This is a genomic window from Chitinophaga sp. CB10, assembly GCA_001870995.2.
Lineage (GTDB): Bacteria > Bacteroidota > Bacteroidia > Chitinophagales > Chitinophagaceae > Chitinophaga.
On record MLAV02000008.1, the window covers coordinates 230686 to 287983 of the forward strand.

At 50.1% G+C, this 57298-nt stretch carries 54 protein-coding genes and 1 tRNA gene (1 of these 55 cut by a window edge); 28 read left to right on the forward strand and 27 right to left on the reverse strand.

The window, feature by feature from the left end:
• Nucleotides 1-78 precede the first annotated feature (78 nt).
• From atpE to BOC67_RS13785, 6 genes are all read left to right on the forward strand, one after another.
• Nucleotides 79-237 carry an ATP synthase F0 subunit C gene (gene atpE, locus BOC67_RS13760; protein WP_291910984.1) on the forward strand — a complete coding sequence of 53 codons (159 nt, stop codon included), beginning with the start codon at nt 79-81 and terminating at the stop codon, nt 235-237.
• An 83-nt stretch (nt 238-320) separates the two neighbouring features.
• On the forward strand, nt 321-815 hold the full coding sequence (atpF, locus tag BOC67_RS13765; protein ID WP_291910918.1) for a F0F1 ATP synthase subunit B: 495 nt from the start codon (nt 321-323) through the stop codon (nt 813-815).
• Between the two features lie 57 nt (nt 816-872).
• Nucleotides 873-1430, forward strand: a complete 558-nt coding sequence (gene atpH / locus BOC67_RS13770) for an ATP synthase F1 subunit delta (RefSeq protein WP_291910919.1) — start codon at nt 873-875, stop codon at nt 1428-1430.
• Nucleotides 1431-1512: 82 nt separating this feature from the next.
• A complete protein-coding gene (gene atpA / locus BOC67_RS13775; protein ID WP_291910921.1) occupies nt 1513-3090 on the forward strand; it encodes a F0F1 ATP synthase subunit alpha in 1578 nt (525 codons plus the stop codon).
• 436 nt (nt 3091-3526) lie between these two features.
• Nucleotides 3527-5683 carry a TonB-dependent receptor gene (locus BOC67_RS13780; RefSeq protein ID WP_291910922.1) on the forward strand — a complete coding sequence of 719 codons (2157 nt, stop codon included), beginning with the start codon at nt 3527-3529 and terminating at the stop codon, nt 5681-5683.
• Between the two features lie 26 nt (nt 5684-5709).
• Nucleotides 5710-6360 carry a hypothetical protein gene (locus BOC67_RS13785; protein ID WP_291910923.1) on the forward strand — a complete coding sequence of 217 codons (651 nt, stop codon included), beginning with the start codon at nt 5710-5712 and terminating at the stop codon, nt 6358-6360.
• A 78-nt stretch (nt 6361-6438) separates the two neighbouring features.
• Here the strand turns inward: BOC67_RS13785 and pdxA are convergent, their stop codons facing one another.
• Nucleotides 6439-7485 carry a 4-hydroxythreonine-4-phosphate dehydrogenase PdxA gene (gene pdxA, locus BOC67_RS13790; RefSeq protein WP_291910925.1) on the reverse strand — a complete coding sequence of 349 codons (1047 nt, stop codon included), beginning with the start codon at nt 7483-7485 and terminating at the stop codon, nt 6439-6441.
• A gap of 124 nt (nt 7486-7609) precedes the next feature.
• On the opposite strand from pdxA, the gene rsmA reads away from it, so the two are divergent.
• The 4 genes from rsmA (at nt 7610) to BOC67_RS13810 (ending at nt 10419) form a co-directional block, all read left to right on the forward strand.
• Nucleotides 7610-8362 (forward strand): 16S rRNA (adenine(1518)-N(6)/adenine(1519)-N(6))-dimethyltransferase RsmA, encoded by a 753-nt coding sequence (gene rsmA / locus BOC67_RS13795; RefSeq protein ID WP_291910927.1) that lies wholly within the window; start codon nt 7610-7612, stop codon nt 8360-8362.
• Nucleotides 8359-9288: an NAD(P)-dependent oxidoreductase gene (locus BOC67_RS13800; RefSeq protein ID WP_291910929.1), complete on the forward strand. Its 930-nt coding sequence runs from the start codon at nt 8359-8361 to the stop codon at nt 9286-9288. Before rsmA ends, BOC67_RS13800 begins: the two co-directional genes overlap by 4 nt.
• A gap of 183 nt (nt 9289-9471) precedes the next feature.
• On the forward strand, nt 9472-9945 hold the full coding sequence (greA, locus tag BOC67_RS13805; protein ID WP_291910931.1) for a transcription elongation factor GreA: 474 nt from the start codon (nt 9472-9474) through the stop codon (nt 9943-9945).
• 84 nt (nt 9946-10029) lie between these two features.
• Entirely contained in the window at nt 10030-10419 is a 390-nt protein-coding gene (locus tag BOC67_RS13810) for an HIT family protein (protein WP_291910933.1), read from the forward strand.
• A 1-nt stretch (nt 10420) separates the two neighbouring features.
• Here the strand turns inward: BOC67_RS13810 and BOC67_RS13815 are convergent, their stop codons facing one another.
• Both BOC67_RS13815 and ruvC read right to left on the reverse strand, forming a co-directional pair.
• Nucleotides 10421-11116: a response regulator transcription factor gene (locus tag BOC67_RS13815; protein WP_073084029.1), complete on the reverse strand. Its 696-nt coding sequence runs from the start codon at nt 11114-11116 to the stop codon at nt 10421-10423.
• Nucleotides 11117-11296: 180 nt separating this feature from the next.
• Entirely contained in the window at nt 11297-11857 is a 561-nt protein-coding gene (gene ruvC / locus BOC67_RS13820) for a crossover junction endodeoxyribonuclease RuvC (protein ID WP_291910935.1), read from the reverse strand.
• A gap of 89 nt (nt 11858-11946) precedes the next feature.
• Between ruvC and BOC67_RS13825 the strand changes: the two genes are divergently transcribed.
• The 3 genes from BOC67_RS13825 (at nt 11947) to BOC67_RS13835 (ending at nt 14523) form a co-directional block, all read left to right on the forward strand.
• Nucleotides 11947-12876 carry a lysylphosphatidylglycerol synthase domain-containing protein gene (locus tag BOC67_RS13825; RefSeq protein WP_367115559.1) on the forward strand — a complete coding sequence of 310 codons (930 nt, stop codon included), beginning with the start codon at nt 11947-11949 and terminating at the stop codon, nt 12874-12876.
• Nucleotides 12877-12885: 9 nt separating this feature from the next.
• Nucleotides 12886-13677, forward strand: a complete 792-nt coding sequence (locus tag BOC67_RS13830; protein ID WP_291910936.1) for a DUF3108 domain-containing protein — start codon at nt 12886-12888, stop codon at nt 13675-13677.
• A 144-nt stretch (nt 13678-13821) separates the two neighbouring features.
• A complete protein-coding gene (locus BOC67_RS13835; protein ID WP_291910937.1) occupies nt 13822-14523 on the forward strand; it encodes a response regulator transcription factor in 702 nt (233 codons plus the stop codon).
• Between the two features lie 86 nt (nt 14524-14609).
• On the opposite strand, the gene ruvB is transcribed toward BOC67_RS13835, so the two are convergent.
• Nucleotides 14610-15638 carry a Holliday junction branch migration DNA helicase RuvB gene (ruvB, locus tag BOC67_RS13840; protein WP_291910938.1) on the reverse strand — a complete coding sequence of 343 codons (1029 nt, stop codon included), beginning with the start codon at nt 15636-15638 and terminating at the stop codon, nt 14610-14612.
• Between the two features lie 124 nt (nt 15639-15762).
• On the opposite strand from ruvB, the gene BOC67_RS13845 reads away from it, so the two are divergent.
• Both BOC67_RS13845 and BOC67_RS13850 read left to right on the forward strand, forming a co-directional pair.
• Nucleotides 15763-17079, forward strand: coding sequence for a M20/M25/M40 family metallo-hydrolase (locus BOC67_RS13845; RefSeq protein WP_291910939.1), 1317 nt, complete (start codon nt 15763-15765; stop codon nt 17077-17079).
• Between the two features lie 156 nt (nt 17080-17235).
• On the forward strand, nt 17236-17985 hold the full coding sequence (locus BOC67_RS13850; RefSeq protein WP_291910940.1) for a hypothetical protein: 750 nt from the start codon (nt 17236-17238) through the stop codon (nt 17983-17985).
• A 59-nt stretch (nt 17986-18044) separates the two neighbouring features.
• Here the strand turns inward: BOC67_RS13850 and BOC67_RS13855 are convergent, their stop codons facing one another.
• The 3 genes from BOC67_RS13855 to leuS all read right to left on the reverse strand — a co-directional run bounded on the left by BOC67_RS13855 (nt 18045) and on the right by leuS (nt 22574).
• Nucleotides 18045-18896: an endonuclease/exonuclease/phosphatase family protein gene (locus tag BOC67_RS13855; protein WP_291910941.1), complete on the reverse strand. Its 852-nt coding sequence runs from the start codon at nt 18894-18896 to the stop codon at nt 18045-18047.
• A gap of 121 nt (nt 18897-19017) precedes the next feature.
• Nucleotides 19018-19704 (reverse strand): peptidoglycan DD-metalloendopeptidase family protein, encoded by a 687-nt coding sequence (locus tag BOC67_RS13860; protein ID WP_291910942.1) that lies wholly within the window; start codon nt 19702-19704, stop codon nt 19018-19020.
• A 104-nt stretch (nt 19705-19808) separates the two neighbouring features.
• Complete coding sequence (gene leuS / locus BOC67_RS13865) at nt 19809-22574, reverse strand: leucine--tRNA ligase (protein WP_291910943.1); 2766 nt, start codon at nt 22572-22574, stop codon at nt 19809-19811.
• A gap of 254 nt (nt 22575-22828) precedes the next feature.
• Between leuS and BOC67_RS13870 the strand changes: the two genes are divergently transcribed.
• The 3 genes from BOC67_RS13870 (at nt 22829) to BOC67_RS13880 (ending at nt 24883) form a co-directional block, all read left to right on the forward strand.
• A complete protein-coding gene (locus tag BOC67_RS13870; protein ID WP_291910944.1) occupies nt 22829-23701 on the forward strand; it encodes an ABC transporter permease in 873 nt (290 codons plus the stop codon).
• A gap of 32 nt (nt 23702-23733) precedes the next feature.
• A complete protein-coding gene (locus BOC67_RS13875) occupies nt 23734-23994 on the forward strand; it encodes a DUF3098 domain-containing protein (RefSeq protein WP_291910945.1) in 261 nt (86 codons plus the stop codon).
• A gap of 88 nt (nt 23995-24082) precedes the next feature.
• Nucleotides 24083-24883: an undecaprenyl-diphosphate phosphatase gene (locus BOC67_RS13880; protein WP_291910946.1), complete on the forward strand. Its 801-nt coding sequence runs from the start codon at nt 24083-24085 to the stop codon at nt 24881-24883.
• A gap of 55 nt (nt 24884-24938) precedes the next feature.
• Here the strand turns inward: BOC67_RS13880 and BOC67_RS13885 are convergent, their stop codons facing one another.
• Both BOC67_RS13885 and tsaE read right to left on the reverse strand, forming a co-directional pair.
• Nucleotides 24939-26156 (reverse strand): alanine dehydrogenase, encoded by a 1218-nt coding sequence (locus tag BOC67_RS13885; RefSeq protein WP_291910947.1) that lies wholly within the window; start codon nt 26154-26156, stop codon nt 24939-24941.
• 48 nt (nt 26157-26204) lie between these two features.
• A complete protein-coding gene (gene tsaE, locus BOC67_RS13890) occupies nt 26205-26642 on the reverse strand; it encodes a tRNA (adenosine(37)-N6)-threonylcarbamoyltransferase complex ATPase subunit type 1 TsaE (protein WP_291910948.1) in 438 nt (145 codons plus the stop codon).
• 161 nt (nt 26643-26803) lie between these two features.
• Here tsaE and BOC67_RS13895 point away from each other — a divergent pair, with 161 nt between their 5' ends.
• Entirely contained in the window at nt 26804-28909 is a 2106-nt protein-coding gene (locus BOC67_RS13895) for a cation-translocating P-type ATPase (protein WP_291910949.1), read from the forward strand.
• A gap of 36 nt (nt 28910-28945) precedes the next feature.
• The gene (locus tag BOC67_RS13900) at nt 28946-30844 is read left to right on the forward strand and encodes an ATP-dependent DNA helicase RecQ (protein ID WP_291910950.1); all 1899 of its coding nucleotides are present in this window, start codon (nt 28946-28948) and stop codon (nt 30842-30844) included.
• Between the two features lie 150 nt (nt 30845-30994).
• Here the strand turns inward: BOC67_RS13900 and BOC67_RS13905 are convergent, their stop codons facing one another.
• The 10 genes from BOC67_RS13905 to BOC67_RS13950 all read right to left on the reverse strand — a co-directional run bounded on the left by BOC67_RS13905 (nt 30995) and on the right by BOC67_RS13950 (nt 41723).
• The gene (locus tag BOC67_RS13905) at nt 30995-32044 is read right to left on the reverse strand and encodes a Gfo/Idh/MocA family oxidoreductase (RefSeq protein ID WP_291910951.1); all 1050 of its coding nucleotides are present in this window, start codon (nt 32042-32044) and stop codon (nt 30995-30997) included.
• 24 nt (nt 32045-32068) lie between these two features.
• Nucleotides 32069-33625: a helicase HerA-like domain-containing protein gene (locus BOC67_RS13910; RefSeq protein WP_291910952.1), complete on the reverse strand. Its 1557-nt coding sequence runs from the start codon at nt 33623-33625 to the stop codon at nt 32069-32071.
• 184 nt (nt 33626-33809) lie between these two features.
• Nucleotides 33810-34190, reverse strand: coding sequence for a co-chaperone GroES family protein (locus BOC67_RS13915; protein ID WP_073083996.1), 381 nt, complete (start codon nt 34188-34190; stop codon nt 33810-33812).
• A 79-nt stretch (nt 34191-34269) separates the two neighbouring features.
• On the reverse strand, nt 34270-35109 hold the full coding sequence (locus BOC67_RS13920) for an MBL fold metallo-hydrolase (RefSeq protein WP_291910953.1): 840 nt from the start codon (nt 35107-35109) through the stop codon (nt 34270-34272).
• A gap of 2 nt (nt 35110-35111) precedes the next feature.
• Entirely contained in the window at nt 35112-36422 is a 1311-nt protein-coding gene (locus tag BOC67_RS13925; RefSeq protein ID WP_291910954.1) for an MFS transporter, read from the reverse strand.
• 71 nt (nt 36423-36493) lie between these two features.
• Nucleotides 36494-37111 carry an ABC transporter ATP-binding protein gene (locus BOC67_RS13930; RefSeq protein WP_291910955.1) on the reverse strand — a complete coding sequence of 206 codons (618 nt, stop codon included), beginning with the start codon at nt 37109-37111 and terminating at the stop codon, nt 36494-36496.
• A complete protein-coding gene (gene lpxA / locus BOC67_RS13935; RefSeq protein WP_291910956.1) occupies nt 37095-37895 on the reverse strand; it encodes an acyl-ACP--UDP-N-acetylglucosamine O-acyltransferase in 801 nt (266 codons plus the stop codon). The genes BOC67_RS13930 and lpxA overlap by 17 nt, the downstream gene beginning before the upstream one ends.
• Nucleotides 37896-37900: 5 nt before the next feature.
• On the reverse strand, nt 37901-39319 hold the full coding sequence (locus BOC67_RS13940; RefSeq protein ID WP_291910958.1) for a bifunctional UDP-3-O-[3-hydroxymyristoyl] N-acetylglucosamine deacetylase/3-hydroxyacyl-ACP dehydratase: 1419 nt from the start codon (nt 39317-39319) through the stop codon (nt 37901-37903).
• Between the two features lie 39 nt (nt 39320-39358).
• Nucleotides 39359-40408 (reverse strand): UDP-3-O-(3-hydroxymyristoyl)glucosamine N-acyltransferase, encoded by a 1050-nt coding sequence (gene lpxD, locus BOC67_RS13945; RefSeq protein WP_291910959.1) that lies wholly within the window; start codon nt 40406-40408, stop codon nt 39359-39361.
• Nucleotides 40409-40478: 70 nt separating this feature from the next.
• Nucleotides 40479-41723, reverse strand: coding sequence for an HD domain-containing protein (locus tag BOC67_RS13950; protein ID WP_291910960.1), 1245 nt, complete (start codon nt 41721-41723; stop codon nt 40479-40481).
• A 306-nt stretch (nt 41724-42029) separates the two neighbouring features.
• On the opposite strand from BOC67_RS13950, the gene BOC67_RS13955 reads away from it, so the two are divergent.
• The 5 genes from BOC67_RS13955 to BOC67_RS13975 all read left to right on the forward strand — a co-directional run bounded on the left by BOC67_RS13955 (nt 42030) and on the right by BOC67_RS13975 (nt 46925).
• A complete protein-coding gene (locus BOC67_RS13955; protein ID WP_291910961.1) occupies nt 42030-43583 on the forward strand; it encodes a response regulator in 1554 nt (517 codons plus the stop codon).
• A 35-nt stretch (nt 43584-43618) separates the two neighbouring features.
• Nucleotides 43619-43939 carry a hypothetical protein gene (locus BOC67_RS13960; RefSeq protein ID WP_291910962.1) on the forward strand — a complete coding sequence of 107 codons (321 nt, stop codon included), beginning with the start codon at nt 43619-43621 and terminating at the stop codon, nt 43937-43939.
• Between the two features lie 24 nt (nt 43940-43963).
• Nucleotides 43964-44725: an MBL fold metallo-hydrolase gene (locus BOC67_RS13965; RefSeq protein ID WP_291910963.1), complete on the forward strand. Its 762-nt coding sequence runs from the start codon at nt 43964-43966 to the stop codon at nt 44723-44725.
• A gap of 163 nt (nt 44726-44888) precedes the next feature.
• Entirely contained in the window at nt 44889-45773 is an 885-nt protein-coding gene (locus BOC67_RS13970) for a helix-hairpin-helix domain-containing protein (RefSeq protein WP_291910964.1), read from the forward strand.
• A 12-nt stretch (nt 45774-45785) separates the two neighbouring features.
• Nucleotides 45786-46925 carry an acyl-CoA dehydrogenase family protein gene (locus tag BOC67_RS13975; RefSeq protein ID WP_291910965.1) on the forward strand — a complete coding sequence of 380 codons (1140 nt, stop codon included), beginning with the start codon at nt 45786-45788 and terminating at the stop codon, nt 46923-46925.
• Nucleotides 46926-47354: 429 nt separating this feature from the next.
• Here the strand turns inward: BOC67_RS13975 and BOC67_RS13980 are convergent, their stop codons facing one another.
• The 7 genes from BOC67_RS13980 to BOC67_RS14010 form a co-directional block, all read right to left on the reverse strand.
• A complete protein-coding gene (locus tag BOC67_RS13980; RefSeq protein ID WP_291910966.1) occupies nt 47355-47648 on the reverse strand; it encodes a hypothetical protein in 294 nt (97 codons plus the stop codon).
• 32 nt (nt 47649-47680) lie between these two features.
• Nucleotides 47681-48925: an ATP-dependent Clp protease ATP-binding subunit ClpX gene (clpX, locus tag BOC67_RS13985; protein ID WP_291910967.1), complete on the reverse strand. Its 1245-nt coding sequence runs from the start codon at nt 48923-48925 to the stop codon at nt 47681-47683.
• Nucleotides 48926-49093: 168 nt separating this feature from the next.
• A complete protein-coding gene (gene clpP, locus BOC67_RS13990) occupies nt 49094-49795 on the reverse strand; it encodes an ATP-dependent Clp endopeptidase proteolytic subunit ClpP (protein WP_291910968.1) in 702 nt (233 codons plus the stop codon).
• Nucleotides 49785-51164 (reverse strand): trigger factor, encoded by a 1380-nt coding sequence (tig, locus tag BOC67_RS13995; protein ID WP_291910969.1) that lies wholly within the window; start codon nt 51162-51164, stop codon nt 49785-49787. The genes clpP and tig overlap by 11 nt, the downstream gene beginning before the upstream one ends.
• 570 nt (nt 51165-51734) lie before the next feature.
• Nucleotides 51735-52070: a cytochrome c gene (locus BOC67_RS14000; protein WP_291910971.1), complete on the reverse strand. Its 336-nt coding sequence runs from the start codon at nt 52068-52070 to the stop codon at nt 51735-51737.
• 2 nt (nt 52071-52072) lie between these two features.
• Nucleotides 52073-53524, reverse strand: a complete 1452-nt coding sequence (locus tag BOC67_RS14005; RefSeq protein ID WP_291910972.1) for a PQQ-dependent sugar dehydrogenase — start codon at nt 53522-53524, stop codon at nt 52073-52075.
• Nucleotides 53525-53684: 160 nt separating this feature from the next.
• A tRNA-Leu gene (locus tag BOC67_RS14010) sits at nt 53685-53766 on the reverse strand.
• 342 nt (nt 53767-54108) lie between these two features.
• On the opposite strand from BOC67_RS14010, the gene BOC67_RS14015 reads away from it, so the two are divergent.
• The gene (locus tag BOC67_RS14015) at nt 54109-55332 is read left to right on the forward strand and encodes an ROK family transcriptional regulator (protein ID WP_291910973.1); all 1224 of its coding nucleotides are present in this window, start codon (nt 54109-54111) and stop codon (nt 55330-55332) included.
• Between the two features lie 63 nt (nt 55333-55395).
• Entirely contained in the window at nt 55396-55809 is a 414-nt protein-coding gene (locus BOC67_RS14020) for a VOC family protein (protein ID WP_291910974.1), read from the forward strand.
• Nucleotides 55810-55852: 43 nt separating this feature from the next.
• On the opposite strand, the gene BOC67_RS14025 is transcribed toward BOC67_RS14020, so the two are convergent.
• Nucleotides 55853-56434, reverse strand: a complete 582-nt coding sequence (locus BOC67_RS14025) for a YdeI family protein (RefSeq protein WP_291910976.1) — start codon at nt 56432-56434, stop codon at nt 55853-55855.
• Nucleotides 56435-57117: 683 nt separating this feature from the next.
• Between BOC67_RS14025 and BOC67_RS14030 the strand changes: the two genes are divergently transcribed.
• Nucleotides 57118-57298, forward strand: the 5' portion of a protein-coding gene (locus BOC67_RS14030; RefSeq protein ID WP_291910977.1) for a hybrid sensor histidine kinase/response regulator. Its footprint extends 1589 nt past the window's final position; 181 of the gene's 1770 nt are visible here — the first part of the coding sequence; the start codon lies at nt 57118-57120; the stop codon falls past the right edge of the window.

Here is a 57298-nt window from a genome sequence, read left to right on the forward strand (position 1 = left end):
GAAGCTGCTGCGTCTGCTTCAGGTTTAGCTAAAGCTGGTGGTGCAATCGGCGCCGGTATCGCTGCTATCGCGGCTGGTATGGGTGTTGGTAACATCGGTAAGAGCGCTCTGGAATCTATCGCTCGTCAACCAGAAGCTGCAAACGACATCCGTGCAAACATGATCCTGGCTGCTGCGCTGGTTGAGGGTGTTGCTCTCTTCGGTGTAATCGCTGGTCTGTTGGCGGTAGTTATGTAAGCCAAACTTTTTACTGCATCCGGCGCACAGGGCAATGGATGCAGTAATCTTTACAAACACACAAAAAATTAAATCCTCGTAATATGGATCTGTTGATACCAGCGGTCGGCTTATTTATCATCTCCTTTGTAATCTTCGTTATTGTATTCCTCATCCTGAAGAAATTTGCCTGGACTCCTATCCTGGCAGTGTTGAAAGAAAGGGAAGGATCTATTGCTGATTCTATCGCTTCTGCGGAAAGAGTGAAAGAAGAAATGGCGCAGATGAAGGCTGAGCATGAACATGTATTGGCTGAAGCTAAAGCAGAAAGAAGCAAAATCCTGAAAGAAGCTAAAGACGCTAAAGATCAGATCATCGGCGAAGCTAAAGCACAGGCGCAGGCGGAAGCCAAAAAGATCATCTCTGAAGCGTATGCCGCTATCGAAAGTCAGAAAATGGCTGCGTTAACGGAGGTGAAAAACCAGGTGGGTAACCTCGCTATCGAAGTAGCGGAAAAGATCCTGAGAAAAGAGCTGGCAGACAAATCTGCTCAGGAAGGTTACGTAAAACAACTGGCACAGGAAATCAAATTGAATTAAGAATAGGCTGACCACCGGCTGCAAACAGCTGGCGTAAGGCTAAAAGCTATAAGCGATATGCAGAATCCCCGTTTAGCATCCCGATATGCAAAATCATTGATTGACCTGGTCCTGGAAAAGAACCAGCTCGAAGAAGTGCATAACGATATGCTGTTTTTTCAACAGGTGATGAAAACAAACCGCGACCTGGTACTGTTACTCAGAAGCCCGATCATCAAGGCGGATGCGAAACTGAAAATCCTGGACGCAGTACTGAATGGCCGTGTATCCCAAACTACGCAGCTGTTCATCAAATTGCTGGTAAATAAAGGCCGCGAAAGCAACCTGCCTGAAATTGCCACGGAATTTGGCACACAGTACAATGTGATCAAAAACATCGCTACTGTAAAAATCACTACCGCTGTTCCGATGGAACAGGCTACGCTGGACCTGATCAAACAGCGTGTGGCTGACGGTACCCAGCAGGTACAGCTGGAAGCGAAGGTAAACCCTGCGCTTATCGGCGGGTTTGTACTCGAAGCTGGAGATCAGCTGTATGACGCCTCTATTCAGCACGAATTGAATGGCCTCAGACAGCAATTCACCAAGAATGTTTACGTATCCGAAATACGTTAATAATACAGCAGCCGCTGCGTACACGCAAAGCTGTTGTCGTTACAATAATATACTCTAACGACTCTTTTTAAAAAGCATAATTATGGTTGATATTAAACCTGATGAAATTTCGGCGATATTACGCCAGCAGTTAAGCAACTTCAATGCTGATGCTAACCTGGAAGAGGTAGGTACAGTATTGCAGGTGGGTGATGGTATTGCCCGCATTTACGGTTTGGGTAACGTAAGTTACGGTGAACTGGTTGAGTTCGGCAACGGCGTTAAAGCTATTGCACTGAACCTGGAAGAAGACAACGTAGGTGTGGTATTGATGGGTGAATCAACAGGCATTAAAGAAGGTGATAAAGTACGTCGTACCAAAAAGATCGCATCTATCAACGTAGGTGAAGGTATGGTTGGCCGCGTAGTAAATACACTGGGTGAACCTATCGATGGTAAAGGCCCAATCACCGGCGAACTGTATGAAATGCCGCTGGAGCGTAAAGCACCGGGCGTTCTGTTCCGTGAGCCGGTAAAAGAACCACTGCAGACAGGCGTTAAAGCGATCGACGCGATGATTCCTATCGGCCGTGGTCAGCGTGAGTTGGTAATCGGTGACCGTCAGACTGGTAAAACTGCCATCTGCATCGATACCATCATCAATCAGAAAGAATTCTATGACGCTGGTAAACCAGTGTACTGTATCTACGTTGCCGTAGGTCAGAAAGCATCTACCGTTGCCGGTGTGATGAAAACATTACAGGAAGCAGGCGCCATGGCTTACACCATCATCGTAGCCGCTAACGCTGCTGATCCTGCTCCGCTGCAGTTCTACGCTCCTTTTGCTGGTGCTGCCATCGGTGAATTCTTCCGCGATAGCGGTCGCCCTGCACTGATCGTGTACGATGACCTGTCCAAACAGGCCGTTGCTTACCGTGAGGTGTCCCTGCTGCTGAAACGCCCTCCTGGCCGTGAAGCTTACCCTGGCGACGTATTCTACCTGCATAGCCGCCTGCTCGAGCGCGCTGCGAAAATCATCAACAAAGATGAAATCGCCCGCCAGATGAACGACCTGCCGGAATCCATCAAACACCTGGTAAAAGGTGGCGGTTCCCTGACAGCGTTGCCTATCATCGAAACACAGGCTTCCGACGTATCCGCGTACATCCCTACCAACGTAATCTCCATCACCGATGGTCAGATCTTCCTGGAAGGTAACCTGTTCAACGCCGGTATCCGTCCTGCTATCAACGTAGGTATCTCCGTATCCCGCGTAGGTGGTAACGCCCAGATCAAATCCATGAAGAAAGTATCCGGTACCCTGAAACTGGACCAGGCGCAATATCGTGAGATGGAAGCCTTCTCCAAATTCGGCGGCGACCTGGACGCTGCTACCAAAGCCGTTATCGACAAAGGTCAGCGTAACGTGGAAATCCTGAAACAAGCCCAGTTCGCTCCATACCCTGTAGAAAAGCAAATCGCTATGATCTACCTGGGTACCAACGGTCTGCTCCGCGAAGTGCCTGTTAAACAGGTAAAAGCTTTCGAAGAAGCATTCCTGAACGAAATGGACGTGCGCCTGCCGGACGTACTGGCCGAGTTCAAAAAAGGTAACCTGCCTGAAGATGGCATCAAGAAAATGGTTACACTCGCCAATGAACTGAAACCAAGATTCGCATAAGCGAATACAATGATATAGCGAAAGGCTCTCCGATAACCGGGGAGCCTTTTTCTTTTTACCCGCCCCCCATAACCCGTTCATGTGACCCCTTGACCCGGTGGGAAAGCCCTAAGGGAAATATATCCGTCACTGTTACCAGGTTGCCGGCTGCTTTGGCGGCCCATATATACCGGACGGTCAGTGTATCAGCGCCAGTTAGGATTCTGCCCTCGTACGGTAGGAAATCAAACCATTTTCACCGGTAATTTTCACCGGTGGAGATAGTTTGGAATACCGGGTTATCCCCGTTTTTAAACCGCTGAATCCTTTGCTGGTAAAGGGACATCGGTGAAATCCCCTAAATATTCGGTGAAATTTGGCCGAATAATCCCGGCGTTTTTTTGCGCTGCTTTGTAGCCATTATACCTTTGATTCAACAAAATGATCCCCTACGATTATGTCACTGTTCAACCGACTTCTAATCATCGCTGTACTGTTGCCTGCATGGCTTTCTGCCCAGGTGAATATCTCCGGGAAGGTAACCGATGGCAAAAAACGTCCTGTAGCCGGCGCTAACATCTCCATAAAAGATTCCTATGATGGCGCTGTCACTAAAGCGGATGGCTCCTTCAGCTTCCAGGTAACGCCTGCCGGCGAGCAAACCCTGATAGCCACCATGGCAGGTTACCAGCCCCTGGAAATGAAAATAAATACCGCCGAATCCCAACAGCTGGATATCGTACTTAAAAACGCAGCCCGCGAGCTGAAAGTGGTAACCATCGCCGCCGGCAGCTTTGAAGCCAGCGACGAAAAAAAGAATACCGTCCTGAAACCGCTGGACATCGTTACCACCGCCGGCGCCGGCGCCGATATCGTGAATGCTATTAAAACATTGCCGGGAACCCAGCAAACGAACGACCGTGAAGGACTCTTCGTACGTGGCGGTACCGGCTACGAAACGCAAACCGTGATCGATGGTATGCTCGTCCGGAATCCCTTTTCCAGCGGCGTACCCGATATGCCGGGCAGAGGAAGGTTTTCCCCATTCCTCTTCAAAGGAACTACGTTCAGCAGCGGCGGTTATTCCGCCCAATACGGTCAAGGCCTTTCATCCGCGTTAATCCTGGAATCCACTGACCTGCCTGCCCGGTCCTCCGCTTCCGCCGGCGTGTCTGTCATCGGCGTGAACGGCGGTGTGGAAACGCTTTCTAAGGACAAGCGGACCTCCTACGGCGTGGAAGCGGATTATACCAACCTCGCGCCTTATTTTAACGTGGTGAAACCGAAGCAGGAAGTAAACCTCGGCCCTGAAATCATCGGTACCTCCGCCAATTTCAGGAGGAAGACTTCTAAAACCGGTATGCTGAAATTCTATGGCTATGCCAACTGGAGCAATATGGGCTTCGATTACAAAAGCCTGGAATACCCGGGTAGTACGGAGTCCTACCAGGTGCGCAACCATAATATTTATACCAACATGACCTACCGGGAAAACCTGGGCAGCGGCTGGAAACTCTATGCCGGCGCGTCTTTCAGTACCAATACGGACAAGATTAAAACGGACACCCTTCCTAAAAATCCTGCGGAAACCAATATCGGCGTACGTTCGGACCTTACGCAAACGAAGCTCATGCTCACAAAAGGCCTTGGCAACTTCTCCGCATTGCGGGTGGGAGCGGAGTACCAGTATGCCGTGGAACGCTCTGCCTTCAATCAGTACAACCTGAACTACGTGGATAACTACGCAGCAGGTTTTGCAGAAGCGGATGTTTATTTTACCCCTGCTTTCGCAGGGAGATTTGGCGGCCGCACCGAATACTCGTCCGTACTGGGTAAATTGAACTTTGCGCCACGTGCCTCATTGGCGTACAAGGTGGGTTATAACGGGCAGTTTACCCTCGCGTATGGCGACTACTATCAAAAGCCGGAACCCCAGTATATCCGCTTCGACCGCGGGCTGGATTACATGAAGGCTACGCATTACATTGCCAGCTATCAGCTGTTGAGTAACTTCTATACTTTCCGCACAGAGGTGTTTTACAAGCAATATAAAAACCTTGTGAAAACGGTGCCGGACTATAACAACAACGGGGATGGCTTTGCGAAAGGTATTGAGGTGTTTTGGAGAGACAGAAAAACCGTGAAGAATATGGACTACTGGGTATCCTACTCCTACCTGGATACCAAGCGGGATTACCTCAATTATCCCTACAGGGTACAACCTGATTTTGCCGCCAATCATACCGCCAGCTTTGTGGCTAAGTACTTCGTGACGAAGATACAAACCAACTTCGGCCTGACGTACAGCTTCGCCAGCGGCCGCCCGTACTACAATCCGAACCAGCCGGTATCGAAATTTATGAGCGATAAAACGATCAATTACAACTCCGTAGGGGCCAGCGTAAGCTACCTGACCTCTATCCGCAAAGCCTTCACTATATTCGTGGTACAAGTATCCAATGTATTCAACCAGCAACAGGTTTTTGGCTACCGTTACAGCAGCGACGGGCTGCGCAGGAACGAGATCGTGCCGAATGTTCCGCGATTTATCTTCGTCGGCATGTTCATGAACTTCGGTACTGACAGACGTCAGGACATTATTAACAACCTTTAAATCTCTCCCTAAAAAAATCAAATATTATGAAACGTTTCCTTTTATCATTAGTAGTAATGGCCGGCATTTCTTCGGCTACCATGGCGCAAAGCGCACAGTATGAGCAAACGATGGCCAAGAACATCGGTGAGCTGGACAGCACCGCTACTTTCACCCCGGATGCCCTGCTGCAGAAAGCGGGATTGTTTGAACGTATCGGCGGCGCGGAAAAGAGCCAGTGGCAGCCTTATTACTACGCTGCTTACTGCAATGTGATGAGTGCGTTGATGCAGAAAGATAAAAGTAAGGTAGACGGCCTGGCGGATCAGGCAGAAGCAGACCTGACCAAGGCGGAGCAGCTCAATGGCAACGCCTCTGAAATTGCCTGCATCAAATCCCTCATTGCTACGGCGCGCCTCACGGTAGACCCGATGAACCGCGGAGAGCAGTACGGAATGATTTCAGCCAAAGCGCTGGAAGAAGGCAAGCAGCTGAATGCAGAGAACCCGCGGGTGTACCTGTTGCAGGGCCAGGCGCTGTTATATACGCCGGAAGCCTTCGGGGGCAGCAAAACAGGCGGTAAAGCGTTGCTGGAGGTAGCGTTACAGAAATACGCCGCCTTCAAACCTGCCGGCAAACTGGACCCTAACTGGGGCGAAGGTTATGCCAAGCAGCTGCTGCAACAGGCCAGCAAATAAGCATTTCGGCACAGGATGAAATAAAGAGGGGACAGCGCTCATAGCGTTGTCCCCTCTGCTATTAACAGCAAAATGACGTTATTCAGATGCCAGTTCTGTCTTTTTCAACGGGTTCTTCGTGTTTTCCGCGTAGCGGGCGCGCTGTTCAATCACCTCCAGGCAAGTGAAGATGGCCTGTCTGAAAGAGCTGGGATCCGCCAGGTTTTTACCGGCGATATCGAAGGCGGTGCCGTGGTCAGGAGAGGTTCTGACAATAGGCAGGCCGGCGGTGTAGTTGATGCCTTCGCCGCTGGCGAGGGATTTGAATGGGATCAGGCCCTGATCGTGGTACATGGCCAGTACGCCGTCAAATTTGGCATACATCTCCCGGGCAAAGAAGGCATCTGCGCTGTACGGGCCAAAGGCCATGATGCCGCTGCTTTTCGCCTGTTTGATGGCGGGGGCTATCTGCTCGATTTCTTCCCTGCCGATCAGCCCTTCATCCCCGGCATGGGGGTTGAGGCCCAGTACGGCAATGCGGGGTTTATCGATCCCGAAATCTTTTACCAGGCTTTCTTTCATCATATGTAATTTAGAAACGATATTTTCCTTCGTTACATATTTAGCCACCTGGGAGATGGGCACATGCTCGGTGAGCAGGCCTACACGCATATTTTCCGCGGTCATAAACATCAGTACCTCCTTGGCTTCGAAAGCGTCTTTAAGGTAAGGCGTATGGCCGGTATAGCTGAATTTTTCGCTTTGGATGTTGTTTTTGTGGATGGGGGCGGTCACCAGGCCGGCAATATGGCCGTCCTTCAGGCATTGGATAGCTACTTCCAGCGCGCGGGCGGCGTATTTGCCACCGGCTTCGTTGAGTACGCCCGGGGTGATCTGCACTTCTTCTTCCCAGCAGTTATAAACGTTTACCTGCTTGTGATTGAGGCGGGTAAAGTCTTTTATGGACTGGTAGTTAAAGTTGTTCTCATTCATCAGCTTCCGGTAGAAGTTGATGGTCTTATTAGACGCGAAGATCACCGGGGTACAGAATTCCATCATTCTGTTGTCCAGAAAGGTTTTGATAATGATTTCTGCGCCAATGCTGTTGATGTCACCTACGGTGATGCCTATTACTGGTTTATTCATGTTGGGAGTACTCATGCTGTTATAGCGTCAATAATGGACAAAGATAAGAGAAAGCAGTTAGTTTCTGAGGGCTGGTTTTCCGGGCCGTTGTTATCGGGGTTTTAGCTATCTTTGCGGCTCAGTCATGTACACACTAAAGAAATCGTTAGGCCAGCATTTTCTGACGGATGAGAACATCTCCCGGAAGATCGTTGAGTCGCTACCTGTAACAGAAGGCCAGCAAGTGCTGGAAGTGGGCCCCGGCGGGGGCGCCATTACCAAATACCTCTTGCAGATCCCCGGCATTGATTTTAAAGCCATTGAGCTGGATACCGAAAAAGTACAGTACCTGGAAAAAACTTATCCTGACATCCGGGGTAAGCTGATCAATGTGAGCATCCTGGATGCCAGCCTGCCGTTTGAAGGCCAGTTCCGGCTCATCGGCAACTTCCCCTACAATATCTCCACGCAGATCATGTTTAAGGTGCTGGAATGGCGTTCCAGCGTGGATGTGATTGTGGGTATGTTCCAGAAGGAGGTGGCCCTGCGCCTGGCTGCCAAGCATGGCAACAAGGACTATGGTATCCTGAGCGTGCTGTTGCAGGCTTATTACCATATTGAGTACCTGTTTGAAGTACATGAAAACTGTTTCAATCCGCCGCCGAAGGTGAAATCTGCCGTGATCCGGCTCACCCGGCTGGAGCAGCCTGCGGATGTGGCTTCAGAGCGTAAGTTTTTCGTATTGGTGAAAACTGCGTTCGGGCAGCGCCGTAAACAACTGAGAAACCCCCTGAAAGGATTATTCGATAAAGCAACACTGCAGGACCCGATTTTCAGCAAAAGAGCTGAAGAGCTGACCGTCGCGGACTTTGCAGCCCTATCACATAAGATGATATGAGTAAGAAAGTATTAATTACCGCCAAGGTGCATCCATATCTGGTGGACCAGCTGGAAAACAAGGGCTTTGAAGTAGATTATCAGCCGTCTATCACCTACGAAGAAGTATATGCCGCTATTCCGGGCTGTGTAGGCCTGATCGTTACCACCCGCATCCGGGTTGATAAACAGATTATTGACCACGGCAGGGAACTGCAGTGGATAGGCCGGCTGGGCTCAGGTATGGAGTTAATAGATGTGGCTTACGCCGAGAGTAAAGGCATACACTGCGTTAGCAGCCCGGAAGGGAACCGGGATCCCGTCGGGGAGCAAGCCGTTGGTATGCTGCTTAGCCTTATGCACAATGTTCTCAAGAGTAATTTGGAACTGAGAAATGGCATTTGGGAGCGGGACGGCAACAGGGCGTATGAGCTGGGCGGCAAGACGGTGGCCATCATCGGCTATGGCAATACCGGCAGTACGTTTGCCCGTAAGCTGAAAGGTTTTGACGTCAATATCATTGCGTACGATAAATACAAGAAAGGTTTCGGTACCGAAGAGGTGAAGGAAGTGACGATGGAAGAGGTATTTGCCCAGGCGGATGTAGTGAGCCTGCACCTGCCGCTGACGGACGAAACCCGTTATATTGCCAACGGGGCGTTCTTCTCCTCGTTTGCGCATCCCGTATGGTTTATGAATACGGCCAGGGGTAAGCTGGTAAACAACAGCGACCTGATTGCAGCCCTGGAGGATGGCCGCGTGCGCGGCGCCTGCCTGGATGTACTGGAAAACGAAAAACTGAATACCTATTCAACCGGGGATAAAGAGCAGCTGGCTTATTTCCTCGCGGCTCCGAACGTAGTGCTGACGCCGCATATCGCGGGATATTCCCATGAGGCGAGCATCCGGATGCCCCGTGTTGTATTAGAGAAGCTGAATATACTTTAAGCAGCGGAACAAGCTGTGGTGATTCGATTTAAATTACTGATTTTCAGTATATTAAAATCGAAAAGTAAATTACTTTTCTTAAACAAAAAAGCTTATATTTGCGATAGAACCAGAAAAACAACGCTTCCATGCAAGTGGAGGCGTTGATTTTTTTTTCTTATAACCATAAAAACACAGCAGGTTATGTCTGGCGTAAACTACGTTACAAAAGAAACTCTTGAACAGATGAAAAGCGAACTGAACATCCTGAAAACAAAGGGACGTGCAGAGATTGCAAGGGCTATTTCAGAAGCCAGGGAAAAGGGTGACTTGAAGGAGAATGCCGAATATGATGCCGCCAAAGAAGCACAGGGATTACATGAAGCGAAAATCGCTACGCTGGAAAATGCGATTGCCAATGCACGCATTGTGGAGGCTGATTCCATTGATACTTCCAAAGTCTCCATTTTATGTAAGGTAACAATCACCAATGTTGCCAATAAGAAAACGTTCACCTATCAACTGGTTTCAGAAACAGAGGCTGACCTGAAGGCCGGGAAAATCTCGGTTACTTCACCAATCGGAAAAGGTTTACTTGGTAAGGCCGTAGGCGAAGTGGCAGAAGTGCTGGCGCCTAATGGCAAGATCAACTTCAAAATTGAAAAGATTACTGCGTAAACCGTTACGCTTTTTAACGATATTTACAGGGTCCTGCCAAGGCGGGGCCCTTTTCATTTTACATCATGCTAACATAGAAACCATATGACCATCTTTTCGAAAATAATCCGTGGAGAGATCCCCAGCTATAAGATTGCGGAGAACGACCGGTTTTATGCATTCCTGGATATATTTCCCCTGGCCCAAGGGCATACCCTGGTCATTCCGAAAGTGGAAACGGATAAATTCTTTGACCTTCCGGACGATTTGATGGCGGAGTACCTGCTGTTTGCCAAGCCCATTGCCCGGGCCATTGAGGCGGTGATCCCCTGTAATCGTATAGGAGTGAGCGTAGTAGGGCTGGAGGTACCGCATGCGCATATGCACCTGATACCGATCAATTCAGTGGACGACATGAATTTTTCCCGGAGTAAGCTGAAGTTATCCCCGGAAGAATTTGAAGCCATCCAGCAGGCCATCGTATCCCGCCTGTAAATTATTTGCCAGGAACGTTGAAGCGGAAACCTACACCATGCAATGTTTCCAGCCGTATGTGGGGATCTGATTTGAAATGCTTGCGCAGTTTGGTGATAAATACGTCCATGCTGCGGCCAAGGAAGTAATCGTCCTTACCCCATACATTGGCGAGGATTTCTTCCCTTTTGAGTGTTTTATTAGGGTTATTGCAGAGATAAAGGAGTAGTTCCGCTTCCTTCTGGGTGAGGCTGATGGAAATGTCTCCTTCTTCGTTATAGAGGCGAAGGTCTTCATAATCAAAGGTAAGCTTGCCCAGGTGGAAGATATTGGATTTTTCTACCGGTTGATTGCGGGTTCTTTTCAGGAATACTTCTATACGCAGGATGAGTTCCTGCATGCTGAAGGGTTTACTGATATAGTCGTCAGCACCGGTGCGCAGACCTTTAATCCTGTCCTCTTTTTCATTTTTGGAGGTAAGAAACAAAATAGGGACGTGATCATTCACTTTCCGGATCTGTTCAGCCAGCGCAAGGCCATCTTTTTTAGGCATAACTACATCCAACAGGCATATATCGAAGGTGCGGGACTGGAACTGCTCCCAGGCTGCCTGTCCGTCAATACTATGCACCACATCATAACCTGCCTCCTCTAATCTTTTCTTAGTTGCCGCGCCGATATACTGATCGTCTTCCACTAATAAGATTCTCGCTTTCATATCTCCTTGATGCTGGTTAATACAAAAATAATCGTTGCACTTTTGGCGTACAACGGATGATAGTAATTTTTCATAGTCAAGCTATTAAGCTGGATCATGGCGTGTAACGTTGCAGTAAAAGACTACAATCGAATTTCAACAAAGTAACTACAATTTTGGAATTTATGAAATATGCTTTTCCTAGCGTACGATTCTTTCGGGGTGCTGGGCAAGGAACTGTTCCCATCCTTTTGATTTGGTGAGCCCTGCCAGCGGGTTGCTCTCCTGGTAAAAATGGCACACTGCCACTGCCAGCGCATCGGTAGCGTCAAAATAGGCCGGTTTGTCGCTGATGTTGAGGATACGTTGCAACATCAGCCATACCTGTTCCTTATCCGCGTTGCCATTACCCGTAACAGACTGTTTTACTTTCTTTGGGGAATACTCTGTTACTTCCAGTCCTGCGTGCATAGCCGTTGCGATGGCAACGCCCTGCGCCCGGCCCAGCTTCAGCATACTTTGAACGTTCTTGCCGAAAAACGGCGCTTCAATGGCGAAGCTGGTGGGTTTGTGTTTGGTGATCAGCCCTGCTACACTGCTGTGTATTGCCTGCAGGCGTTCGTAATGGTCCTTGTGTTTGGACAACTTGAGCACGTCCATCTCAATGAGACTTACTTTCTTCCCTTCCGCCAATATAAGGCCGTAGCCCATTACAAGGGTCCCAGGGTCAATGCCCAGAATTATTTTCGGTTTGTTTGCCAACCAGGGTTATTTTTGCGAAAATTTAATATCTGAACAAAAGTACCAAAATAATTCTCAATTACACATTAGGTGTAAGCCTTTTCATCTGGTTGGGATACTCCATCTATTTGCAGTTGACCCATCGTGATAACCTGCAGGAATCCATCCAGCAGATGCGCCATTCCCTGCAGCATAAAGGGTGGACGGGTATTGCGCTGGTGGTGGTACTGATGTTTTTCAACTGGGGCTTTGAAGCCCGCAAGTGGCAGCTGCTGGTCAAGCCCCTGGAAAAGATATCGTTTAAGAAAGCCTTCAGCGCCATTCTCTCCGGCGTGTCCATTTCCATCAATACGCCTAATCGTATAGGCGAATACGGTGGCCGCGTACTCTACCTCCGCAACGAGAACAAACTCAAAGCCATTGCCGCTACCATTGTAGGGAGCTTCAGCCAGCTGATCGTAACTGTTATTTTTGGGTTAATTGGGCTGGTCTTTTTTATACACCGGCTCATGCCGGCAGGGGTTTCCAGGTGGCTGGACCGCGATTTCTGGGGGAATTTCGTCCTCGGGGTGCTGTTGATTATTTGCTCACTGACGATATTGTTATATTTTCGGTTACGAATTATTCTGGCTGTATTTGAGAAAGTGCGTTGGTTGCGTAAACTCAAAAGCTATGTGGAGATAATCGCCGGCTATCAACCTGCTGAATTACGTTATCTGTTGCTGCTTTCAGCCTTCCGGTACATGGTCTTCTCGGCACAGTATTTGATTTTGCTCGACGCATTGGGTGTAGAGTTTTGGTGGTGGCAGGCTTTCCTGCTCAACAGTGTAATTTACCTGGTAATGGCCGTAGTTCCCACCATTGCCATTGCAGAACTTGGAGTCCGGGGAAAAGTCAGTATCTTCTTCCTGGGTTTTCTTAGTTCCAACGAAGTAGCCATCCTTGCAGCCACTGGCGGAATATGGTTGATAAACCTCTTCCTGCCGGCCATTGCGGGTACGGTACTCCTGCTGGGAGTGAAAATTATTAAGGACAAATAGACTCTTGCAATGCGGTATTTCTTACTTATCATCTTAGTTTTAACCTGTACACGCCCCGCAAAAGCGCAGAATGATTTCTGTTCTATCCGAAATACCAGCTTTAAAACAGGTGAATCCGTAACCCTCAAAGTGTTTTACGCCCTCGGAAAAATGTTCATCGGCGCCGGCGAAGCCACCTTTAACGTAGGACTGGAAAGGTTCGCCAACCGGGATGTGTACCATATCGTGGCCGATGGTAAAACCTACCGCGCCTACGATTGGGTATTCAAAGTAAGGGACCGCTACGAAACCTACCTGGATACCGCCACCCTGCAGCCCCTGAAGTTTGTCCGCAATGTCAACGAAGGCGGCTATAAGATCTACAATAACGTAGTCTTCAACCAGGCCGGGCACCAGGCCATCAGTACCACCGGTACCTACCCGGTTCCCCCCTGCGTACAGGACGTTATCAGCTCCATCTATTACGCCAGGAATATCGATTTCAGCAAATACAAGCCGGATGACAAGATACCTTTCGCCATGTTCCTGGACGACCAGGTGTACAACATCTACGTGCGGTATATGGGTAAGGAAGAGATAAAAACCAAATTCGGGACCTTCCGCGCCATCAAATTCAAGCCCCTCCTGATCAAAGGGTCTATGTTTGAAGGCGGCGAGAAAATGACGGTTTGGGTGAGCGACGACGCCAACAAGGTGCCGCTCCGCATCGAAAGCCCTATTTCCGTTGGCAGCGTGGTGGTAGACATGATCAACTACAGCAACCTGCGCTATCCTTTTACATCGCTGATCAGGCAAAGATAATACGCAACCTTCGTGTAGTTGTAGGCGTTATAATACCGCGCTACGGCAGTTTTAACAATTTATTGGCGGCCGCCAGTCAGTATTTTTACGACCTTTCGTGCCGCAGAAAAACTTTATATTTGTTATAATCAACCCTTTATGATTATGGAAGAACGTAAACCTAAGATATTACTGGCAGAAGATGATACCAACCTGGGTATGGTACTTAAAAACTACCTCGAGCTTAACGATTACGACGTGGAACTTTGCAGAGATGGTATCCTGGCGCTGGCGGCCTTCCGTCGTGAAAAATTTGACATCTGCCTGCTGGACATCATGATGCCTAATATGGACGGATTTAAGCTGGCAGAGGAAATCCGCGACGTGGACCCGGATATACCCCTGTTCTTCCTTTCTGCCAAAACCATGAAGGAGGACATCATCCAGGGTTATAAACTCGGGGCGGACGATTACATCTCCAAACCGTTTGACAGTGAGCTGCTCCTCCTCAAAATCAAAGCTATCCTGAAACGCAACCAGGAGCTGCACAGCAAGGAGGAAGAACAGCACGAGTTCAAAATTGGCTCCTACGAGTTCAATTCCAGGCTCCGCACCCTCACCCGCAACGGGGAGTCCCATACGCTGTCGCCCAAGGAAAATGAACTCCTCCATATGCTTTGCGAGCATAAGAACGACCTGCTCCCCAGGGAGCTGGCGCTCAAAAAAATATGGGGCAGCGATACCTACTTCAACGGCCGCTCTATGGACGTATATATTGCCAAGCTCCGGAAATACCTGAAAGACGATTCCAATATTGAGATTGTGAACATACATGGCAATGGGTTCCGCCTGGTAGTGAAAGAATAACAGCAGCCGCGTTGCGGCGGCATTATAAAAGGAACACCCGTCCTGTAACCGGACGGGTGTTCCTATTTAAGCTTATATCTTTCCCCCTAAAATAAAAGATTGGAATTACCTCTTAACGGGGTTTTGCCCAAATGTATGTAGGCTTTTTCCGTGACCTCACGCCCCCGCGGGGTGCGCTTGATAAAGCCTTCCTGGATCAGGAACGGCTCATAGACTTCCTCGAGGGTGCCGGGCTCCTCGCCAACGGCAGTGGCAATAGTGGTGATGCCCACAGGGCCGCCCTTGAAGTTTTCGATGATCACCTGCAGGATGCGGTTGTCCATCTCATCCAGCCCATATTCGTCCACGTTAAGGGCTTTGAGGCTGAACTGGGCGATTTCCAGGTCGATCGTGCCATTGCCCATTACCTGCGCAAAGTCCCTCACCCGGCGCAGCAGGCCATTGGCGATACGGGGCGTGCCGCGGGACCTGCGGGCTATTTCCCCCGCAGCGTCGGACGTGATTTTGCTGCCCAGCAGCCCGGCCGCGCGCCAGACGATCTTTTGCAGGGTATCCGCCGTGTAGTACTCCAGCCTGGATTTAATGCCGAAGCGGGACAGCAGCGGGGCCGTCAGCAGGCCGGAACGGGTGGTGGCGCCTATCAGGGTAAACGGCAGCAGGTTCAGCTGGATGGACCGCGCGCTGGGCCCGGAGTCAATCATGATATCGATCCGGAAGTCCTCCATGGCGGAATACAGGTACTCCTCCACGACGGTGCTGAGCCGGTGGATTTCATCAATAAACAGTACATCCCGCTCTTCCAGGTTGGTCAGCAACCCGGCAAGGTCCCCCGGCTTTTCGATCACCGGCCCCGAAGTTTCCTTGATATTCACACCCAGCTCATTGGCCACGATGCGGGACAGCGTGGTTTTTCCCAGACCCGGGGGGCCATGGAACAGCACATGATCCAATGCCTCCCCGCGCAGCTTGGCCGCTTTTATGAATACCTTCAGATTGGTGATGATCTGGTCCTGCCCGGAGAAATCAATGATCTCCTTCGGGCGTATATTATTTTCGAACTCCTTCTCAGCGGCGCTGAGCCTGTTCTCATCTGGTCTTAAAGGTTGATTGGACATATCTTTCAATGATCCCAAAAGTACGCAAAAGCCGGGGGAAAATTATGCATTGCCGTATTCACTTATAAAGTGCTAAATTCACCTGTACTTTACTCAGCCAACAAAGTTTAATATCAGCTCAAACATGAAGAAATTACTCGCCCTGCTGCTGCTGGCAGCATCTATACCTGATACCTATGCCCAGCAGGCCATTAAGGAAAAAGAAGTGAACCGCATCGTCAGCACCCTCGCCGCGGATGACATGATGGGCCGCAAACCCGGTACCCCAGGCGCTTTCAAGGCAGCCGATTTTATTGAACAGGAATTTAAAAAAGCCGGGCTCGCCCCTTTGTCCGGTATGGAACTGCGGCAGAACTTTAAAAAATATCAGCTGGTGCAGCAATCCGCCACGCTCACCGTTAACGGCGAAACCAAAGACTGGCCGGTAACCGTGGTAGGCAAAGCCCGCAGCATCGACTGGGCGCCGGATACCGCTACCTTCCAGGTGATACACGCCAAAAGCGACCGCGCATTGTTTGCCCTGGCCCGCAAAAGCGGCAAGCTGGAAAAGAACACGCTGGTATGGGTGGACCCCAGCCTGGCATCGATGATAGACGTGATCAAAGAACATATCTCCGAGAAGTATTACGATAACCCGGCGGATATTGAGCAAATGCAGCCGATGGAAACCCCGTTCAACCTCGTGTTTGCCCTGGAGTCCCAGCCGGTGGCGGACGACAGCAAGTGGACGGTGAAGGTGGAAAGAGCCCTGCAGGAATCTCCGTTTACCAACGTGGTGGGCGTGATCCAGGGGCGCAGCAAGCCGGAGGAATATGTGGTCTTCAGCGCGCACTATGATCACCTGGGTATTGTACCCGGCGCGCCGGGCGCGGATTCTATTGCCAATGGTGCGGACGACGACGCTTCCGGCGTCACCGCGGTGATTTCGCTGGCCAATTACTTCCGTGACACCAAACCTGCGCGTACCCTGATCTTTGTGGCCTTCACCGGGGAGGAAACCGGCGGCCACGGCAGCCAGTACTTCTCCCGCCAGCTGCCGCCTGAAAAAGTAGTAGCCATGTTCAACATCGAAATGATCGGAAAGGAATCCAAATTCGGAAAGAACAGCGCGTTCATCACCGGCTTTGAGCTGTCCGATTTCGGGAAGATACTGCAACGTAACCTCAACGGCTCTACGTTTAAATTTTACCCGGACCCTTACCCGGAGCAAAATTTATTCTATCGCTCGGATAACGCTACCCTGGCGCGTTTAGGCGTGCCTGCCCATACGATATCCACCACGCAGATAGATAAGGATCAGTATTACCATACCGTGGGCGACGAGCTGAAGACGCTGGATGTATCTAATATCACGGCGATTATCCGTGCGATTGGAACGAGCGCATCCAGTATTGTGAATGGCACGGACACGCCTGTACGAATTAAGCAAACTCAGGAGTAGCAAGCATTCCATCTGTTTCATATCAATATCCGGTAGCGCGATGCGTTACCGGATATTTCTTTTTAAATTAATTCTCAGCCGTACTATATTCCGGATTTCTTCGTTATTTTTACTGCGTTAGCCCTATACGAAAGATTTTATTAAAACCATATCAAAATGAAAACCAGAATTCTCCAAATGTGCGCTACTGCGGGCATGGCAGCCCTACTGTTTGTAGCATGTAACACTGAAATGACTGAGCCGAGTCAACCACCAATTGATGATAAGAATGCGGCCAGCGTCAACTATGAGCTAGAGCAAATCGGGCCATCCACATCACTTTCGGCGGATGCTACGGGTCGTTTATCCACCATCACGGGGGACGCCTCCATGGCGCGTTCCGGCGGGTTCGACATCACATGGGATACCGCCGTTGCCAGACTGAAGCAAATAACGTTTGAGGCTAAACGAGGAAAAGACGAAGTTGAATTCAAACTGAAAACTGACCGTTATGTGGACCTGCTGGCGATTCCCAGTCAGCTCGGTACCATTAAACTGCCGCTGGGTACTTACCAGCAGGTAAGAGTAAGCGCACTGGTAGAAGGAGATAAGAAGAATCCTGCCGTGGTGCTGAAAGGCCGCCTGACCTGGGATGGCAAGGATATCCCGATGGATATTCAGCTATCCGGTTCCATCTCCCTGAAAGCGCAGGGTAAAGATGTAGTGGTGACAGACAGCAGCATTGTATGGAAAGGTAAACTCCAACTTTCTATGGACCTGCTGATCAGCAAGCTGCAGGTGGGCGATTTCACCGGTTCATTTGTAAACGGAAAGATCACTATCAACGTAGATATCAATACCTCTGTACACGACAAGATCAAAGGCGCTGCAGAAAGCAGCATGACTGTTGAGCATACGCATGATTAACTATAAAAAGGAGTATTAAGGCCATAGCCCGTGCGGGTTATGGCCTTGTGCTTTATCGCTTATTTCATGCGCAGTACGGAGAATACGGAGAAGTGGTCAGAGGCGTATCTGCCGCCCCAGCTTTCAGAGATCGTTGCATGTTTTAACACCTCCACATTCCCTTTCAGGAAAATATAATCGATCGGCGCAGGCTCCGCCTCGCCCTGTTTCCAGCCGTTGAAAGTGCCAACAGGACCGAAGTGTGGCGTTTTACTCTTGCTTTTACTGTCGGTGAGAGATAAAGGGTCACTAACGTTAGTGATTACACGAATAGGCTCGTCATCCGGCGTGGCGTTGAAATCCCCGGTAATAATGGCCGCTGTTTTGCCGGCAATGTCATGTACCTTTTGCAGCAGGAGCTTCGCGCTTTCCCTGCGGGCAACCTTGCCCATGTGGTCAAAATGGGTATTGAAATGGTAGAATATCTTTCCGCTTTTCCTGTCCTTAAACTTACCATAGGTAACGATGCGGGTAATGGCGGCATCCCAGCCTTTGGAGCCCGGCACGGCAGGCGTTTCAGAGAGCCAGAAGGTTTGTTGATCCAACACCTGCAGCCTCGCGGTATCGTAGAAAATAGCTGAAAATTCCCCCTTCGTTTTACCGTCATCTCTCCCCACCCCGATATATTTATAACCTGGTAACAGCTGCTGTAAATCCAGCATCTGGTCGTATAACGCTTCCTGTACACCGAGGGTGTTTACCTCGAAGAACTGCACGGTAGCGGCTACTTTATCCTTGCGGTATGGCCAGGCGTTCAGGCTGTCGTGCGGGGTATTCATGCGGATGTTAAACGACATTACATGCAGGGGCTGTTGCGCAAATGCAGCGCAGCCGGCCAGCAAAAATAAAAGGACGGTAACGGCTTTTTTCATTAGTCAATCGATTTAGCAGGTAAAAATAAGTAAGGAGGATGGAAACGCATGTTATTTTTACACTAACGGATGGTATGCGTTAATGCTTGCATGCCGACCAATATTTAGCTGGCAGTATTCCCTACCGGATAAACCGGTTCAACTGTAAAATCAAATCCGGGTCCGGGCAATTTACCAGGTACTTCTCTCTTTCGCTATACCGGCAAACACCGGGATAATCCCCCCGGTATGACCCGATGTTTTCAATAATCTGGAAATGCAGATGCGGCGGCCACCCGCCATTTTCCGACGGCAGCCCGAACCAGGCCAGCTGCTGCCCGGCAATGACCGGCATGTTTTCGTACAGCCCCTGCAGGTTGGAGAGGCTCATATGCCCGTACAGGGTGTGAAACGTATAGCCTTCCAGGGTATGCTGCAGGATAATGGTTGCGCCGTAATCCCCAAAGTGGTCGTTGAAGCGGAAGCTATGCACATGCCCGTTTAAAGGCACAAACACCGGCGTGCCGGCATCGCCCCATACATCCGTGCCCAGGTGCAGGCGGCGCGGCTCTTCCCCGGCGTCGAAGTGCGGACTGACGGAATAGATGGTGCGGTGTTCCCCATAGCCGCCTATGCCCAGCCGGTAGCCGTTATTGTGCAGGGTTTGCTGTATGTAGGTGCAGAATTTATCAATATCGTGCAGCACACTGTTGGTGAGCGAGGTATTGTTGCGTGTAAAGTCCATCGCCAGCAAAGGCTCAGCGGGCTCCAGTAATGCGATTACCGGTTGGAAGGAGCTTTGATATTTCTCAAGAATATCTTTCAGCATAAATAGGGACGCCCTTGATGGGCTGCTAAATATACAAAACTTAAATGGATGACCAACGGCCATCCATTTAAGTTTCGTTTTATCGTGCGCGGATGACGGCGGTTTTACACCACCAGGTTGATCATCCTTCCTTTTACAATAATCACGCGTTTAGGCGCCTTTCCGTCCAACAGCTTCTGCACGGTTTCGTTGGCCAGTACGGCGGCTTCCAGTGCGGCGTTGTCCAGATCGAGGCCCAGGCTCATCTCGGTTTTGGTTTTACCGTTGAGGGCAATCGGATACGTGAAATTGCTCTCTTTGGTGTATTCCTCTTTATACACCGGGTATGGCGCGTTGAGGATGCTTTCGTTGAAACCGATCAGCTGCCACAACTCTTCGGCCACGTGCGGCGCGTAAGGCGCCAGCAGGATCAGCACTGATTCCAGGATGTTGCGTTTGCGGCAACCGATAGAGGTAAGGTCGTTCACGCAGATCATGAATGCGCTCACGGCCGTGTTGAAGGAGAAGGTATTGGTAGCGCTGTCGATTTTATGGATAGCGGTGTGCAGTATCTTCAGTTCCTCCGGGGTAGGATTTTCGTCGGTCACCACCACGCCTTTCTGCTCGTCCACAAACAGGCGCCAGAGTTTTTTCAGGAAGCGGTGTACGCCTTCAATACCTTTGGTATCCCATGGTTTGGACTGTTCTACCGGGCCGAGGAACATTTCGTACATCCGGAAGGTATCGGCGCCGTACTTCTCTACGAGGTCGTTCGGGTTGACGGTATTGAACTTGCTCTTACTCATCTTCTCCACTTCCTGGCCGCAGATGTACTGGCCGTCTTCGAGGAGGAAGGTGGCGCCGGCAAATTCTTCCCGCCATTTTTTGAAGGCTTCGGTATCCAGGACCAGGCCGTCCACGATGTTTACGTCCACGTGCAGTTTATCGGTTTCGTACTGGTCTTTCAGGCCATGGGAAACGAACTGGTTGGTACCATGGATGCGGTACACAAAGCGGGAGGAGCCCTGGATCATACCCTGGTTGATCAGCTGTTTGAACGGCTCCTGGAAGCCGATGTAACCGAGGTCGTACAGGACTTTCGTCCACATACGGGAGTAGAGGAGGTGGCCTACGGCATGTTCCGTACCGCCTACATAAACATCCACCTGGTTCCAGTAGTCGGTGACCTTGCGATCCGCGAAGGTATGGGTATTGTGCGGGTCCATATAGCGGAGGAAGTACCAGCTGCTGCCGGCATATCCCGGCATGGTGTTGGTTTCCCGCTTAACGCCCGGGGCAATGTTCACCCAGTCGGTGATATTGGCCAGCGGGCCTTCTCCTTCCGGTCCCGGTTTATAGTTTTCCACATGGGGGAGTTCCAGTGGCAGGTCTTTTTCGTCGATGGCGTAAGGCACCCCGTCTTTATATACGATAGGGAATGGTTCGCCCCAGTAGCGCTGGCGGCTGAAGCCTGCGTCGCGCATTTTGTAATTGATCTGGCGGCGGCCGATGCCCATTTCTTCCAGTTTATCGATCACCAGGTCCGCTGCGGTGCGCATGTCGACACCGTTGAGGAAGCCGCTGTTTTGCAGGATGGCGTCCTTGGTGGGATTGGCTTCCGTGCCGTTGAATCCTTCCCCGATAATGTTGGTGATGGGGAGATGGAAATGCTGGGCAAAGTTGAAGTCGCGCTGGTCGCCACAAGGCACCGCCATGATAGCGCCGGTGCCATAGCCCGCCAGTACGTATTCAGCTATCCAGATGGGCACTTCGCGGCCATCGAACGGGTTGATGGCGTAGGCGCCGGTAAAGCAGCCGGTTACCTGTTTTACTTCGGACATGCGTTCCCGTTCGGAGCGGCTCTGCACGTATTCCAGGTAGGCGTCGATGGCGGCTTTCTGTTCAGGCGTGGTAATTTTTTGTACCAGCTCGTGTTCAGGAGCGATAACCATGAAGTCGACCCCGAAGATGGTATCCGGGCGGGTGGTATATACTTCTACCTTTTCGTCGGAGTTTTTAATCGCGAATTTTATTTCGGCGCCCTGGCTCTTACCGATCCAGTTGCGTTGCATTTCTTTCATGGCTTCGCTGAACTCCACGGTTTCCAGGCCATCCAGCAGGCGGTTGGCATATTCAGTGATGCGCAGGAACCACTGGCGCATTTTCTTTTTTACCACGGGGTAGCCGCCGCGTTCACTCACGCCGTTCACTACCTCGTCGTTGGCCAGTACGGTGCCCAGCGCCGCGCACCAGTTTACTTCCGCATAGGCGAGGAAGGCGAGGCGGTACTGCATGAGGATTTCGCGTTGTTCCTTTTCGGAATAGCTTTTCCACTGTTCAGCGGTGAACTGGATGGTACGGTCGCCCGGGCAGGGATTGCCGGCATTCCCATCTTTTTCAAAGGCGGCGATCAGCGTCCGGATGGGCTCCGCTTTCTGGGTATTGCGGTTGTACCAGCTTTCGAACAGCTGGAGGAAGATCCACTGCGTCCATTTGTAATAGGAGGGGTCGCTGGTATTGATCTCACGGGACCAGTCGTACGAAAAGCCAATGTTATCCAGCTGTTCCCGGAAGGTTTTGATGTTTTTGGCGGTGGTAACAGCGGGGTGCTGGCCGGTTTCCAGAGCGTATTGTTCTGCCGGCAGGCCAAAGGCATCGTAACCCATGGTATGTAGTACGTTATATCCTTTTAGTCTTTTATAACGCGCATAGATATCCGTAGAGATGTAGCCCAGCGGGTGGCCAACGTGCAGCCCCGCGCCGGAGGGATAGGGGAACATGTCCAGCACGTAGCACTTGGGCTTGCTGCTGTCATTCTTTACCTGGTAAACCTTTGAGTGTACCCATTGTTCCTGCCATTTTTTTTCAATAGCCCTGAAATTGTATTCCATATAATTGCAGATGAGTGATTAACAGGCTGATGTACAATACATCCTGCCCTAATCACGTTATCAAAGTAAATTTAATATGTTGATCCGGCTGTAAAGGGCCGTTTTAGCAAAATAATGTTAAATTCATTAATACAACAATGATGAACCCTTACAACTTTTTATATTGCCGCCGGGAAACACCCTGGTGTTTTGGCTGGCAAAATTAAACACATAACGTCTAATTTTTATTATTTTCGCCGATAAACAACAGATTAATGGCTCAATCAGGAAGATCATCAGCAAAGAAGTCGAAACCCTCTTACCTGTACTCCATCATCGGAGTGGCCCTGGTACTTTTCCTGCTGGGAACCCTTGGATTGGTGGTGATACATGCGAATAAGCTGAGTAAGTACTTTAAGGAAAGTATTGAAGTACAGGTTATTTTAAGGGATAATGTGAAAGAAGCCCAGGCGATTGCCCTGCGGGATTCTATCGCGGCAAAGCCATATGTAAAATCTATTGAATATGTTTCCAAGGAAGAAGCTGCAAGGCGCTTCCAGAAGGAATTCGGGGAAGATTTCATCAACCTGCTGGAATATAACCCGCTGTATGCCAGCATCAACGTAAAGGCGAATGCCAATTATGTGAATGCGGACAGTTTAAGGGTCATTGAAAACAAACTGACGCAGCAGAATATTGTGCGGGAGGTTTCCTATCAGCGTACGCTGGTGAGCAAACTGAATGAAAACGTACAGCGTATAGGCCTGATCGTTTTAATCATTTGCGGCATCCTTTGCCTGGCAGTGGTGTTCCTGATCGACAATACCATCCGCCTGGCGATGTTCTCCAACCGCTTCCTGATCAAAACCATGCAGATGGTGGGGGCTACCCGCTGGTTCATCGCCAAGCCGTTTGATGTACGCAGTATCATCAATGGCGCCATCAGTGCGATAGTGGCCATTGCCGGCCTGCTGGCCATGCTGTCCTTTGCGGATAAGGTATTACCGGAGCTGAACGGCATGCGGGATGATATGATGATAGGGGTGCTTTTCCTGGGAATGATCATCATCGGCATTGCCATCTCCCTGTTCAGCACGCACCGCTCCGTGATGAAGTACCTGCGGCTCAAACTGGACGACCTTTACTAAACTGATTATAAAAAGATATTAATAACAAAACAATGGTGAAACCAACACAAAATGAGGATCAACTGGTCGAAGACCGTTCCATCTTCCCTAAGGAGAACTACCGTTACATGCAGATAGGCATTGCCGTGGTGATCATAGGATTCCTGCTGATGAAAGGCGGTAAATCGCCGGATGCCAATACTTTTAATATCGATGACGTGTACAGCTTCCGTCGTATCACCCTGGCGCCAATTGTGATTGTACTCGGCCTGCTGATAGAAGTATATGCTATCATGCGCCGTCCTAAAAAATAATGGCTTACCAACATTACTTTATTTCCCTATAGCGATGAACCATTCAGCTCATCGCTTTTTTTTTCACTATTAACCATATTAATTTTTCATGACGCTTTTTCAGGCTATCATTATTGCGATAGTAGAAGGATTGACGGAGTTTCTCCCGGTATCTTCCACCGGCCATATGATCATCGTAAGCTCTTTGCTGGGCATCAATAAGGATGAATTCACGAAACTGTTTGAGGTATGTATCCAGCTGGGAGCCATCCTGGCGGTGGTGGTGCTGTATTGGAAAAAGTTCCTGGTATTCGATAAAAACAGGCTCAACTTTTACATCAAACTTTTTGTGGCGGTATTGCCGGCGCTGATCTGCGGTTACCTGTTCAGCGATTTCATTGACCAGATGCTGGAAAGTCCGCTCACGGTGGGTATTACCCTCTTCCTCGGGGGCATCGTACTGCTTTTTGTGGATAACTGGTTCAAGTACCCCGTTATTGATACGGACGAGAAGATAAGCCTGTTCACGGCCCTGCGCATTGGCTTTTACCAGTGCATTGCCATGATCCCCGGCGTGAGCCGCAGCGCGGCCTCCATCATAGGCGGTATGCAGCAAAAGCTTACCCGCAATGTGGCGGCGGAATTCTCCTTTTTCCTGGCGGTGCCTACCATGGCGGCTGCTACCGGTTATAAAATATTAAAGGGGCGGGAGCTGCTCATGGCGCACCCGGATAAGCTGAACCTGCTGCTGATAGGCAACCTCGTAGCCTTCGTAGTAGCGATGATCGCCATCAAATTCTTTATTGACTCCCTGAAGAAGTTCGGATTTAAAATGTGGGGGTATTACCGGATTCTCGTAGGTTTGGCGATCATCATTGCCATACTGATGGGCTACAAACTGGAAATATAAAACATTGCACCTGATAGTAAAAGGGTCCGGCGCTCGCTGCGCCGGACCCTTTTACTTATCCCTTCACTGCCAGCAGCAGTTCCAGGTCGGTATATTTCAACTTGAATTTTTCGCTCAGGTGGTAGTTGGTAAGGGCGCCCTTGTAGAGATATATACCATTTCGTACGCCGCGCTTGATCCATACGAGGTTTTCAAACCCGCCATCGTCCGCCGCTTCCACCAGCAACGGCATCAGCACGTTGGAAATAGCTTCTGAAGCGGTTCTCGCAAAGCCGGATGGAATGTTGGGCACGCAGTAATGCACGACGTCGTACTTTTTGAACACAGGATTTTCATGCGTGGTAATTTCAGAAGTCTCAAAGCAGCCACCCCGGTCAATACTCACATCTACAATCACAGACCCCGCTTTCATATTACTCACCATGGATTCCGTTACCACGATCGGCGTACGGCCGCTTTGGCTGGAAAGCGCGCCCACGGCTACATCCGCATTACGCAGCTGCTCCGCCAGCACTTTGGGATGTATCACGGAAGTGAATACACGTACCCCGATATTATTCTGTAAACGTTTGAGCTTATAGATGTTGTTATCGAATACCTTTACGGACGCGCCCAGTGCCAGCGCGGTTCTTGCGGCAAATTCCCCGACGATGCCCGCGCCGATGATCACCACTTTGGTAGGCGGGATGCCGGTGATACCACCGAGCAGGATGCCTTTCCCCTTGTTGTCGTTACTGAGGTACTGACCGGCGATCAGCATCACGGCGCCCCCGGCAATTTCACTCATGGCCCGTACAATAGGATAGGTGCCCGCATCGTCTTTCAGGTTTTCGAAAGAGAGGAGGGTAATCCGTTTGTCCATCATCTTTTGCACCTGGTACGCTTTGAGGGCAGCCAGGTGGATCGGTGAAATGACGATCTGGTGCGGATGCAGCAGTTCTATCTCTTCATCGGTGAGGGGAGCGGATTTGAGAATGATCTCTGCTTTGAATACTTCCTTGCGGTCGTACACTATTTCGGCGCCTGCCTCTGAATAATCAGTGTCGTAGTAGTGGCTTGCATCGCCGGCCTTATGCTCCACCACAATATGATGGCCTTGCGCCGCCAGAATGCTTACTGCATCCGGCGTCAGGGCGATGCGATTTTCCTGGAAAGAAGATTCTTTTGGGATACCGATAAATAAACGTGAATTTTTGGTTGGTATGTCCAGCGTTTCTTCCAGCGGTGAATAACTAAAGCCAGCACTCACTACAGGTTTTTGCCTTTGCTCCATACGGTCAGAGTTGTTGTTCTTTTTTAAAAGGTAACTATCAAAGATACATCATTTGTTCCGTGTGCCCGCTTCGGTCAGCTGCCTTTTTTGGTCAGCCAGCACACGCAACTCCAGGTGTACCGTATCTTCCGGTAATATGGAGGCAATTACCTCCGGCCATTCTACAAAACTCACCGCATCCTGGTAAATAGTATCCTCCACGCCGGCCGTAATAGCCTCATCTTCATCCCTTAACCTGTATAAATCCAAATGGTAGATCCGGCGGGTATTGCCGGCAGCATCGCGGTAATTATATTCGTTGATGATGGAAAAGGTAGGACTGGCAGTTGTGTCTTCCACGCCAGCCGCTGCGCAAAGCGCTTTTACCAATGTGGTTTTACCTGCGCCCATCGGACCGTCCAGGGTAAAAACCTTCTTATCTCCATATTGCCTCCAGAAATCCTTCGCTATTTCCGGTAGTTCATCCAGTGAAAATGTCCATTGCATCAACAAATTTATCGCATTTTTTGCCTATTGGTAATGCCTGTTTGTATGTGTATTTGCTTTATTCATAAGTGATTATTTATTAATTAGATGTACGCGTTTTGATGCCATGTTGCATTAATAATTTCCACACGAAAACTATACAGCGGTACCTTTGTGTTAAGATGACACCAATAAGTTGCAAGGTAGAAGGTATGCATTGCACGAATTGTGCGCTTAGTGTATCCAAATACCTGGAGAAAAAAGGAATGCAGGAAGTGAACGTCAGTTTTGCCACTGAAGAAGTCAGCTTTACCCTGCCAGCCGGCGAAGATGCCACCGCCGTACTCGAAGGAATTAACCAGATGGGCTTCCGGGTTGTAACACCGGACGCTGCGCCGTCCAAAGTGTCGCCCTACAGCACCCTCTCGTTTAAGTTTATATTTTGCCTGGTATTCACCTTACCCCTGATGCTGCACATGTGGGTCAGCTGGCCATGGCTGCATAACCCCTACGTACAGCTGGCGCTCACCCTGCCGGTGTACGTCACCGGCATGCTGCACTTCGGTAAAAGCGCCATCCGCAGCCTGATGAACCGCATGGCCAATATGGACGTGCTGGTGACCCTCGGCGCTACCGCCGCGTTTGTGTACAGCTTTGTAGGTACCATCATCTACCAGGACCATTCTTACCTCTTTTACGAAACCACTGCCGCCATTTTAACCCTGGTGTTCCTCGGCAACTGGCTGGAAGAACGCTCCGTGAAGCAAACCACCTCCGCTATTATGGACCTGGCAAAAATGCAGGTAACCACGGCGCGACTCATACACGTCGAAAACGGGCATGAACATATTCATGAGGTAGACAACCGCACCCTCAAAACAGGAGATTGCGTGCTTGTGAATACCGGCGATAAAATACCGATGGACGGCACAGTGTACTGGGGCAACGGCCTCGTAAACGAATCCATGATCACCGGGGAAAGCATGCCCGTAGCCAAAAAAGAAAAGGACAAAGTCATAGGCGGTACCATCCTGGAAGATGGCAGCGTGAAAATATTCATTACCGCCACCGGCAAGGATACCGTGCTGTCCTACATCATTGAGCTGGTAAAACAGGCGCAGAACGATAAGCCGCCCATGCAAAAGCTGGCGGACCGCATCAGCGCCATTTTTGTGCCGCTGGTGCTTTCCATTGCCCTGCTTACTTTCCTCGGCTGGTACTTTGTTGGCCACACCTCTTTCGGTACAGCCATGATGCGGGGTATAGCCGTACTCGTTATAGCCTGCCCCTGCGCGATGGGACTGGCCACGCCGGCAGCCGTCATGGTAGGCCTGGGGCGCGCCGCTAAAAATGGCATCCTCATCAAAGGCGGCCATACATTGGAACTCTTTAAGGACATCCGGCAGATCGTATTTGATAAAACCGGCACCCTCACCACCGGCAAACTCCAGCTCGGCGCTTACCACTACGAACAGCTGACGGAAACGGAATTCAAACAGGTGGTGTATAGCCTGGAAAAATATTCTTCCCACCCCATTGCCCGCTCTATCGTGCAGCAGTGGAAATCCGCCGGGGAATACCCCCTGCAACAGGTCCGGGAGCATAAAGGCCTCGGCATGCGCGCCAGCGATAAAGCCGGTAATGAATGGCAGCTGGGCTCCTTCAAAATGGCCGGCAGCGCCGCTACGGACGATAGTCACCAGCTATACCTGCTGAAAAACGGCGTACTCCTGGGCTGGATCGACTTTATCGACGAGGTGCGCCCGGAAGCGGCTACCGTGGTGGCGGAGCTGGTGAAAATGGGTATTAAACCCATCCTCCTCAGTGGCGACTCCTCCCGCAAATGCCGGGAGCTGGCCGCACAGCTGGGCATTACGGAAGTTTATGCAGAGCAAAGCCCCGCGCAGAAACTGCAGCAAATCACCACCCTCATGCAAACCGCGCCCACGGCCATGGTCGGCGATGGCATCAACGATGCGCCCGCCTTGTCCAAAGCAACTATCGGCATCTCCCTCAGCGATGCCACGCAGGTAGCCATGCAAAGCGCCAACGTAGTACTGCTGAATAACCACCTGGGCGCGCTGCCGCTGGCGCTGGGCCTGGGCAAGCATACTTATCTCACCATAAAGCAAAACCTCTTCTGGGCCTTTATCTACAACATCATCGCCATTCCGTTTGCCGCGCTGGGATTCCTGAATCCTATCATGGGCGCGGGCGTCATGGGGCTCTCCGATGTAATCCTGGCGGTGAACTCAGTAAGGCTGCGCTACAAAAGAGTCGTCAATTAATGGTAAATTGCGGGTACACCAACACCAACGTATATATTGGAGCCAGTAGACGTACTTAAGCAATATTGGGGATATGAGCAGTTCCGGCCTTTACAGGAAGATATCGTAAGATCGGTGCTGGAAGGGAATGACACGCTTGCATTACTGCCTACCGGTGGAGGTAAATCCATCTGCTTCCAGGTGCCGGCCATGATGAAACCCGGCCTCTGTTTGGTGATTACGCCGCTCATCGCGCTGATGAAAGACCAGGTGGCCAACCTGAAACGCCGCGGCATCAGCGCTTACTGCATTTATTCCGGCATGCACTATAAGGACGTGGAGCGCGCCATGGAAGCGGCCCGCCGCGGACGTTGCAAATTCCTCTACGTATCGCCGGAACGCCTGCAAAGCAAATTGTTCCAAACCTATTGCGACGGCCTCACCGTCAACCTCATTGCAGTGGACGAAGCGCACTGTATCTCCCAGTGGGGCTACGATTTCCGCCCTGCCTACCTGCAGGTGGCGGATATACGCAGTTACTTCCCGGAAACGCCCGTGCTGGCGCTTACCGCCTCCGCTACGCCGAAGGTGCAGACGGACATCTGCGATAAACTGCTGATGAAGGAGGCGCGCATCTTCCGCAAATCCTTTGCCCGCCCCAATCTCAGCTACAGCGTGCTGGAAGAAACCACTAAAATTGATAAAATAAAACATATCCTGGACCGCGTGCCCGGCAGCGGTATTGTGTATTGCCGCAACCGGAAGCGTACCCGGGAAATCGCCAACCTGCTGCAGTTACAGGGCATTGCCGCCAGTTATTACCACGCCGGGCTCCCCCAGGCGGAAAGGGCGCAGCGCCAGGAGGACTGGATCAATAACAGCACCCGCGTAATGGTTTGTACCAACGCCTTCGGCATGGGGATCGACAAGCCGGACGTGCGCGTGGTCGTGCATTACGACGCGCCGGACAGCCTGGAGGCTTATTACCAGGAGGCAGGGCGCGCCGGCCGCGATGAGGACAAGGCCTACGCCGTGCTGCTCTGGAACGAGGAGGAACTAACGGAAATGCATGCACGCGTTGCCCTGCAGTTCCCTACGCTGGAGCAAATCAGGGAGGTTTACCAATGCATCGTCAACTACCTGCAGGTGCCGGTAGGCGCAGGGGAAGGCGTGTATTATGATTTTGATATCAACGATTTTGCGAAAGTATTTCAGCTCAACCTCACCATTGCCTACAGCGCCATCCGGCTGCTGGAGCAGGAAGGCATCCTGCAGGTGAGCGAAAGCGTGTTGCTGCCTTCCCGCGGGGAGTTTGTTACCAACAAGGCTACCCTGTACGAGTTTGAAGACGCCTATCCCGCGCTGGCGGAGCTTATACAAACCCTGCTGCGCACCTACGAAGGCATTTTTGATACGGCCGTTCCCATCTACGAAAGGCAGATCAGCCGGCTGCTGCTGATTGAAGAGGATGAGATACAAGCGATGCTGCAACAGCTGCACCAGTTCGGGATCATGAAGTATTACCCCCGCCGGGATGAGCCACAGCTCTGCTTCTTGCAGGAACGCGTGTCCGCCGCCAACCTGCGGGTCAATATGGCCCGTGTGGAAGTGCGGCGCAAAGTATATACCGACCGGCTGGAAGCGGCTTTTTCGTATGTCCGTAACAGTGATACCTGCCGTACCCAGTTGCTGGTGCAGTATTTCGGGGAAACCGGTACGCCTCCCTGCGGCGTGTGCGATACCTGTCTTAAAAAGAAAGCGGCGGCGCTGGATGCGGCGGCATTTAAACGTATATCCGATCACGTTATATCGCTCCTGGCCGCTCCGGTGAGCATTGCCGCGGTGGAATCGCAGCTGGCGGATGTCAGCCGGGCTAACCTGATGGAGGTCCTCCAATTTTTGGAGCGTGAAGGGTTGATTGGGAGAGATGAAGAAGGCCGGCTGTTGAAGCGTTAGTACGTCCGAAGGACGGGGAAGCCGGGAGGCTGCCGTATCACAGCAATGGCATGCTATGCGGCCACTGCCCCGTAAAACGTCATGCAGGGCGTAGCTACCTTTCGGTAATTGCCCTGCATGAAAAATGAATGTTGTTTATTGTCGCTGTCATTAATGAATGGGCACTACTTTGCCACTGTTGCTGCTTTCAAAGGCAGCCTCGATTACCCGCACCACGTTGGCGCCATCCACTGCCGGAACCGGATTGGGCGCGCCGTTCACAATTGCTTCATAGATACCGTTATAATAATCCATGTAATTGCCGTTGCCGCCGGGCACGTACTCTTTCACGGTTTTACCGTTGATGGTCGTGTGCAGCAGGCCCCATTCGTGCGGCGCTTCCGCGCCCCAGTCCGGACTGTTGGGCATCAGGCCGCGTTGCAGTTGCGCCTCCTGGATATCTGATTTGCTTTTGATGAAGGAACCAATGCGGCCATGCACCTGGTAGGCGGGCAGCGGCTCGCGCACCAGGTAGCTGGATTTCAGGCGCACGCGCAGGAAATCGTAATACAGCACCAGCTCGAAGTAATCGTCCACGATGGAATCCTTGCGGATGATGCGGATATCCGCCCAGAGCTTACGGGGCATGCCGAAGATGGTGAGCGCCTGATCGATCAGGTGGCTGCCCAGGTCGTACAATGCGCCGGTGCCGGGCAGGTTTTCTTCCTTATGTTTTTTATAACTCAGTTCTTCTTTAAAGCGGTCGTAATGCACTTCAAATTCCAGTACATCGCCGAGTACGCCGGAGTCGACCACGCTTTTCACTACTTTATAGTCGCTGTCGTAACGGCGGTTGTGATATACGCTCAGCAGCAATCCTTTGGAAGCGGCCAATTCAATCAATTCCTGCGCTTCCTGGTTGTGTACGGTGAAAGGTTTTTCCACGACTACATGCTTACCCGCGTCCAGGGCGGTTTTTGCGTAGTCGTAGTGGGTATAGTTGGGCGTATTTACCACGATCAGGTCCAGCGCAGGATCTTTGACCATATCATCCACAGATGCATAGACTTTTACGCCGGGATATTTAGCAGCCGCCAGGTGTTTGCTTCTTTCCACTACGGCGGTGAATTCGAAGTTTGGATTTACATGAATGAACGGTGCGTGAAAGATCTGTCCTGACATGCCAAAGGAGCATATACCCACCTTAATAACTTTACTCATGAGTTGCGAAAATGTTTATTGATGTTAAAACCAGCTTTTCTTTTTGCTGCTTCTGCCGCCGAGGCCGAGCGCGCCCAGCAGGCTGCGGGTGATCATGTTGGCGGCAGTGCGGCCTACCTGTCGTGCCACGCTGCTGTCCAGCACCTGGTCCAGCATGGATTTTTCCTCTTTTACCTTACCGCCTTTGGCTGGCGCCGCCGCCTGCTCCGCCGCTGTTTTTTCAGCCGCTTCCTGGAGTTTGGCGGTGAGTATTTCGTAAGCGCTCTGGCTGTCGATGGTTTCGCTGTACTTCTTCACCAGTTTGGAATTGGCTACCAGCGCGTCAATTTCGGCGGGCGTGAGCACGTCCATCCGGCTGCGCGGGGATACCAGCATGGTGGCCGCGAGTGGCGTAGGAACGCCTTTTTCGTCGAGGCAGGTGATGAGCGCCTGCCCGATTCCTATCTGGGTAAGCAGTTCATCGGTTTTATAAAATTCTGAAGTCGGGTAGTTTTCAGCGGTTTGTTTGATCGCTTTACGATCGTTGGCTGTAAAGGCGCGGAGGGCGTGCTGTACTTTCAAACCCAGCTGACCCAGTACGGATGGCGGTACATCCATCGGGTTTTGGGTACAGAAGAAGATGCCTACGCCTTTGGAGCGAATGAGTTTTACGATGGTTTCAATCTGTTTGAGGAGGGCGTCGCTGGCTTCGTTGAAGATGAGGTGGGCCTCGTCGATAAACATAACCAGCTTGGGTTTCTCCATATCGCCTTCTTCCGGCATGGTGGCGTACAGCTCTGCCAGCAGGCTAAGCATGAAGGTGGAAAAGAGTTTCGGTTTATCCTGGATATCGCTTACCCGGAGGATGGATACCATACCGCGGCCATCGTCGCTGATGCGCATGAGGTCATCTACTTCAAAGGATTTTTCCCCGAAGAAGAGGGTAGCGCCCTGCTGTTCCAGCTCTATCACTTTACGCAGCACGGTGCCGGTGGAGGTGGTGGAAATTTTTCCGTAGTCTTTTTCCAGTTCGGCTTTTCCTTCGTCGCTGGCGAATTGCAGCACCTTTTTGAAATCCTTGAGGTCCAGCAGCGGCAGCTTGTTATCGTCGCAGTATTTAAACAACATGGCTACCAGGCCGGCCTGGGTATCGTTCAGCTCCAATATTTTGGATAAGAGGATCGGGCCGAACTCACTAACGGTGGCGCGTAAACGAACGCCTTTTTCGTCGCTCAGGCTGAGCAATTCGGTAGGGTAGGCGGCCGGGCTCCATTTGCCACCGATCAGCTGGTAGCGCTCCTGTATCTTGGGGTTATCCGTGCCGGCGGCGGCAATACCACTCAGGTCCCCCTTGATGTCCATCAGGAGTACGGGTACGCTGGCATCGCTGAGGCCTTCCGCGATGATCTGTAAGGTTTTGGTTTTTCCGGTGCCGGTGGCGCCGGCGATCAAACCATGTCTGTTCATGGTTTTCAGTGGGAGGTTCACATCTGCGCCGGTAACAACTTCACCATCCAACATGGCGCAACCCAATTTGAAGTGTTCTCCTTTGAAAGTGTATCCTTTCTGAATGCTATCGAGAAATGCATCTTTATTGGACATGGCGTGCGATTTTTTATGAAGATAGTGAAATGGTTGCAGTTTTGTATCCCCGTTCAACGGGTTTAGGGGACGGCATTGCATAAGGGCGGGGCGGGCGCCGTGGAATGGCCCGCGTGGGTATTACGGCATAAAAAAAGCAGTTACTGCATCGCAGCAACTGCTTTTCCCCCCAAAAAAAAATTACTTAGAGATCTTCTTCTCTTTCCAGCATCAGTATAGCGCCCTGGGGCACGATATAATATTTTTCCTCCTGGTAAACCACTTCCGTAGAGCCGCTGAGCAGGAAGATGGCCAGGTCGCCTTCTTTGGCCTGCAGCGGAATATATTTGATTTTATCTTCTTCCGGTTTCCAGGCGTCATCTTCATCTACCGGTACCGGAATAGCATAACCCGGGCCGGTTTTGATCACGTAGCCCTGTTGTACCTTTTCCTTTTCCTGCACCCCGGGAGGGAGGTATAATCCGCTGGTAGTACGATCATGCGGCGTCGTAAGTTTGATCAGTACGCGGTCGCCCACTACGATCAGCTTTTTTAACTTATTATCCGGTGTGATATGTAATGCCATTGTGCTTATATTTTTCTACCCGTAACCTTATCAAATTTAATGCAGGAGCCCCGGGGAGTGACATAGTGACATATTCCCCCTACAAGGCGCTCAGTTTGAAGGTTTCGCCGGCCCTGATACCCTTTTCCGTTTGCTGCAGGTAGCAGCATTCATGGAGCGGGTCGTGCTCAAAAAACAAAATGTATTTATTGTCCAGCGCCTCCTGGAGGAATCGTTTCTTTTCCCCGAGGGTGGTCAGCGGAAACATGTCGTATGCCATTACATATGGCAGCGGAATATGCCCGATGGAAGGCAGGAGGTCCGCCATGTAGAGGATGGTTTGATCCTTATAACGCAGCTGCGGCAGCATCATGGCGTCCGTATGGCCGTTGACAAAACGGATCTGCATATGCTCCGTGAAAGCGACGCCTTCTTTGTGTTCCACGAATTTGAGCTGTCCGCTTTCCTGTATGGGCAGGATGTTTTCCTTCAGGAAGGAGGCTTTTTCCCTTTCATTGGGTTCGGTAGCCCATTTCCAGTGGTCGGCATTACTCCAGTAGGTCGCGTTTTTAAAGGCGGGCACGAGTTGATCGCCTTGCCGGACGATGCTGCCTCCGCAATGATCGAAGTGCAGGTGCGTGAGGAAGACGTCTGTAATATCATCCCGGTGGAAGCCGTGCGCAGCAAGGGATTTATCGAGTGTGTCCGTACCGTGGAGGTAGTAGTGGCTGAAAAATTTTGCGTCTTGTTTATCACCAATACCGTTGTCTACCAAAATCAGGCGTTTACCGTCTTCGATGAGCAGGCAGCGCATGGCCCAGGAGCAGAGGTTGTTCTCGTCGGCAGGATTGAGTTTATTCCAGATGGTTTTAGGCACTACGCCAAACATGGCGCCGCCGTCCAGTTTAAAGAAGCCGGTTTCTATGGTGTATAATTTCATCGCTATGCTTTTACCGAAGTTACATTTTCCTGATTTAACTGCCGCTGTTTGAGCAGGGCGGAGATGAGCCAGATCAGCCCGATCACAAAGAATACCACCAATGCCAGTACGGAGTTGCGGATATCTTTCGTATAGTCGTCGATATAGGCGAAGGAAGCCATACCGATGACGATGGCGATCTTTTCGGTGACGTCGTAGTAGCTGAAGAAGGAAGCGGTGTCGTGTGTTTCGGGCATCAGTTTGGCGTAGGTGGAGCGGCTCAGGGATTGAATGCCGCCCATTACGAGTCCTACCGCGCAGGCCAGGATATAGAAGTCCATCGGGGTTTTCATGCGGTATCCCATGATGCAGATCACGATCCAGAGGATCACGGTGGCTACCAGCACCGGCATGTTGCCGAAGCGGCCGGAGAGCCGGGCCATGGCCCATGCGCCGAACACCGCCACCACCTGAATGGCTACGACGGTGGCAATGAGGATGGAGCTTTCCAGGTTGAGGACTTTGCTGCCAAATACCGTAGCTGCCAGCATAACGGTTTGCACGCCCATGCTATAGAAGAAGAATGCGCGGAGGAAGCGTTTCAGCACGGGCATTACTTTTACCTGTGCGTACACTTTTTTCAGTTCTTTGATGCCTTCTGCTACGGCGTTGCCTTTGGGACGTTCTGCCACCGGCCTGGATGCCGGCAGCCGTTTGAAGGTAATGAGGGCAAAGCCCAGCCACCAGATGCCTACCAGCAGGAAGGTGAACTGTACGGCTTTCCCGTCCGTCATGCCGAAGGGCTTGAAGGTAACGAGGGCAAAGCCCACCAGCTGCATCAGTACGGAGCCGATATAGCCCATGGCAAAGCCTTTGGCGGAAACGCGGTCCCTGTCTTCCGGGGCTGCAATTTCCGGCAGGTAGGAGTTATAGAATACCAGGCCTCCGCAATAGCCCATGGTGGCCAGCAGGAAGAAGATAACGCCCCAGCTGAGGTTTGATTCATTGAAGTTATACAGCGCGCTGCAGGAGAGGGAGCCGAGTATGGTAAAGAAAATAAGGAAGTTCTTTTTGTTGCCCCTGGTATCCGCAATGGAGGATAGCACGGGGGAGGAGATGGCTACCAGCAGGTAGGCCAGTGCGGTGGTATAGTTGTAGAGCGCGGAGTTTTGGAATTTGCGCCCCAGGAAAGTGACGATACCGTTGGTGTTACCCTGGGTAACCGCCAGGAAGTAGATAGGGAAGAAGGTAGTAGTGATCACCAGGTTGTACACCGAGTTGGCCCAGTCGTACATGGCCCAGCCGTTAATGACCTTTTTATTGGCAGTTTGCATGCTCGTGTTCAGCTTTTATAGAGAACGAAGATATAATAAAAGCTGAATGGTCAAATGCCGGGAATCGGGGATTATTTATAATCGCTGATGCGGATCAGGTGCTTACACATGAAGTATTCGCGCTCATCGTTGGAGCTGACGATGATGAGGCGGTTGCCGCCGTAATCGTTGATGAGTTGCTGGTAAAGGCTGGTGCCGGCTGCATCGAGGTTGGTGCAGGGCTCGTCCAGGAAGAGTACGGGCACATCGGAAAAGATGGCCAGAGCCAGTTTGGTACGTTGCTTCATCCCGGAGGAGAAGTGGCGTATCTGTTTGTGGGCGGCCTTTTCCAGGCCAACCAGTTCCATGGCTTTTTTGGGGGTAATGCCTGGCCGGAAGTTTTTGAACTGAAGGTGGAACTGTATGAGCTCCGTCAGGGTCAGTTCTTCTATGAGCTCCAGGTAGGGAGCGGCGATAGCGCAATACCGGAAGAATTCATCGTTGGGGATGATTCCTTCCGGTGCGCTGTATTGTATGGCGCCTTCATTTTGCTGAATGGCGCCACTTATAACCTGTAGCAGTGTGGATTTACCGGAGCCGTTGGGGCCCAGTATAGCGTATCTCTCACCAGCCTGAAAGGTAAGGTGTACCCGACGGAAGATCCAGTCGTAGTTAAATCGCTTGCCTGCCTGGTTAAGAGATATCGTCATTGGAACGGGAGGTATAACCTTTCATAATGCCTCTGCCGGAATCACGGATGAAGGAGAGAATTTCATCTCTTTCATCGGTAGCAGGAAATTCTGCTTCAATGATGCTGATGGCTTTGGAGAGTTTATAACCTTTTACGAAGATCACCCTGTAGATATCCAGTATATGGTTGATTTTATCGAGGGAGAAGCCTCTTCTTTTCAAACCAACGGAGTTCACGCCTACATAGGACAGTGGTTCGCGGGCAGCCTTTACGTAAGGCGGCACATCTTTGCGAACAAGGGAACCACCGGTCACAAAGGCATGGTCGCCGATCTTACAGAACTGCTGTACGGCTACCATACCGGCCAGTACTACGTGATTACCAACGGTAATATGCCCGGCCAGGGTGGTATTGTTGGAGAATACGCAATAATTACCTACTTCGCAGTCGTGTGCGATATGGCTGTAAGCCATGATGAGGCAGTTGTTACCGATAACAGTTTTCCATTTATCCTTTGTACCACGGTTGATGGTTACAAATTCACGAATGGTAGTGTTGTTACCAATTTCAACGGTTGTTTCTTCACCCGCATATTTTAAATCCTGAGGGATAGCAGAAATAACGGCGCCCGGAAAGATGCGGCAGTTGCTGCCGATACGTGCACCTTCCATGATGGTAACGTTGGAACCAATCCAGGTGCCTTCACCTATTTCAACGTTCTTGTGAATTACAGTAAATGGATCAATTTTTACATTAGGAGCCACTTTGGCATCCGGATGTATATATGTAAGCGGGTGGATCATTGCTGTTATTTGCTCTCTCTTGTTTTAATAATTTGTGCTATCATATCAGCTTCGGTAGCTACCTTATTGCCGATGAATACTGTTCCCCGCATTTCAACTAATCCTCTTCTGATTGGGCTCAGCAATTCCATTTTCAGGATCATGGTATCACCCGGTACAACTTTCTGTTTGAATTTACAGTTGTCGATTTTCAGGAAGTAAGTATCGTAATTCTGTGGGTCCGGAACGCGGTTCAGGGCCAGGATACCACCTACCTGCGCGAGTGCTTCCAGCTGGAGTACGCCCGGCATTACCGGGTTGTTAGGGAAGTGCCCCTGGAAGAAGTGTTCGTTGAAGGTAACATTTTTGATACCTACTACCTGTTCTTCTCCCAGCTCGATGATCTTATCGATCAGCAGCATCGGGTACCTGTGCGGCAGGGTTCTTTCGATGCGTGGCGTATCGAAGATAGGCGGCTGGTTGGGATCGTACACCGGTACGCCCTGGTTGTGTTTATTCTTTTTGATGTACGCTTTGATCTTACGTGCAAATTCCACGTTTGAAGCGTGACCCGGGCGGTTGGCGATGATATGCGCCTTGATAGGGTAACCGATCAGGGCGAGGTCGCCTATAACGTCCAGGAGTTTATGACGGGCTGGTTCGTTAGGGAAACGCAGCTCGATGTTGTTGAGGATACCTTCCCGCTGTACCGCCATGGTTTCGCGGTTGAAGGCTTTTGCCAGGCGGGTCATATCGTCTTCATTCACCGGGCGGTCTACCACCACGATGGCGTTGTTGATATCGCCGCCTTTGATCAGGTTGTTGTTCAGCAGGTATTCCAGCTCGTGCAGGAAGCAGAAGGTGCGGGAGGAGGCAATTTCATCTCTGAATTGCTCCAGGCCTTTCATTTTCGCGTGCTGGGTGCCGAGTACAGGGCTGTTGAAATCGATCAGGCAGGTGATGCTATAATTGATCGCAGGCAGCGCCACCATTTCTACCTTTTTCTGCTCATCGTAATAAGTGATGTTGGTATCGATGGTATAATAGATCTTTTTGGCGTCCTGGTCCAGGATTCCAGTTTTTTCGATGGCTTCGATAAATGGCATGGAACTACCGTCCATGATAGGAATTTCCGGGCCATCCAGTTCGATCAGTACGTTGTCCACACCGGTGCCTACGAGGGCTGCCAGCAGGTGTTCTACGGTGCTTACGCGTGCCCCGTTGTGTTCCAGCGTGGTGCCTCTTGCGGTGTCTACTACGTAGTCCACATCTGCTTTTACAACTGGCTGGTTGGGCAGGTCTACACGTTGAAATTTGATCCCGAAGCCTGGTGATGCCGGCTTAAGCGTCATATTCACACTGGCTCCAGTGTGTAAACCAACGCCTGAAATGCTGATCTCGCCTTTCAGGGTGTGCTGGTTCTCCAACTGTTGATTTTCCATCATAATTATCTAATGTATAACTGTTTCCTCTTCAATTAGTAATTAAACACCTGCTTTTTCCTGCAGCAGTTGTTTTACCATTTCCTCCAATTCTTTAACCCGCTTTTCAAGGTCCGGCAAATTTCTAAAAATTGCCTGACTTTTCAGCGAACTTTTATAATCGTACGCCGGGGAGCCGGTGAGGGAGGAGTTAGGAGTGGTAATGGATTTGGACAATCCGCTCTGGGCGTTGATCTTGGTGCCATCGGCGATATGGATGTGTCCGACCATACCTACCTGGCCGCCGATCACGCAGTTTTTACCGATTTTGGTACTGCCGGAAACGCCGGTTTGGGCTGCGATAACGGTGTTGGTTCCGATATCCACGTTGTGGGCTACCTGGATCAGGTTGTCCAGCTTAACGCCTTTCTGGATAATGGTGGAGCCCATGGTTGCGCGGTCGATGGTGGTATTGGCGCCGATTTCCACGTCGTCGTGGATTACCACGTTGCCAATCTGTGGCACCTTCTTATAGGAACCATCCGGCTGCGGCGCAAAGCCAAAGCCGTCGCCCCCGATTACGCATCCTGCATGGAGCATCACACGGCTGCCTACCACGCAGTTTTCATATACTTTTACGCCGGGGTAAAGGACGGAATCGTCGTTTACGATCACATTATCGCCCAGGTACACGCCCGGATAGATCTTTACGTTATTACCCAGCACCACGTTTTCGCCGAGGTATGCAAACGCGCCGATAAATACGTTTTCGCCCAGCTTCACGGAAGCGGGAACGTAGGAAGGCTGCTGAATGCCGGCTTTATTGCTGGTCAGTTGGCGGTATTTTTCCAGCAGCAGCGCCATGCTACTGTATGCGTCCTTCACCCGGATGAGTGTCGGGCTGATGGGACGTTCGATTACCAGGCTTTCGTTGACGAGCAGGATAGAGGCGCTGGTGGTATAAAGAAACTCTTCGTACTTAGGATTTGCTATGAAACTGAGCATCCCTTCGCCGGCTTCTTCGATTTTGGCGATATTACTCACTTTCACATCCGGATTCCCCTCCAGCTTACCATCCAGCATGGTAGCTAATTGTAATGCGCTAAACTGCATAGTTTAAAATTGTAATAGTTTTTCAGGCTACATCTGTTGATATAAACTCTTTTTCATATGCTTTAGTGCCTTATACGGTACCGTTAGCCTGAATTTTTGGATGACAAATGTAGAATTTTTTTACCGGTATAGCCAGTGTATGGCTAATCAGTGCATTGTCGATTGAGGAAATGTCTTTCACAGTTCCGTCTTTGAAAAGGATGTTAATCTTTTCGTCGTTTATATTGTATGCCCGCAGTGTGGCAGCGTCTGAGAATACAAAATAGTCAAGATCCGGCCCGGAAATATTCCATTTTTGTGCTACTTGTTTCTTCAACATAGCCAGGGAATTGTCGTCAAATGGTTCGTGACTGAGCACCACCTTAAACAACTGCCTGTTGATCAGCCAGCTACATAATAACGAAAGTACGGGGTCTTTATGTGTGGTCCACACCTTGATAGCCCCCAGAATATCGTAATCATCCAGCCTGCAGAACATTTTCAGGCATTCCGGGCCCTGTTCGAAATTATCCTTTGTGATGGAGTGGTAAAGAAAATACTCCAGCGCCGGGCTGCAGAACAGCTTTTCGCCGGCCTGGGCCAGCTTTTTGGCGCGGATGAGTATCTTTACCAGCATATTTTCGGCGCTGAGCACAGTTTTGTGCAGGTACACCTGCCAGTACATCAGTCGCCTCGCTATAATGAACTTCTCGATGGAATAAATCCCTTTTTCCTCCACCATCAGCTCCCCGTGATGCACGGTGAGCATCTTGATGATCCTGTCGTAGCTGATTACCCCTTCGGAAACGCCTGTAAAAAAGCTGTCCCGGTTCAGGTAATCCATCCTATCTACATCTAACTGACTGGAAACCAGTTGATGCAGGAATTTTTTATGGTACCGGCCATTGAAAATATCTATCGTCAGGGAAAGTGCGCCATCCATTTCCCGGTTCAGGGCTTCCATCAGCCATTGGGAGATGGCTTCATGCGAAACGCCCTCTATGATGCCGTTTTCAAGTGCGTGGGAGTAAGGCCCATGGCCTATATCATGCAATAATATCGCCATTTTTGAGGCCACTTCCTCTGCGGGTGTGATGTCTACCCCCTTACTCTTCAACTCCTGCAAAGCCCCGCACATGAGGTGGTAGGCGCCCAGGCTGTGATGAAACCTGGTATGTACCGCCCCCGGATATACGAGGTGGGCCAGCGCCATCTGGTGAATGCGGCGAAGCCGCTGGTAGTATGGATGGGAGATGAGCGTAAGAATCAACGGGTGATCTATGGTAATAAAGCCATACACCGGATCATTAACAATTTTTCGCTTGCTGTCGGTCATTGCAGTTAATTATTCAATCCAAACGGTTTTTCCACACCCTAATCCTTGGTAGTTACAAAACTACATCAGGAAATATATTATATGTAATATTTTAATAGGTATGACGCCCGGGGGAGTCTTTACCCCTATAAAAAATTTTATCTGCGAAGGTAAATAACTTTATGACCCGCCCCTATTTTTAACGGCTTCATTTTGCAGTTCGGGGTGGTTTTTAACATATAATTTCACTCCTGTGACAGTGGGGGAATGATTTTTGACAAAAAAATGGGTTAATTTTCTGTTTTAACGCACGTCTTAATACTAACTATGAGCCAGATAAATATACTATGGGTAGACGATGAAATAGAGTCCCTGAAATCCCAGATCATTTTCCTCGAAAGTAAAGGTTATAAAGTATCCGCCCTTACCAATGGCTACGATGCGCTGGAATTTCTGAAGGACCAGGTGGTGGACGTAGTGCTGCTCGACGAATCGATGCCCGGTATTACCGGCCTGGAAACCCTGGGGAAGATCAAGGAGATCGACCAGCAGATACCCGTAGTCATGATCACCAAAAATGAAGCGGAAAACGTGATGGACGATGCGATTGGCTCACAGATCACGGATTATCTTATCAAGCCCGTAAACCCCAACCAGGTACTTTTATCGCTCAAAAAAATAATCGACAATAAACGGCTGGTGGCGGAAAAGACCACCAGCGCCTATCAGCAGCAATTCCGCACGCTGTTTATGGCGCTCAATTCCAATCCGGATTATAACGAGTGGATGGATATTTATAAAAAACTGGTGTATTGGGAGATGGAAATGTCCAAGACGGACAGCCCCGAGATGCTGGAAGTTTTCAATACGCAAAAAGCCGAGGCCAACACGGAATTTGCCAAGTATATCAGCCGTAACTACGCGGACTGGCTCCATCCCAAAGCCCAGGATGCGCCGGTGATGTCCCATACGCTGTTCCGCGACAAGATCGTGCCCATGCTGGACCCTTCCACGCCCAACGTCTTTCTCCTGATCGATAACCTGCGGTACGACCAGTTCAAGGCCATCCTGCCCATTTTCCAGGAATCCTTCCGGCTCGTGGAAGAAGATACTTTTTACAGCATTTTGCCTACCAGCACGCAATACAGCCGTAACGCCATATTTGCCGGCCTTTTGCCCATTGATATTGAGCAAAAGTTCCCGCAGGAATGGAAAAACGACGATGAGGAGGGCGGTAAGAATTTATACGAGGAGAAGTTTTTTGCCGCACAGCTGCAGCGCCTGCGGATGGATAGCCGGTTCTCCTACACCAAAGTCGTCAACCATGCGGACGCGCAGCAAATGCTGAGCAATATCCATAACATACTCGACTACCCGCTCAGCATCATTGTGTACAACTTTGTAGATATGCTCAGTCATGCCCGCACGGAAATGGAAGTATTGAAGGAGCTGGCTGGCGATGAAACCTCTTACCGCTCCATCACGGCATCGTGGTTTGAGCATAGTCCGTTGCACCAGGCGCTGAAAAGACTGAGCGATAAAAAGATTAACCTGATCATTGCCACGGATCATGGCAGCGTGCGGGTGAAAACGCCGGTGAAGGTCATTGGCGACAAGCAGACGACGACCAACCTGCGTTATAAACATGGGCGCAACCTCAACTATGATCCAAAAGAAGTACTGGCTTTCCGCGATCCGAAAGATGCGGGATTGCCCAGGCCGAATGTAAACTCCTCCTATATTTTCGCCCGCGAAGATGGCTATCTCTGCTATCCGAATAATTATAACTATTTCGTCAACTACTACCGCAATACCTTCCAGCACGGAGGGATTTCGCTGGAAGAAATGATTGTGCCGGTAGCAAGGATGGTGTCTAAATAATCGGATGCTAAAGCGCTTTTAACTATTTTTGCAGCATGAATATTAAAGTCACGCCTAATAACCTGAGTAAGCTGGAAAAGATCTTCGAAGATGCAAAGTATGTGCTTCGGTTTGAGAAGGGCACCTTTAACTCCGGCTATTGTATCCTCGAGCATAAAAAGGTGGTGGTGATCAATAAGTTCCTCAACCTGGAAGGGCGCATCAATACCCTGCTGGATATCCTCACCACGCTCCCGCTCGACGAGGAGCTGCTGACGGCAGAATCCCATAAACTTTACAAACAGATTATCAACAGCAAACCCATACCGGATGCCGAAGATGGCGATATCGCCCCGGAACCGGATCAGGCGGTATAGCAGGTAACGACAAATGAATAGGGCATGAAAGTAACATTTCTAGGAACGGGGACATCGCAGGGAGTACCGGTAATAGCTTGTGGTTGCGAGGTGTGCACCTCTGCGGATCCGCGGGATAAGCGGCTGCGCAGCAGCATCATGGTGTCGTCGCCGGCAGGGAACATCGTAGTGGATACCACGCCGGATTTCCGCTACCAGATGTTACGGGCAAAGGTGCAACACCTGGAAGCCGTGCTGATAACGCATTCCCACAAGGATCATATCGCCGGCATGGATGATATACGGGCTTTCAACTATTTCCAGCAAAGCCCGATCGATATTTACGCCACTGATTTCAGCCAGAATGTGATCATGCGGGAATTCGCCTATGCCTTTGCGGATTATAAATACCCCGGTATCCCGGAAATCAACCTGAAGATGCTGGAAGACGAACCGTTTGCGGTGAACGGCCTAACGGTGACGCCTATACAGGTCATGCATTACAAGATGCCGGTAACCGGTTTCCGTTTCCATGATTTTACCTATATCACGGATGCCAATTTCATTGCCCCGGAAGAGAAGGATAAGATCAGGGGATCGAAGATACTGGTGGTAAATGCCCTGCGTAAGGAAAAGCATATTTCCCACTTTACCCTTGATGAAGCGATTGCGTTGGGCAGGGAGCTGGAAATACCGCAGGTGTACTTTACGCATATCAGCCACCAGCTGGGCAGGCATGCAGATGTATCGAAAGAGCTGCCGGAGGGCATGGCGCTGGCTTACGACGGACTTACCCTTGATATTTAATACATACTATATTCCGTCACCGGGGATCGCGGCTTATATGCGCTGCGGTCCCCGGTGTCATTTTAATGCCTGCCCCTGGCTGAAAAAATTGTGTTGTTAACATCCGCTAAAGGATTGACCGGCGGCATGGCGCTAATTTCGCCTGTCCAAATTTTGTTAACCCATGTGGAAATACTTTATGAAGGAGTTCCTTACCTTCTCCCGGAAGGAGCGTGCCGGCATTTATACCCTGATACTGTTGTTGGCGCTCTGTTGCGGCATGCCCCGTTTTGTAGCCTGGTACCGTGCGGCAGACGGGGCGGACACGCTGGCATTCCGGCGGGAGGTGCTGTTGTTTGAAGCTTCGCTGGCGAAGGCTGCCCGCCGGCCTGCCGCCGCTGCTGCGATAAACCTACCGGCCACATTATTTTACTTTGATCCCAATCGCATCGGAATGGAGGACTGGCTGCAGCTGGGCGTACCGGAAAGGACAGCCGGCAGCATTCAGCGCTACCTGGGTAAGGGCGGGCGTTTCCGCAAGCCGGAGGACCTGCGCAGGATTTACAGCATGCCGCCCCCGCTGGCGGATAAGCTGCTGCCTTATGTGCGGATTGCGGAGGAGGCGCGGGTAACGGCCCCGGGTACACGACAGGTAAGGAGAGGCCCGGCCATGCTGGATATCAACAGGGCCGATACCCTGCAATGGGATGCGCTGCCGGGCATCGGACCCGGTTACGCCCGGCGCATCTGCAAGTTCCGGGATAAGCTGGGCGGCTTTTACAGTGTGGAGCAGGTAGCCGAAACGTATGGACTTCCGGATTCGGTATTCAAAAAAATCAAACCATTTCTCAAGATCGGTGACAGTTCTCTAAAAATTATGGACCTCAACCTCACAGATGAAAAAACTTTGGCGTCCCATCCATACATACGTTATAAACTGGCCGGTATGATAGTGGCGTATCGCAATGCCCATGCGGGTTTCAGGAGTATGGAAGAGTTGCGCAGCCTGCCGTTGGTGGATGATATTATTTATCGTAAACTTGAATATTACATACAGATAAAACCTTAAACAATACCCGTTATGAATTTTGAGCCCACTGAAGAACAACAACAGATCGCACAAACAATCCGGGATTTTGGGAAGAAAGCCATCCTGCCACATGTAATGGAGTGGGACGAGCAGCAGGAGTTTCCGGTAGACTTATTTAAAGAGCTGGGAAAACTTGGCCTGATGGGCGTATTGGTGCCTGAACAGTATGGCGGGAGCGGACTGGGATATCTGGAATATGTAACCGTGGTAAGCGAAATAGCCCGCTTCTGCGGCGCGATTGGCCTGAGTGTGGCGGCGCATAACTCGCTCTGCACGGGGCATATCCTCCAATTCGGCAACGAGGCGCAGAAGCAGCGCTGGCTGCCCAAACTGGCCACGGCGGAGTGGATTGGGGCATGGGGCCTTACCGAGCCTAACACCGGCTCCGACGCCATGAACATGAAATGCGTAGCCAGAAAAGATGGCGACGATTGGATACTGGACGGTACCAAATGCTGGATCACGCATGGCAAGAGCTGCGATGTGGCAGTGGTAATTGCCCGTACGGGCGATGTGCGCGATAGTCATGGTATGACGGCCTTTGTTGTGGAGAAGGGCACGCCGGGATTCAGCGGCGGTAAAAAGGAGAATAAACTGGGTATGCGGGCATCCGAAACAGCGGAGATGATCTTCAGCAATTGCCGCGTTCCGGCGGAAAACGTGTTGGGAGAAGTGGGAGAGGGCTTTATACAGTCCATGAAAGTGCTGGACGGGGGCCGTATTTCGATTGCCGCCTTATCCCTGGGGATTGCCAAAGGCGCCCGCGATGCGGCGCTGAAATACGCGAAGGAGCGCTACCAGTTTGACCAGCCGATTGCCAGCTTCCAGGGCGTATCCTTTAAACTGGCGGATATGGCCACTGAAATAGAAGCGGCCGAGTTGCTTACCCTGCAGGCGGCCGATATGAAGAACCGTAAGGAAAAGATGACGCAGCAGGCGGCGATGGCTAAATATTACGCTTCCGAGGTGGCGGTAAGGGTTGCCAACGATGCGGTACAGATATTTGGCGGTTATGGCTATACGAAGGACTTCCCAGTGGAGAAATACTACCGCGATGCGAAATTATGTACCATAGGGGAGGGTACGTCTGAAATTCAGAAAATAGTGATTGCCAGGGAGGCGTTACGATAAGTTTAGGATTTGATAGAACTGGTACGGATTAATTTAAGAGTGCGAAATTTTTTTAATGTAAAAAAATATTAACTGCAAACCATTCATCTTTTTTGACAATTAAATGAAACATTACCCCTTTTGTGTTATAGAAAATTGCAAAAGGAACGTTAAATTTGGGTTAATTCATCACTCTTTACCGTTTATCAACCTTAACACAAAACTCAAACTAAGATTTGAAACACTTTTACGCAATTTAAGCACCCTGTAACCCGGGTGCTTTTTTTAGAAGTAACTTTCAAAGCTATTATGTAGATAGTTTGAAAAAATAATTAAGACCTGTAATCTCCACGTTATCTAATTGGAAATTTCGATTGTCTGTATCTTATTAAAAACGAAAAAGGTCCCGCACCCGCGGGACCTTTTCATTAAGTTCGTTCCTAAGACGGATTATTGATGCTCCTTATCTTTGTTGAAGAAGTCTGTCACCTTATTCTTAGCGGCATCAGCCCAATCTTCAGCGGTGTCTTTCACATCATCCAGGAAATCGCCTGCTTTGTCCATAAAGCTTTCTCCTTTGGCTTCTGTTTTGCCGGCCATACCCGCAAACCAGTTGTCAACAGTTCCGGCAATAAACGGAGGCAGTTTGCCTTTCACGTATTCTTTGATTACATCAATCGACTGTGCAGCCTGTTCGGCAGTAAGACCTGCCTTTTCCTGTAATTGTTGAATAAGTTCCTGCATGATATTTGGGTTTTAAAGGTTCGTAATCGTTATCAGGCCACCTTCAGTTTTACCAGAGTAGATTTTTCCAGTTTATTTTCTGCGTACTCTTTGGTAAGTGTAAAGCTGGTTTCGCTGGCGGAAGGCAGTTCGAACATAGCGTCGCTGAGGACCACTTCACAGATGGAGCGGAGGCCGCGTGCGCCGAGTTTGTATTCCATTGCCTTGTCCACGATATAGTCGATAGCATCTTCCTCTACGATCAGATCGATGTTTTCCACCTTGAACAGTTTTTTATACTGTTTTACCAGCGCGTTTTTAGGCTTGGTAAGGATGGCTTTCAGCGTATCCCTGTCGAGAGAATTCAGGTAGGTTACTACCGGCAGACGGCCGAGTAATTCCGGAATGAGACCGAATGATTTCAGGTCCTGGGAGTTTACGTAGCGGAGGATCTGCTTTCTGCTTTCTTCTTCTTTTTCTTTATTGACGTTAAAGCCAATAGAGTGGGTTTGTACTCTTCTGCTGATGATCCTTTCCACGCCGTCGAATGCGCCGCCGCAGATGAAGAGGATATTTTGCGTATTGAGTTTGATCAGTTTCTGTTCCGGGTGTTTACGGCCGCCCTGTGGTGGCACCAGTACTTCGGTACCTTCCAGGAGCTTCAGTAAGCCCTGTTGTACGCCTTCGCCGCTCACGTCGCGGGTGATGGAAGGATTATCGTTTTTACGGGCGATCTTGTCGATCTCGTCGATATAAACGATACCGCGTTCGGCGGCTTCCACATCGTAGTTACATACCTGGAGGAGGCGGCTGAGGATGCTTTCCACATCTTCACCCACATAACCTGCCTCGGTAAACACGGTAGCGTCTACAATGGTGAAGGGTACGTTCAGCAGTTTAGCGATGGATTTGGCCAGCAGGGTTTTACCTGTGCCGGTTTCGCCCACCATGATGATGTTGGATTTTTCGATTTCCACCTCATCGTCTTCAATCTGCTGGTTCAGGCGTTTGTAGTGGTTATATACGGCTACGGCGAGGATTTTCTTGGCGTCGTCCTGACCGATAACATATTCATCCAGGAATTTTTTGATTTCCATTGGTTTGGAAACCTTTGGCGCGAAATGGGAGGTTGGGGATGACACAGGTTTTTTGCCTGGGGCAAAAAGCTCCTGGTCGATGATTTCCTGTGCATTCGCTACACAGTTCTCACAAATGTGTCCTTCAGCGCCGGCAATGAGAATTTGCACTTCTTCTTTGGAGCGGTTGCAGAAGGAACAACGAATTTTCGATTCTTTCATTTCGGAATAGATTATTTTTCGACGAATCTTGGGCGTTGCCTGCTATTTATTGACAGGGCTACAAATTTACACTAAAAATCCGGGCCTTGGGTAAATAAAAACAGTCCCGCCGTCAGCGGGACTGTTAAAATAATCTAAATCAGGTAAATCCCGATCTGATATTAAGATTTACTGTGGAGTATCCAGCTGTTTTTTCGGATTTTTCTGCAGGACGTCGTCGATGATGCCGTATTCTTTAGCTTCATCAGCGGTCATCCAGTAGTCACGATCGCCGTCTTTTTCCACTTTTTTCACTGGCTGGCCACTGTGACCGGCGATGATTTCGTTCAGCTCTCTTTTGAGTTTCACGAACTCGCGGGCAGTGATTTCGATGTCAGAAGTTTGACCTTCCGCACCGCCGTGAGGCTGGTGGATCATTACGCGGGCGTGTTTCAGTGCAGTACGTTTGCCTTTGGTGCCGGCTACGAGCAGTACAGCGCCGAAGGAGGCGGCCATACCGGTGCAGATAGTGGCAACATCAGGAGAAATGATCTGCATGGTATCATAGATTCCCAGTCCGGCGTAAACGCTACCACCAGGGCTATTGATATACATCTGAATATCGCGGTTGCGGTCGGAAGACTCCAGGAACAGCAGCTGCGCAGTGATTACGTTCGCTACGTAGTCGTTCACCGGGTCGCCCAGGAAGATAATACGATCAGCCATCAAACGGGAGAATACGTCCATTTGGGTCATGTTCATCTGGCGTTCCTCGAGGATGTACGGAGTCAGACTGTTGATCTGGTGGCTTTTGGCATAGCTATCCACTACCAGGCTGCTGATCCCGTGATGCTTGATCGCATATTTTCTGAATTCGTTATTAATGTTCATGATGGTGATGTTTATGAGGTAAATTAACAAAATCTTCTGCTTTGATTTCCTCTTCTTTAATATTCACCTTTGCTTCTGCCCAGTCAAACAGTTTTTGGGTGATCATTTCGCGGTAAGTCTGGTCTACAAATTTCTCATCCTGTAACAGGCGGTCCAGATAGCTGTCTAACCATTCAGCACCGTCTGCGGCAGCGCCACCGTAGTAGCCTAATACTTTTTGTTTAGCGTTTTCTTTCAGTTCTTCGAAAGAAACTTCCAATTTATTATCGCGAATCAGTTTGTCGCTGATCAGTGTCCAACGCAGTTGATGGTCGAAGCCAGGATATTCTTTTTCCGCTTCTTCTGCAGTTTTAGGTTTTTCGCCACCTACCTGCAGCCAACGTTTGAGGAATTCTTTTGGTAATTCAATAGGAGTTTCGTGAACCAGGATTTCGAACAGATCGTTGTGCATGTGGTTCTTCGCCTCAGAATTCCAATACTTTTCGATTTCTTCTTTCAGTTTAGCGCGGAATGCTTCTTCTGTAGTGATGTTATCCGCGGGATAAACTTCTTTGAAGAACTCTTCGTTTAATTCTCTTTTTTCAATCAGACCTACTTTAGTGATAGTCAGTTTGAAATATTTCTGAGCGGCTTCTTTATCGTTTGCTTCGAAGCCCAGATCCTTCAGGATCCAGCCCAGGCGCTGCTCGTCGAAAGAGGTAGCCAGTTGGAATACGATGCTGTCTTCAGCTTTTTTACCTTTCAGCTGCTCCTGGATGGCAGGAGAGAAATATTTAACCAGCAGCGCATTCTCTTTGCTGATGCCGCCTTCGATCACATTGCCTGCTGCATCTGATTCTTCGAATTTAACGTTTATAACGTTATCTTCAGAATCAATTGTTTCAGGTTCGGTCATTTTACCGCCTTTCAGCTGTAAACGCTCTACTTCTTCCTGTACCATTTCGTCGGTAACAGTTACTTTATATTTGGTAAGCGTAGTTTTTTTGTTTTCCAGCGGAGTTACCTCGAAAGTTGGTTTAACGCCTACTTCGAAGTCGAAAGAATACTCAGCAGGTGCATTGAAGTCCAGGTTTTTAGCCTCTTTTTCCAGAGACAGTGGCTGACCAAACAGTTCCAGTTTCTCGTTCTGGATATAACCCATCAGCTCTCTTTCTACAGTTTTCAACACTTCGTCGCTGAAAATGGCAGCGCCGTGCATTTTCTTAACCATGCCTGCAGGCACCATTCCTTTACGGAAGCCCGGGATGTTTGCATTCTTAGTGAATTGCTTTACTGCCTTGTCAAAATTAGGAAGGTAATCTTCCTTGCTCACTTTCACAGTGATCTTATCGTTCAATAAACCAATGTTTTCTCTGGTAACGGTTGCCATAATTGAATTGTATAAAATGTTCTTTAAGAAGCAATAATAATTCCTGTTTTATTTTTCTGCCATGAAGTCATTCAGAAACACCCGGACGAACGCCCGGAAATCCTCAAAAGGTAAGTGGAGACTGATTTATTCCCGAACAAACCGACTCAGGAAGTAAGGGGACCTACAGCAAAATTTTGATTGCCATATTGGCATAAAGTCTAACTATCGATCTTACTGCCCGCTGTGGATAAGCTATATGTTCCTGCCCTGTTTTGCCCAACATCTGTGGTTAAGATGTTGGATTTCATGAATTTATGAAATTTACCCCAATATAGCAGAGCGCGAAGATAGTACGTTTTATTGAAGTTAAAGGGCAAAACCGGGTTAAAATTTAGTCTGAACAGGTGGAAATCGGGGGGAATTGCGCAATTTTTCCTATAACTGCGGGGGATGAACGAAGGAGTTGGAGTAAAAAGGCCGGCGGCATACCGGCCGGTGAGCTTCATACATGCAGCGTATTTGAATTGCCCGCAGGGCTAATTTTCACGTCCGTCCGCGGGTACATTGCATATCGCGGAGAGCCTCCTGCTAGTAATGCTTCCAGGCATGCAGGTACTTTGAAATATCCCTCAAATCTTTCTTTGATATCTCCTCCTTTTTAAACGATGGCATTACCCCCAAACCATGGCGCATCTGGAACCGCTTGATAAACTGGGGGGCAGGGTTGGAGCTGATGGCCGGGCCCAGGCCCGCTTCCCCGCCGGGATGGCATTTATCGCAATAGACCATGTATATCTCTTCGCCCCTGGCTACGCGGCCGGTGGGAGAAAATTCCCGCTGTTTCACGGGCTCGCTTTTCCTGGAAGCGCATGCCGCCAGCAAACCGGCTGCCAACAGATATATCAACATGTTTCCTGTTTTCATAATCAGTGTTTTGTTATTTTCCAGATCACACCTGTTTTCATTTGGGGTTGCGGCCCTTTTTCCGTCATCTTGAGGATACCGAAATCCACGACGTACAGCGCATCGCCGGAGGGGTTGAACTTGGCGTCCAGCGGGCGTTCGAAGCCGCCGTGGCCGACCCAGCTCGCAGGGCCGTTACGCTTTCCCCTGTTGACCGCAAAATCCCTGATTACGCCGGTAGCGGTATTTACCCTAACGATCTTAAACCCGACGGGCCTGGTTACCTTGCCCACGGTGGGGGCCATATCGCCAAACTGGGCAATGAAAGCTTCGCCCGTATAACCAAAGTTGGCTGGCGCGAAGTCAATGCCGTTGGAAGAGGAGTGCACGCCCAGGATGGCTACCGGCGCAGGCGGTGTGCCAGGGTATTGCTGCAGCAGCGGTTTTACCTTCTCCTTACCGGGCACTTTATATTCTTCATCGTCTTTGATGGGGCTGCCGGCTGAGAAGTCGGGCCAGCCGTACCATGCGCCCTGTTTGATTTCCCACAGCACGTCCGCAGCGCCCCATACCGGCCGGCTGCCCCTGTCGTCAAACCCGTTGTCCGTCACGAATAATTTCCCATCGGCGGAAACGGCGAGGCCAAAGGGGTTGCGCAATCCCCAGGCTACCAGTTCCGGCTTGCCGCCGGCTAGGGGGATGCGCATGATAGCGCCATTGCAAGGTACGGAGCCCTTTATGACCTGGCCAGGCGTAGTGGCAGTGCCAAACGGGGAATAAGCGCCGGTGGTGGCGATATCGTCGGGATTATCCGTGAGTGGATTAGCGGTGGTATAATTTTGGCCAGCCAGGATGACATCGGCACATGGAATATCGTGAAAGTTCTTTTTACGCAGCAACCAGCCATACGCGGCATTATCTTCTCCCACCACCCCTGCATTTGTAGCCGTCCCCTGGCCGAAATAAATATAGCCGTCTTTAATCACTACGCCATCCGTGTGGTGATCGCCTACGCTTGGCAGGCCGGATACGAGCGTGGTGATTTCTCCCTTGGGCGTGATGCGGAGAATTTTCCCGCCATCGGCCTGGCCGCCTTCTGCCACATAAAATGCGCCTTTATAGAAGGTGACACTGGTCCACGGCCCGTTGCGGGAACCCGTTGCAATGGTCGTTGTACTGCCGTCCGGCTTCAGTTGCAGGAGTTTGGGCTCCGTCCATACTTCCCCATAGGAATAACCTGTTTCAATCACATAGGCGTTCCCGTTATTATCGAAAGTAATGGCGCTGGGAAAGGTTAGGCCCTCTGCCACCGGTTCAGCCTTGTAACCCGCGGGCAGCGTGATGTCCGCCGCGTTGACGGTTCTGGGGGGAATGTGCCTGATCTGGCCGCCGCCTTTGGAGGCTCTCATCCGGTAGCAACCGGTTAAACTGCCAACCAGCAGGAGCATTGTTACGGATATAGATAGCGTTTTCATACAGGGGCATGCCCAATATTTATGCTAAATATTATAATTATTGCTTATGGAAGTGGCTGGTATCCGCGGAACATTTGCAGTGGTGAATAGTCCGCCTGCTGGGGCTGTTGTGAGCAGGGCGGGCACAAAAAAAGGGAAAACCTGCCGGCTTTCCCCAAAGTGCGGATGAAGGGACTCGAACCCCCATGCCTCGCGGCACCAGATCCTAAGTCTGGCGTGTCTACCAATTTCACCACATCCGCCGGTGATGAACTTTGTAAGAAGCCCTGTAAGACAGAACTTGGTAAACAAAGGACTGCAAAGGTATTCTTTTTTAACAATTAACAAAATCTATTATAGGTGAAATCCCCGCTATACGTGTAACCGGCCCGATTGCAGGCGGGGCAATCTCTATAAAGCCCATGGATAATCGGCAGCTTATTATATATTTATGTTCCGGTGTTATGCCTTTTTAGTGATTTTATTTACGAGATAGCAACCAGGATTTTGAGATAAAGCGAAGCCTTAGATATTTTATTTTTTACTGATATAGACCTTGCAGCTAACAATTGGAGTATAAAACGAGCAAAAGTATCAAACCGGTTATGGCCAGAACATTTTTCGACGAATTGAACAGCAATCAGGTAACTGGGGTTGCGTACAAGAACATCAACCTGAAGAAGGCTGCCCTGGCCCATTTTGCGAACATTGGCAATGCCACCATCGCAGAGCTGTGCAAACAGTTAAACCTCAGCGCTCCCAAAGTGACCAACCTCCTGAACGATCTGATACTGGACGGGCTGGTAAAAGATTATGGTAAAATTGAGTCGACCGGCGGCAGAAAACCCAATCTCTACGGCCTGGTGCCGGATTCCGCGTTTTTCATCGGTGTGGATATCAAGCAGAACCACCTGAACCTGGGCTTGTCCGACCTGCAGAAGAACCTCGTGCATACGGTGGAAAACCTGGCCTATAAGCTGGATAACAATAAGGCGTCCCTGGAGCAGTTGTGCGTGCACATCAACGAATTTATCGATTCCCTGCCGGCGCCGCGGGAAAAGATACTTGGGATTGGCATTAACCTCAGCGGCCGCATCAACTATGCCACCGGCTTCAGTTATAGCTTTTTTCACTTCGACGAAGAGCCGCTCAGCAAGATCATCGAATCGAAGGTGGGCATCCGGGTGTTCCTGGAAAATGATTCCCGCGCCATGGCCTACGGGGAATTCTGCTCCGACTCCGTGCATGGGGAAAAGAATGTGCTGTTCCTGAACCTGGATTATGGCATCGGTATGGGCGTGCTGATAGACGGAAAGCTCTACTACGGCAAATCCGGCTATTCCGGGGAGTTTGGTCATATCCCGCTGTTCGATAACGAGATCATTTGCCATTGCGGTAAAAAAGGCTGCCTGGAAACGGAAGCCAGCGGCTGGGCGTTGGAGCGGATGTTCAAACAGAAGCTGGCAGAGGGTTCTTCCTCGTTACTTAGTCGCCGTAATATTTCCACAGCCGACATTTCCCTGCCCGATATTATCGATGCCGCCACGCATGATGACGTACTGGCGATTGAGCTGATAGCGCGGATCGGGGAGAGCCTGGGCCGTGGCCTGGCCATTCTGAACAATATCTTTAACCCTGAGCTGGTGATCCTTGGCGGTAGCCTTGCCGCCACCGGCGACCTTATCCGTCTCCCCATAAAAAGCGCTATCAACAAGTATTCCCTCAGTTTGGTGAACAATGATACAAAGCTGAAGATATCCAGGCTGGGAGAGCGGTCGGGGATAATCGGCGCCTGCCTGCTGGTGCGCAATAAAGTATTGATCAGTTAACGTTGCGGCTGCATAAATTCTTTACCTTTAGGATTCCTACCTGTAATCCTAAAATACATTGTTATGTCTACATTAAACGCTTATTTGACCTTGAACGGCAACTGCGCCGAAGCCATGAACTTCTACAAAAGCGTAGTGGGTGGCGAACTGTTTTTAATGACGGTAAAAGACTCCCCTATGAAGGACGAGGTGCCGGCGCAATTCCAGGATGCCGTTATGCATGCGGCCCTGCGCAACGGCGATTTCAGCCTGATGGCCAGCGACAGTATGCACCAGGGTCTGGTTACCTTCGGTAACAGTGTGAGCCTTACGCTTTCCTGCGGCGACGAAGCGGAAGCTGAAAAGCTGTTCAGCGGCTTGTCTGCCGGCGGAGCGGTCACCATGCCCCTGCAGGAAACGTTCTGGGCTAAACGCTTCGGAATGTTCACGGACAAATTTGGATTCAACTGGATGGTGAATGTCGAGAAGCCCATGTAATTGTCGTCTCCGGGGTTTGCCGCCGGCAGGCCCCGGAGATATTCTACTTCCTGTACTTGAGGTACCAGCTTACTTTTTCCCCTGCTGCGCTGGCCTCTATGGCTTCGTTTAGGCGTTTCAGTTTGGTAGCCGGCTGTTTGGCGCTTACAATGAGCCAGATGATCACTTTCTGATAGGAGGGAGGCTGGGATGTAAAGAATTTCCACGCTGCCTTGTTGGCCTTAAACAGTTTCTCACTCTCTTTATCCAGCGCTACGGCTTCCTTCTGCTCGTGTGAGTATTTATTGGTTTTACCTTCTTTCCTTTTTTCGAAGATGGCTTTGCCAGCAGGGCGCATTAACCCTTTGGCCGTCAGCTCCTCCATTTTTTTGATGTTCACGGCGCTCCATATGCTGCCCGGTTTGCGGGGCGTGAAGCGGATCATGTAGCTTTCCTCGTCGATGGATTTCCTGACGCCGTCTATCCAGCCGAAGCACAGCGCCTGGTCAACCGATTCCGGCCAGGACATGCTGGGTTTGCCGCTGCTGGTTTTGTAGAATCCAACGAGGAGTTCAGTGGCGGTATCATGATTTTTTTCCAGCCATTGGCGGAAGGCCGCGGCGGTGGCGAAGAACGTGGGTTTCATATCCGGAACTTGTTTTCTAAAGTTACTATGTTGGAAAAAGTAAGCCTAATCAACATCAAAATTATTTCTTTTGCAACTCTAAAAATCAAAATATTTCATGAAGAAAGGCTTTTTCATAGCTACTTTACTCTGCGTGTTCACGATTATCCAGGCAATCGCGCAAACGCCCTCCAGCAGGGCTTATTTTACGAATATTGCCATGATTGATTGTAAATAATCCATTAAAATAGGAGCGCCCGATCAACGGGGCCCTTCCGAGTGTTTGGCTGGAATTACATTTTTTAGAGGCTGGTATCCCGCATCTGATGGCAGCCTTTATCCGATAGGTAGCAGTGATGTATATAGTCCCACTGGAGTAAAAATAGATGGAGCTGACTATTCACTAGCTTGGGAAGGTCGATACGGTTAAGGGGGCAGTGGTATGATGAGTATTTGAAAATGAGGAATTCCGCCGTAAAGTTATCATGTATATACAAGCTTTCTTATGTTGACCTCGCAAACCTCAACTTATTGGAAAATAAGGATTGCAAATAATAATTATTTAATAAAAAAGTTAACTTAGACTTCACTCTGCGACAGCAGGCTAATTTAGAATTAGGGCAAACTGATTAGCTTTGGGTTTCGTATATATAGTGACGCCCCTTGTGTTATCTCATCTTAGTAACCATTTTTAATTAATCATCATGATGAGTATTGCCCTAAAATTTAACAGAATTTTACTAACGGGAATGCAAGATCAAGAGCTTAGCCATGTTGAAAGGCGCTCTGTGTATCTTATGAATTCTATGTCAGTATTACCAGCTATTTTGGCTGTTTTGTTTTGTCTCCCACTATATTGGACTTCCGGTAACACAGTAACGCTAT

Coding starts and splice junctions, on each gene's coding strand:
- atpE (WP_291910984.1), top strand. CDS start 79: ATGGGTGTTGGTAACATCGGTAAGAGCGCTCTGGAATCTATCGCTCGT.
- atpF (WP_291910918.1), top strand. CDS start 321: ATGGATCTGTTGATACCAGCGGTCGGCTTATTTATCATCTCCTTTGTA.
- atpH (WP_291910919.1), top strand. CDS start 873: ATGCAGAATCCCCGTTTAGCATCCCGATATGCAAAATCATTGATTGAC.
- atpA (WP_291910921.1), top strand. CDS start 1,513: ATGGTTGATATTAAACCTGATGAAATTTCGGCGATATTACGCCAGCAG.
- BOC67_RS13780 (WP_291910922.1), top strand. CDS start 3,527: ATGTCACTGTTCAACCGACTTCTAATCATCGCTGTACTGTTGCCTGCA.
- BOC67_RS13785 (WP_291910923.1), top strand. CDS start 5,710: ATGAAACGTTTCCTTTTATCATTAGTAGTAATGGCCGGCATTTCTTCG.
- pdxA (WP_291910925.1), bottom strand. CDS start 7,485: ATGAATAAACCAGTAATAGGCATCACCGTAGGTGACATCAACAGCATT.
- rsmA (WP_291910927.1), top strand. CDS start 7,610: ATGTACACACTAAAGAAATCGTTAGGCCAGCATTTTCTGACGGATGAG.
- BOC67_RS13800 (WP_291910929.1), top strand. CDS start 8,359: ATGAGTAAGAAAGTATTAATTACCGCCAAGGTGCATCCATATCTGGTG.
- greA (WP_291910931.1), top strand. CDS start 9,472: ATGTCTGGCGTAAACTACGTTACAAAAGAAACTCTTGAACAGATGAAA.
- BOC67_RS13810 (WP_291910933.1), top strand. CDS start 10,030: ATGACCATCTTTTCGAAAATAATCCGTGGAGAGATCCCCAGCTATAAG.
- BOC67_RS13815 (WP_073084029.1), bottom strand. CDS start 11,116: ATGAAAGCGAGAATCTTATTAGTGGAAGACGATCAGTATATCGGCGCG.
- BOC67_RS13830 (WP_291910936.1), top strand. CDS start 12,886: ATGCGGTATTTCTTACTTATCATCTTAGTTTTAACCTGTACACGCCCC.
- BOC67_RS13835 (WP_291910937.1), top strand. CDS start 13,822: ATGGAAGAACGTAAACCTAAGATATTACTGGCAGAAGATGATACCAAC.
- ruvB (WP_291910938.1), bottom strand. CDS start 15,638: ATGTCCAATCAACCTTTAAGACCAGATGAGAACAGGCTCAGCGCCGCT.
- BOC67_RS13845 (WP_291910939.1), top strand. CDS start 15,763: ATGAAGAAATTACTCGCCCTGCTGCTGCTGGCAGCATCTATACCTGAT.
- BOC67_RS13850 (WP_291910940.1), top strand. CDS start 17,236: ATGAAAACCAGAATTCTCCAAATGTGCGCTACTGCGGGCATGGCAGCC.
- BOC67_RS13855 (WP_291910941.1), bottom strand. CDS start 18,896: ATGAAAAAAGCCGTTACCGTCCTTTTATTTTTGCTGGCCGGCTGCGCT.
- BOC67_RS13860 (WP_291910942.1), bottom strand. CDS start 19,704: ATGCTGAAAGATATTCTTGAGAAATATCAAAGCTCCTTCCAACCGGTA.
- leuS (WP_291910943.1), bottom strand. CDS start 22,574: ATGGAATACAATTTCAGGGCTATTGAAAAAAAATGGCAGGAACAATGG.
- BOC67_RS13870 (WP_291910944.1), top strand. CDS start 22,829: ATGGCTCAATCAGGAAGATCATCAGCAAAGAAGTCGAAACCCTCTTAC.
- BOC67_RS13875 (WP_291910945.1), top strand. CDS start 23,734: ATGGTGAAACCAACACAAAATGAGGATCAACTGGTCGAAGACCGTTCC.
- BOC67_RS13880 (WP_291910946.1), top strand. CDS start 24,083: ATGACGCTTTTTCAGGCTATCATTATTGCGATAGTAGAAGGATTGACG.
- BOC67_RS13885 (WP_291910947.1), bottom strand. CDS start 26,156: ATGGAGCAAAGGCAAAAACCTGTAGTGAGTGCTGGCTTTAGTTATTCA.
- tsaE (WP_291910948.1), bottom strand. CDS start 26,642: ATGCAATGGACATTTTCACTGGATGAACTACCGGAAATAGCGAAGGAT.
- BOC67_RS13895 (WP_291910949.1), top strand. CDS start 26,804: ATGACACCAATAAGTTGCAAGGTAGAAGGTATGCATTGCACGAATTGT.
- BOC67_RS13905 (WP_291910951.1), bottom strand. CDS start 32,044: ATGAGTAAAGTTATTAAGGTGGGTATATGCTCCTTTGGCATGTCAGGA.
- BOC67_RS13910 (WP_291910952.1), bottom strand. CDS start 33,625: ATGTCCAATAAAGATGCATTTCTCGATAGCATTCAGAAAGGATACACT.
- BOC67_RS13915 (WP_073083996.1), bottom strand. CDS start 34,190: ATGGCATTACATATCACACCGGATAATAAGTTAAAAAAGCTGATCGTA.
- BOC67_RS13920 (WP_291910953.1), bottom strand. CDS start 35,109: ATGAAATTATACACCATAGAAACCGGCTTCTTTAAACTGGACGGCGGC.
- BOC67_RS13925 (WP_291910954.1), bottom strand. CDS start 36,422: ATGCAAACTGCCAATAAAAAGGTCATTAACGGCTGGGCCATGTACGAC.
- BOC67_RS13930 (WP_291910955.1), bottom strand. CDS start 37,111: ATGACGATATCTCTTAACCAGGCAGGCAAGCGATTTAACTACGACTGG.
- lpxA (WP_291910956.1), bottom strand. CDS start 37,895: ATGATCCACCCGCTTACATATATACATCCGGATGCCAAAGTGGCTCCT.
- BOC67_RS13940 (WP_291910958.1), bottom strand. CDS start 39,319: ATGATGGAAAATCAACAGTTGGAGAACCAGCACACCCTGAAAGGCGAG.
- lpxD (WP_291910959.1), bottom strand. CDS start 40,408: ATGCAGTTTAGCGCATTACAATTAGCTACCATGCTGGATGGTAAGCTG.
- BOC67_RS13950 (WP_291910960.1), bottom strand. CDS start 41,723: ATGACCGACAGCAAGCGAAAAATTGTTAATGATCCGGTGTATGGCTTT.
- BOC67_RS13955 (WP_291910961.1), top strand. CDS start 42,030: ATGAGCCAGATAAATATACTATGGGTAGACGATGAAATAGAGTCCCTG.
- BOC67_RS13960 (WP_291910962.1), top strand. CDS start 43,619: ATGAATATTAAAGTCACGCCTAATAACCTGAGTAAGCTGGAAAAGATC.
- BOC67_RS13965 (WP_291910963.1), top strand. CDS start 43,964: ATGAAAGTAACATTTCTAGGAACGGGGACATCGCAGGGAGTACCGGTA.
- BOC67_RS13970 (WP_291910964.1), top strand. CDS start 44,889: ATGTGGAAATACTTTATGAAGGAGTTCCTTACCTTCTCCCGGAAGGAG.
- BOC67_RS13975 (WP_291910965.1), top strand. CDS start 45,786: ATGAATTTTGAGCCCACTGAAGAACAACAACAGATCGCACAAACAATC.
- BOC67_RS13980 (WP_291910966.1), bottom strand. CDS start 47,648: ATGCAGGAACTTATTCAACAATTACAGGAAAAGGCAGGTCTTACTGCC.
- clpX (WP_291910967.1), bottom strand. CDS start 48,925: ATGAAAGAATCGAAAATTCGTTGTTCCTTCTGCAACCGCTCCAAAGAA.
- clpP (WP_291910968.1), bottom strand. CDS start 49,795: ATGAACATTAATAACGAATTCAGAAAATATGCGATCAAGCATCACGGG.
- tig (WP_291910969.1), bottom strand. CDS start 51,164: ATGGCAACCGTTACCAGAGAAAACATTGGTTTATTGAACGATAAGATC.
- BOC67_RS14000 (WP_291910971.1), bottom strand. CDS start 52,070: ATGAAAACAGGAAACATGTTGATATATCTGTTGGCAGCCGGTTTGCTG.
- BOC67_RS14005 (WP_291910972.1), bottom strand. CDS start 53,524: ATGAAAACGCTATCTATATCCGTAACAATGCTCCTGCTGGTTGGCAGT.
- BOC67_RS14015 (WP_291910973.1), top strand. CDS start 54,109: ATGGCCAGAACATTTTTCGACGAATTGAACAGCAATCAGGTAACTGGG.
- BOC67_RS14020 (WP_291910974.1), top strand. CDS start 55,396: ATGTCTACATTAAACGCTTATTTGACCTTGAACGGCAACTGCGCCGAA.
- BOC67_RS14025 (WP_291910976.1), bottom strand. CDS start 56,434: ATGAAACCCACGTTCTTCGCCACCGCCGCGGCCTTCCGCCAATGGCTG.